A 46,303-nucleotide genomic window follows, 5' to 3' on the forward strand; every position below is an offset into this window, starting at 1 on the left:
ATGGTCACTTCTGGGCCTCCCTGACCGCCGAGTTGTAACGGGCGTCGAAAACCTTCGAGATGTCGACCTTCTTGGGCAGGACGCCGCTGCTGTAGAAGAGGTCGGCGAGCTTCTGCGCGCCGCCGATGCTGTTCGCGTCGATCGGGACGAAAGTTGAGGGAACGCCCGTTCCCACCAGCACCTTCGCCGTGCTGACCGGCACCTTCAGCTGCTCCACGTAGTACTTGTCGATGTATTCCTCGGTGTGGCTGTCACGCCAGTCGACGGCCTTCACCCAGCGCTGAAGGAAATCACCGAGCGCGGCCTGCTTCGCCGGGTCGGACAGCACCTTGCGGGTGGTGATCAGGTACTGCACCATCGGCGAGGCGTCGGCGCCGTCGATCTTGTGCGCGGTCGGGTTGGCCTGTAGGTAGGCCGTGGAGAGCGGCTCGACCGTCACACCGGCGTCGGCGTCGCCGCGGGCCAGCGCGGCCGAGATGTCCGTGATCGCCAGATTGACGATGCTGACGTCCTTCTGCTCCAGACCCACGGAGTCCAGCGACCGCAGCAGGTAGGCCTGCAGGATTGTCCCGGTCGTGATCGCGACCTTCTTGCCCTTCAGGTCCGCGACCGAGCGGATGGGGCTGCCAGGCTTGGTGGTGAGGGCCAGCTGCCCGGGCGGGTTGTTCCAGGCGGCGATCACCGCGAGGTCCTGCCCGGAGGCCGCGGCGATCACCGGCGGGGTGTCGGCGACGACGCCGATGTCCACTGCGCTCGCCCGGAACGCCTCCAGCAGCAGCGGTCCGGAGGCGAACGTCGACCAGTCGACCTTGTAGGGCGTGCCGGTGCTCTGCCCGGACAGGTCGAGGGTGGCCTTGAGCTGGCTCTGGTCGCCGACGCGCAGCGTGGTGCCGGCCGGGATCGTGGTCGGGTAGCTGGTCACGGCCGTCGTCGGTGCGTCCGCCGAGCCGGCGGAGTCGGCGTCCGAGCCGCAGGCGGCCAGCGCGAGGACGGCGAAAAAGGTGGACATCACTGTCAGAACCGCAGCGCGGCGTGGCCGGCCTCGGCCAGCCCGGAGGGCAGGCGGGAACACGGGACTCCTCGTGAACGTGGATGGCCGCGCGCGGCGCCCTGCGCGACGGAGAAGGGCGAAGGGGAGGGGGAGTGGCGGCCCCGAGGGGGCCGGGCTGGCGCCGTGACCTGCTCACTGAAGCATTTAAGTCAGCTGTTTGTCAACTTAGTTGGTGGAAAAGCTGTACTTGGTGGGCGGTCCGAGCCCGCGTCAGACTCCGCCGGTCGCCGGTCGCCGGTCGCCGGTCGCCGGTCGCCGGTCGCCGGTCCGCGGCCTGTCGGTCGCCGCCGACGGGTAGTTCTGTCGTGGTGGGTGCCGCCCGCGTGGCGGCCGGACGTCGTCCGACGACCAAGGGAGGAACGGGAGATGAAGATCGCTGTCATCGGCGGCACCGGGCTCATCGGTTCCCGGGTGGTCCGGATCCTGACGGCGGGCGGGCACGAGGCGAAGCCGCTCTCGCGGTCCACCGGCGTGGATCTGGCCACCGGGCAGGGCCTGCCCGAGGCGTTGGAAGGCACCGACGTCGCGGTGAACCTGACCAACTCGCCGACGTTCGACGATGCCTCACCCGCGTTCTTCCGGCGGACGATGGACACCATGCTGGCGGCCGCCGAGGCGGGCGGCGTCGGCCACGCGGCCATCCTGTCGATCGTGGGCGTGGACCAGGTGCCGGAGGTGGCCCACTACCGCGCGAAGGTGCTACAGGAGGACATCCTCAAGGCGGGGCCTGTCCCGTACTCCATCGTCCGCGCCACGCAGTTCTTCGAGTTCGTCGACACGGTGCTGTCCTGGACAGCGGACGGCGGCGTCGTCCGGCTGCCGGCCACGCCCGTCCAGCCCATCGCCGCGGCGGACGTCTCCCAGGCCGTCGCCGACGTCTGCGCCGGCGCGCCGTTGCGGGGCACTCGCGACATCGCCGGCCCCGAGGTCTTCATGCTCGACGAGCTCGGCCGGATCACCCTGGCGGCGCACGGTGACCACCGCGCGGTCATCACCGATGACCGCGCGGGCCTGTTCTCCGCGGTGCCGGGGGATGCCCTCATCGCCAAGGACGGTGCCGTCCTCGCGAAAACCACCTACCGCGAGTGGCTTGAGCACCGAGCCCGGTGCTGAGTCCGGTGCTGAGCCCGGTGCGCAGCCCCTACTTCCGCAGGACGATCGGAAGCTTCTCCCAGCCGCGCACCGTCGATGTGCTCGCGAGCCTCGCGCCGTTCCAGTCGACGTCCCACCCCTTCGGGAAACGCTTCGCCAGCTCCTCGAGAACGATGCGTCCCTCCATGCGGGCGAGGTTCGCGCCGAGGCAGTAGTGCAGGCCGTAGCCGAAGCTGCGCTGCTGCGTGATGTCACGGTGGATGTCGAGGTCGTCGGGGTTGTCGAACTTGGTCTCGTCGCGCCCGGCGGATCCGACGATGAACAGGGCCGTGCTTCCTTCGGGGATGGTCTGGCCGTGGAACTCCACGTCCTTCGTCACGTACCGCCCCACGGCGTGGCCGACCGGCTCCAGGCGCAGGATCTCCTCCACCGCCTTGCCTGCCAGCGACGGGTCGGCGACGACCTCCTGGTACTGGGCGTTGTTCTTCTCCTCGCCGAAGATCTTGCCGATCCACCCCATGAGCTGGCCGGTGGTCTCGTTCCCCGCACCGGCGATGACGGCGCAGTAGACCAGGATCTCCTCCCGGGTGAGCTTTCGGGTGGTGCCGTCGTGGTCCTCGAACTCCACGTTGAGGAGTTTGGTCATGATGTCGTCGGAGGGGTTGGCGATGCGCCAGTCGAGGTAGCTCTCGAAGATGTCGGTGGAGATCTGTGACGCCTCCGCGTCCAGTTTGCCTCCTTCCTCGGTCTTGAGGTGGGCGACGGTCTGGTCGCGGACCGACTGCTGCATCTCCGTGGGAATCCCGACGAGCATGCCGATGACGCGCATCGGAACCTTGTCCGAGAGAATGTCGATGACATCGAAGCCGTCGCCGCCCTGCACCGGATCGAGCTGGCTGGTGACATAGTCACGGATCTTCGGCTCCAGGGCCTTGATCCCGCCCGGGGAGAACAGGCGGGAGACCAGGCGCCGGTGAATGCTGTGGCTCGGCGGGTCTTCGAAGATCACACTGCCCGGGGGCATTTCGATGCCGGACTTGATGAACTCGTAGATGTTGCCGCGGGCGTTGCTGAAATGCTCGACGTCAGGCAGGCCGCGGTCGACGTCGTCCCAACGCGCGAAGGCGTAGAAGTCGTGCTCTTCGTTGTAGTAGACCGGGGCCTCGGTACGCAGGCGCTTGTAGACGGGGTAGGGGTCCACCCAGATGTCGTGGCGGAACGGGTCCCAGTAGAGGTCGGTGGCGGTCATGCGTCGTTTCATTCCTTTACCGGGGTGGTGTTGGCGGCGAGCCAGTTCTCGATCCAGGTACGGGTCTCGTCGTGCCCGTCGGTGAAACCGATCAGACGATCATGCGCCTCGAGCTGTGCCAGGCCGGTGGTGAGCAGGAGGATGACCACCGGCGGTATGTGGTCGGCGGCGAGCGACTCGCGGGCGAGGGCGGCGCGCGCGAACTCGAGCTGGGCGGCGCGGAATCGTCGCGCGTAGGCCGCGATCTCGAGTCGCAGCGCGGGGTGACGCTGGGCCAGGGCGACGAACTCGACCATGACTCTGCTGGCACCGGCGTCGGAGTTGACCTTCCAGAACCTGTGTAGTGATGCCTCACCGTCAGTGATCTCGGCCAGGCGTGCGAGGTTCTCCTCGGCGCCGCGCCGGAACGCCTCGATGAAAAGATCCTCCATCGACGCGAAGTAGTAGTGGACGAGCTGGTACTTCACGCCGGCGACCTCTCCGATACGCCGTGTCGTGATGCTGCCATACCCCTCTCGGGCCAGGAGCTGGATCGTGGCATCGACAATCCGGTCACGCGTCTCGTGTGCGCGGGAGCCCCGCGCCCGGATCTCTTGCCCCACCCCGCCCATGGAAGTACTTTTACACGCGTCAAAACTCGGTGTCCAGTAGGGAGAAACGCATGGCTCGGGTCGCAGTCGTCACAGGTGCCGCCGAGGGCATCGGTTCTGGGATCGCCGCCCGGCTGGTGGCGGACGGTTACCAGGTCGCGATGCTCGACTGGCAGGGGGACAAGGTCGAGAAGCTCGCCGCCGAGCTCACCGCGGCCGGTGGCACCGCCCTGGCGCTCACCGTCGACGTCTCCGACCGTGCCTCGATCGAGGCCGCCTACGCGACGGTGCGGGAGAGGTTCGGGCCGATCCACATCGTCGTCGCGAACGCCGGCATCTCGAACATGGTCCCGTTCGTACAGCTCGACCAGCAGACCTGGGACAGGATGATCGCGGTGAACCTCACCGGCGTCTTCCACACGATCCAGGCCGCGGTGGCGGACATGATCGAGGCGAAGTACGGCCGGGTCGTCACGATCTCGTCATCCAGCGCACAGTCGGGCGCGCCGGCGATGGCGCACTACGTCTCGAGCAAGGGCGGTGTCATCGGCCTCACCAAGGCGCTGGCCCGGGAGCTCGCCGAGCACCGCATCACCGTCAACACGATTCCGCCGACGCTTGTCGACACCCCGATGTCGCACCGCGAAGCGGGTCAGGCCGGCGGCGCGGAACAGTTCCTCGCGGCGGTCAGCAACATGGTCCCGCTCGGCCGGGCCGGCACGCCCGCCGACATCGCGGGCGCCGTGTCGTTCCTGGTCTCCGATGACGCGGCCTACATCACCGGCCAGATCATCGGCGTCAACGGCGGCATGTACATCTAGTACGGCGCCTGAGCACCTCTTGCGGTACGGCGCCTGAGCACCTCTTGCGGTCACTCGCCTCCCGGGGCCGAGTCCGTCCAAGGAGCCGAGGAATTGGGCTGTTCTGGAGCGCGTAGCACGCCAACGTGGGCAAACAGGGGCGCCGAGCTGCTTGATAATCGGCAAGAAGTGAGGCTTTCGGCTGCTGTAGCAGCCAGAATCCTCACTTCTTGCTCGGCGACAACGGCGGGTGGCGGCGACAATGGCGGGTGGCGGCGACAACGGCGGCGGTGGCGCTGGCGGTGGTGGCGGACGTGGTCCGCGGTTTGGCAACCTGTGACCAGGTCCAGCCCGATTTTCCGGGATCACTCTGTGGAACAATCCGGTTGCATCGGCCGTTGTTCCCCGTGCTTGCCAGAGTGAGGATGCAGGTCGGGCTGCAGATGAGGCGCCACGGTGGCGCCTCGGGTGCGAAGGCCAGGATTGCGGGGCATCGTGGTCGTCGGACAGGTGCGCTGGTCGCGCCGCTGTAGGAGCCACTGTGGGAAGGGCGGCCGGGCATGTCCGGCCGGCTGATTCCGGGCGGGTCGGGGGGCCGGCCCAGCGCCGGCGGCGTTCTCGGTGGCGTCCGGGCCTACCGCCTGGTCTCCGCACCTCGGCCGCCTGAGGATCCGCAGGTTCGCGATCCGGCCCCCGCGCAGCTTTTCGCCGCGGTGACCTCCATGCACGCCACGTTCCAGAGCCTGACCACATCCGGGGCCGACGTCATCGACGTCATCGACGGCCCCGATGACCCCGCCGGCTTTGACGAGTTCGCCGGTTCCGATGAGTTCGGTGCCGGTGCCGGTGCCGGTGCCGGCCTGCCGGGGGCGCTCAGTCCGCTGTTCTTCGCCGCCTGGTTACGCCTGCCGGCGGAACCGGCGGTGCGGACGGCGCAGGTCGCCAGGTCTGGTCAGGAACGGTTCGTCTTTCTGCTGGGAGGCCGGCCGTTCCTTCCGGGAGCGGCACCCGGCCTGGCCCGGGTGGACGGCACCCGCGGGCTGCTCTTCCCGCCGGGCGCGAGCGGCGTCGAGGCCACCGGCGGCGAGGTCGACCGGCTGCTCGCCGAGTTCCCGGTGTGGCTGCCCTGCGTGGGGGCACCCGACGCCCTGTGGTCACTGCCCGACGAGGAGGTCTGGCAGCATCGCCGCGGCTCGTTCGACGAACATGCCGCACATCTCGCGCACCCGTTCTCCTGGATGGTGCTCGCGCAGCCACGGCCCGCCGACCTCGTCCAGGCGGACAAGGACCGGCTCGAGATCGGCATTCCCATGCTGCGCGAGGCGGCGCGGGGCTCCCGGTGGGCGGAGCTGGAACGCGCCGAGGCCCGCTACCGCGAGCTCGCCCGCTACGGCGGCGCGGGGATGTGGGACGTCCGGGTGCTGGTCGGGTCCGACACGGCCGCGGGTGCGGGGGCCGCCGCGTCACTGTTGTGCGGGGCCGCGGAGCTCGGTGGCCTGCCGTACACTCTGGTCCCCTCGGGCCGTCCCAGCAGCCTGGCCGAGGCCGCCGCCGAGCCACCGCCGCACGACACACAGGGCGGCTGGCAGCCCGGCCCGCCGGACCCGTTCGACCTCGCGGACATCTTCGTCCCTACCGCACCGTTCGCCGCCTCCAGCGAGCTGCTCGCCGCGCTCGCCCGCCCGCCCGCCCGCGAGCTCCCGGGCGTTCGCCTGCTCACACCGCATCGGTTCGACGTCACCCGTGACCGCACCGACGACAACGGCTTCCCGATCGGCACGGTGCTCGACCCGGCCTACGCCGACGCCGGCACGTTCGTCGTGACCCGCCCGACGCTGAACCGGCATGCCTTTCTCTGCGGCGCGACGGGCTCGGGCAAGTCCCAGACCGCCCGCACGCTGCTGACCGAGCTGTCCGCTCCCGAGCGGCCCGACGACCGGGTGCCGTGGCTGGTCATCGAGCCGGCGAAGGCCGAGTACGCGCGGATGGCCGGCCGGATCCGCGCCGACGACACGGTGACCGTCCTGCGCCCCGGGGTGCCGGACGATCCGCCGGGCTGCCTGAACCCGCTCGAACCCGAGCCCGGCTACCCGCTGCAGAGCCACGCCGACCTGGTCCGCGAGCTGTTCCTGGCCGCGTTCAACGCCGACAACCCGGTGCCGCAGATCCTTTCGATCGCCCTCGCCGAGGTCTACGCGAACGCCGGCTGGGACATGGTCACCGGCGAGCCACGCCCCGGGCGGCGCCCGAAGCTGTTCGTCGACGAGGAGCCCCGCGACGTCCGCGCCCGCTACCCGACCCTCGGTGAGCTGCGTGTCGTCGCGCAGCGGGTCGTCGATGACATCGGCTACGGCCGGGAGGTCCGCGACAACGTCCGCGGCCTGGTCGACGTGCGCCTGCGCGGGCTGCGTGAGGGCACGCCGGGCCGATTCTTCGAAGGCGGGCATCCACTGGACGTCGGTGCGCTGCTGCGCGGCAACGTCGTGCTGGAGCTGGACCGGGTCACCAGCGACCAGGACAAGGCCTTCCTCATGGGCGTCGTCCTGATCCGCATCGTCGAGTACCTGCGGACGAACCCGCCGGCGCCGGGCGACGACCGACTCCGACACGTCCTGGTGATCGAGGAGGCGCACCGGCTGCTGCGCCGGGACGCCGACGGCCCGGCCGGCAACGCGGTCGAGCTGTTCGCCGGCCTGCTCGCCGAGATCCGCGCCTACGGCGAAGGCGTCGTGGTCGTCGAGCAGATCCCCTCGAAGATCATTCCAGACGTCCTGAAGAACACGGCGCTGAAGGTGATGCACCGGCTGCCCGCAGCCGACGACCGGGCCAGCGTCGGGGCGACCATGAACCTGCGCGAGGAACAGTCCGAGCATGTGGTCGCGCTGCCGCCCGGCCAGGCGGCGGTCGCCCTGGACGGTATGGACCGGCCGCTGCTGGTGCAGATGGGCCACGGGGAGCGGTCGGAGTCCACCGAGCGGGCGAGCCACCTGCCACCGCTGCGGGCGGCACGCAGCGACCTGTGCCCACCGGACTGCCGGACGGCCCCCTGCACACTGCGCGCGATGAACGAGGCCCGGCATGACTCGACCTCCCCGCTGCTCGTCCTGTGGGTGGAGGCGGTCGTCGCCGCGACCGTCGCCGGCGTGCACCCGGTCGACCCGGCCCCGGCACTGGCGGACTGGCTGCTGCGGCTGCCGCCGCGCCAGCGTGACTGCGCGTTGGCCCATGCGGTCGAACGGGCCGTGGACGCCCGCCGCCCGCTGCTGCGCCGCTGGCTCGACCCCGCCGATCTCGCCGACCACATCCTGGCCGACCTCACCGCCCGACTGGGCCTGCGCCCACCCCCCACAGAGGACCACCGCCGCTTCCAGGCCGGTGTCTACCGGTGGCACGACGTCCGAGGCCATCTGGACGCCGCTGTCGCACAGGCCGAGCCCGGATCCCCAGGGGGCCCGCATCCACACACCGAGCGGTGGGCTCGGCGTGGGCTGATCCTCGACGGCGCGGACGTCGTCGAACAGATGCGTGTCTTCCGGGAGCATCCGGCGAATGCCACCGGCAGCCACCGGGTGGCGGTCGGTGATCCCGACGCGAGCGGCCTCACAGCGGCGCAGGTCGAGGTGACCGGCGCGGCCGGCAGGCTGTACCTGCGCCGGGCCTTCGCCCGCGCCTGCGTCGGCAAGATCGACCCGATCGTCCGGCTCTTCGAGAAACCGCCGGTTGGCCGCGGGCGAAAGGGCCCGGGGGCGGAGGCGGTGACATGAGTGTCGAAGGCGTCGGTGACCTGGCCGGCCTCAGTGACTCGGCGGGCCTCGTCGAGGAAGGGTGGGCTGGTCCGGAGGGCGATTTCGGCACCGATGAGGATTCCGTCGGGCCGGAGGAGAGCGATTCGCAGGCGCTCGCCGACCTGCTCGCCGGGGATGCCCGCGAGGACCCCGACTCCCTGGCCGTCGAGACCGACACAGGCACCACCGAGGCACAGCTCACCGAGGCGTCCCAGCCGACTGAGGCACCTCAGCTGGCTGAGGAACAACAGCAGACTGACGCGCGGCAGCTCACCGAGGCATCGGCCACCGGGGCGCAACGCGGCGAGGTGGACGCCACCGAGCCGTCGGAGAACCGGGCCGAGGTCTATGAGGAGTCCGTCGACGGTCGGGCTGACGGCTCTGCCGTCATGAGTGACTCCGAGGCGCTCGCGGAGTCGATCGCCAGCGAGGCACGCGCATTCCTGGAGAGCCCGGACGACCCGGCGGCGGATGGCCCGACGGCCGCGGATACCTTCACCGGCGACGGCGACGGCGACGGCGACGGCGACGGCGACGGCGACGGCGGGTTCGGGGTCGGGGACGTGACGGCGTCCGAGAGCGGTTCCGATGACGCGCCGGTGGGCGACGCAGCCCTGATCGAAGGACCTCCCGAAACACACGCCGACGAGTCCGTCGACGGTCGGGCTGACGGCTCTGCCGTCATGAGTGACTCCGAGGCGCTCGCGGAGTCGATCGCCAGCGAGGCACGCGCATTCCTCGAGAGCCCGGGCAACGACAGCCAGGGCGACATGGTGGTGGACGACCGGATAGGCGCGGACACTCGCATCGGTGAAGGTTCCGCCAACGAACGCGAGATCGGGGATTCGGCGGCACCCGAGGGTGATGTCGATGACGGCCCGGTGAGCGAGGCGATCCTGGCTGAAGGTCGAACCGAAACACGCACCGGAGCGCCAGATGAAGCACCTGTCGAGACGACACCGGGCGAGGCGCTGCCGGAGCCCCTACTCGACGATGGCGAGCACGACGGCGGGTCGGCGCCGTCGGCCATTGAAACAGCCGAGACCGAGCCGGCCCTCGGCGACAAGGTTGTAGAACCTGCTCCGCTATCGGCGCCTGAGGCCTCAGAGACCCCTGACGCTTCTGAGACCGCCTCGGAGCTGGATGCCTCTGACCCACGCACCGAGCCTGAGGTCTTCGGACCAGCGGGCACCGACCTGCCGACGGAGCCCGAGGCACCAGATCCGATTGCCGAGCCGGAACCGTCGCTCCCGAAGGAGATCGAGCTTCCGGAGAATGAGCGCACTGCTGAGCCGCCCGATCCGCAGAGCCTGCCGGCGCCTGACGGTCCGGATACCGGCGGGCGAGTGGAGTCCCTGAGCAATGGCGAGGCCCAGGAACCTAGTAGGAGCCCGGATGGTGACCCGGACCCGCAGGCCGAGATCGACCCCGAACCGGAGGCGATCGAGCGGAACCCAGAGGCAAGGGATCCGGACCACACGAAGCACGGTGATTACCGGAGAAGGGGACGCGGTGAAGTTGCTGACCGCGTCATCGAAAATGGGCAGCGTTACGTCCAGGAAGACGGTGCCGATGTATATGTTGCACCGTCGGAGTCGCGCTTCGGTAAGTTTGACGTCGCAGTACGCGGGAGAGGGGGAATTGTTACCGTTATGCCAGGGGTGAGTGAGAAGGGTCTCGACAGGCTGGCTGAGAACTATGGATGGGAGAGGAGATACTAATGAGAAGCTTGTACGATCCGGATCGGGATTCCTTGCTGATTGACCTGGCTGGGGAGGGGGCTGAGGCGGCTGTCAGTACGGAGATCTGCGACGTGTACTTCAAGAACGGGGCGGTCGCACTCCTTCTCGATGAAGACGGAAAGCTGCTTGCCGTGAATATTATGGGGGTGGGTCAGGTGCTTCCTTCGGGAGTCGCGGAAAGGTGGCGAGAATGACAGTCGACTCGACCGAATGGTGTTCTCCGTGGAACCGTCCTCGGTCGGTGTCCGAACTGGTCGTGGCCGAGGAGGCTGGTGTGCCACTGGCGTTCCGATACTTCTGGGGGCATCGGCGCCCGGCGGGCGGTGGGATCGGGCCGGGTTGTCTGAGCCAGTGGTGGGCGGTCGAGTTCACCGTCGAGGGCCGCCGGTACGCCAGTGCCGAGCATTTCATGATGGAACGCAAGGCCAGGCTGTTCGGGGACGACGAGACGGCGGAGGAGATCCTGGCCGCGCCGGACCCGGGCCGGGCGAAGGCTCTCGGTCGTCGCGTCCGCGGATATGACGATGCCCGTTGGGAGCGGCATCGCCACGGCGTCGTCGTCGCCGGTAACACGGCCAAGTTCGGCCAGCACGACGACCTTCGCGGGTACCTCCTGAGTACCGGGTCCGACATCCTCGTCGAGGCCAGCCCGCTTGACGCGATCTGGGGTATCGGCCTGGCCGCCTCCGATGAGCGGGCCGGTCGCCCGGCGCGGTGGCCCGGCCTGAACCTGCTCGGCTTCGCCCTGATGGACGTCCGCGCCGCGCTCGCGAACCCCGACCGGCCAGCCGCCACCCGGCAGCCCGGGCGTTGAGGGAGGCACGGCCGGTGAGCGCCCGTCATGCGCTGGTCAGGACGGCCGAGGATGCCGAGGTGCTGCAGGCTGAGCTGCGGCGGCTGGTGGAGGCCGACGTACCCGGGCCGGAGCAGGTCGCGACGGTGGCCGGGTTCGACGTCGCCTACGACACCGACACGGATCTGCTCGCGGGAGCGGTGGTGGTCCTCGCCGCGCCGCGCTGGGAGCTGATCGCCTCGGCGACGGCAGTGGGCCGGGCGACGTTTCCGTACGTTCCGGGCCTGCTGTCGTTCCGGGAGCTGTCGCCCTTGCTCGACGCCTGGGAAGCGGTCCTGCCTCAGTTGGCGGCGCCACCGGACCTGCTGGTGTGCGATGGGCATGGCATCGCGCACCCGCGGCGGTTCGGTCTGGCCTGCCATCTCGGCGTGACCGTGGGGCTCCCCACGATCGGCGTGGCGAAGACCCCGTTCGTGGGCGAGCACTCCGCCCCCGGGCCGCACCGGGGCGAACGGGCGCCGATCGTCCTTGACGGCGAGGCGATGGGCGCCGCGCTGCGGACACGAGACGATGTGCGGGAGGTGTACCTCTCGGTCGGTCATCGAACCAACCTCGACTCCGCCTGCCGGTGGGTGCTCGATCTGTGCCCCCGCTACCGGCTGCCGGAGACGACCCGCGCGGCGGACCAGCTCAGCCGCGCGGCACTCGCCAACGCCCGCCGCGATGTCCTTTCTGGAACGGGGCGGTGACGCTTCGCCCTGCCGACGAACGAAGACTGGCTGCTCGGCTCGAGGCAGGGAGGATTTTGGTTGTTCTGGAGCCCGTCGCGGAATCCCGATCATCGGTCTTCCACTGATGCCGTCGCTTCCGAGCAAGAAGTGAGAATTTTGGCTGCTGAAACAGCCGAAATCCTCAATTCTTGCTGATTGTCAAGTGGTATCGAGTCACGTTTGCGGCTATTGGAGTGAATTGCTGGCGCTGTGTGGCGGTGCGGGATCCCCTGGCGGGTCGCCGTGCGGCGGTGGGCGCGGACTGCCGGGTCAATACCGCCGGGCCCGGATCCGCCGCGTCTCGGATTCTGCTACACGCTCTCTGGCGACCGACTTCGTCGGGTTTTGCCCGGGAGCAGTGACGGCGCGTGGGGGCATCATGATCGAGTGGATCGCCTGCCCCGACACCTGACCTTCGCCACCAGCTCGGCAACACCTGACCCTCCGTACCACCACCACAGTTGTCGGGATGTTTTCCGCTGTATCGACCAGAATATCCAAGGGAACTGGGGAAGGGGCCGGGAATGAATCCTGCCATCGGAGGTGGCGCGTGACGGCGCTCGTGCCTGGCAAGGCCGGCGAACTCGCGCAGATGCGGCGGCGCGAGCTGGCACAGCGGCTGCTGACGCAGAGCGTGGACAGGTTCCAGTGGGGCTGGGAGTTCGTGCCCGCTGAGCGGCCGGTGTCGAACCCGCTCGGCCGGCCGGTGCTGGCGCCCGAGCATTTCGGGAGCGCGGCAGACGCGGCGGCGCTGGGCGCGACGGCCAAGGCGTGCGCGGTCGGCGGTGTCGTCCTGGGCGGCGCGCTGGGTGTCCTCGGCCTGGCGACGGGGGCGTCGCTGGCGGTCCCGGCGTTCGCCACGGCCGGTGTGGCCGTTGCCGGTGGTGGGCTGACGTCGATGTACGCGCGCTGGCGCGAAGGCGTCGGGCGCGAGCGGGAAGGCGCGTGGATGGACGCGCACGACCAGCAGCGCCACGGCAGCTCCGCCGAGGCCGAATCCCGGGATGAGTGGCGCCCGGTGCAGGGACCTCCCGACGCGACCCGGGTGGATGTCGTCTGCGGCACGTGGGATGGCTGGGCGGCGATGATCGCGACAACCGCGGGTTCGCTGATGCGTGCCGATCGCAGCGTGGTCGTGCTCGACCTCACCAGTCACGAGGTCGCCGAGGATCTGATCCAGCTGGTGTACAGCACGGGGCAGCCGGTGCCGTACGGCCGATTCCCGACCGACCTCAGCCTGGTCGACCTGTTCCAGGAGCTCAGCCCGGAGGCCGTCGGCCGGGTGATCGCCGACGCGTTCGCCGTGCTGCCGGGTCGCAGCGGCGCCGCCGAGATCCGCCGGCGCGACGAGGCGATCGTGCGGACCGTCGCCCGCCTCATCGAACCGCCCTGGACGTTCCGCCGGCTCGCCGCGGGCGTCCGGGTGCTGCAGCGGCTCAGCGAGACGAGCGCCGGCAGCGGTCAGGCCGGCGGTGTGCTGAGCCTGCGCGAACAGAAGGACCTCATGAAGGTGAGCCACGAGTTCGGGCGGACGCCGCAGGAGAGCACCGAGCTGACCTATCTCGTCGACACCTTCGAGATGCTGGCCGGCAACGACGATCGGCGGCACGTCGACCGCGCGGCACCCGACGACGAGGCACACGACAACGAGGCACCCGAGGACGCGGTGCCGGATGGCACGGCGCCGGACGGTGCCGACGAGTCCGTCGCGAGCCCGGGTCGCGGGCTGTGGCGGCCCGGCCTGACGGTGCTCGCCGCTCCCACCTTCAACAATGATCAGGGTGCTTCGGCGCGCATCCTGCTGTACCGCTTCATGGAGGATCTGCGCCACGGCGCACCGCACCGCAGTGATGACCTGATCGTCGTCGCCGGTGTCGACCGGCTGGGCCGGGATGTGCTCGACGAGTTCAGCCAGCACGCCCGCAACGCCCGGGTCCGGACGATGTTCCTGCACCAGCATGTCCCGGCGCGCGAGGACGCGCAGCGGATGCTGAACACGTCGGGCAGCGTCACGTTGCTGATGCGCACCCACAACGCCCTCGAGGCGCAGGCCGCGGTGGAGCTGGTCGGTGCCGAGTACCGCTTCGTGCTCAGCCAGGAGACGCAGAGCACGAGCGAGTCCCTCGGCTGGAGCCGTGACGAGACCACAGGTGCCGCCACCAGCACCTCGACGGACGGTTCGCACGGCTGGAACATCCAGGTCGGGGTGCGGCGGGGTGAACGCCTGCCGGTGTTCAACCGGAGCAGGAACGGGTCGCGGGGCACGGCGCGGACCGTCCAGTGGTCACGCTCGCGCGGCCAGTCGGGGTCGACGGAGAAGGCCACGTCGTCGGCCACGAGCCGGGTGTTCGAGCCGGCGGTGGAGCCGGTCGAGGTCGAGACCCTGCCGGAGACCGCGTTCATCGTCCTCAACAAGGTCCACTTCCGGCAGCCGGTGCTGGGCGACTGCGACCCGGGGCTCTGCCAGCATCCACTGGCCACCGTTGCCCTGCGCAAGGCCACGGGTTAGCGCGACCGCCGGCCGCCCGGTGGACCACTCACCCGAGGATGAGGAGTGCCACCAGGCCGCAGGGGACCGCGATCAGGGCGAACACCGCCACGACGTGGAGCCCCAGCAGCACGCGGCGCTGCCGGCGCACATGCGCCGGAACCGGTTCGCGGGCAGGTGCGGGCGCCGGGGCGGGGGCAGGAGCCGGAGCGGGGTGAGCGACGGGCGCCGCGCGGCGGAACGTCCTCATCGTTCAAGACCCGCGTAGTGCGCCCGGTGCGTCGGATCCCGCAGCGCGGGATGCCGACGGGACTGCCGCGCCTTCTGCTGCCGGATGATCAGGCGCCGGAACCCGCGTGCGCTCGCGCCCAGCATCCACAGCACCGGTTCGGCCGCGGCGATGCGTTCGTCCGGGTTCACCGTCCCGTTCCGGCCGCGGAGACAGTCCGCGGCGCTAAGCGCCCAGTAACGGGTCTCGGTGAACTCCTTCGACGGTTCCTGGCCGAGCTCCGGCAGTCGTGCGGGCTGGTTGAGCCAGTAGCGCACGAGGCCGTCCTGCTGCTCCGGGGTGAGCTCCGGCAGGCGTAGGACCGATGGGAGCCCGCGCAGCCAGTCGGTCTTGCTGACCACCACGGCGAGCCGCAGGGCGAGGCGGCCACCCCGCCTTGGCAGCGACCGGTCTGCGTGCAGCACCCGGATCAGCCGCCGCATCGTGTCGTAGGTCGGCTCGGACGCGGGGTGGGCCGCCGAGTTCGCCGCCGCCTGCTGTTTCGGGGTGAGCTGGTCGAGCAGCGCCGGCTGCGCCGACGGGTCGACGACGAGCAGCGCGTTGTGGGTCCGCTCCAGGTAGCGGTGCGTGGTGCGCAGCGTCTGCTGGTCGGTGTAAAGGTCGCCGTCCGGGTCGAAGAAGAACACGATGCGCCGGGGCCCGCGGGGGATGCCGACGGTGGCGACGAGCGCCCGGGGGTTCGGGGTGGCGGTCGACTCCAGCCACCCGCCGTCCGCGACCATCTGCATGCTGCGCCGGTACCATGCCTCGTCCGGCCGGAACGCGAACGACAAGGTGAGATCGCGCTGGTATGCGAGGTCCTGCAGGCCGGCCAGGATGGCGACCAGCATGGTCGTCTTGCCGGACGCAGGTGGGCCGATCAGCGCGATGTGGACGATCGGCAGGTGCCCGACCCCGTCGGGCAGCCGGCCTTCGCACGAGCCGCAGTAGCTGGCGAGGCGGCCGCGCCGACCGGGCGCCCAGGTCCGCAGCCGCGTCCCGCAGGCGCACACCCGGTGCAGCAGGCCGCCGCGGCCCGGCCGCAGGTCGTCGTGCCGGCGGCGGCAGTCCGCGTTGGGGCATTCGTAGAACGGCCGGCCCAGGGGGCGGGCGCAGTCCGGGTACGGGCAGTCGGCCCCCAGCTCGCCGAGGCGGCGGAACATCGCCAGGGTCGGCCTGGCCGGGCGTGTCTCGCGCAGCAGCCAACGCGCCGCCTCCGCGAACCGTAACGCCGCACCCGCCAACCGCAGCACCGCGATCGTGGTGATGACGAGCGTTCTGTGCACGGCGAACGCAGTCCGGGCGAGCCCCCCGGCCACGGCGACGCCGATCGCCGTCCCTGCCCTCCACATGCGCCAGCAGCGCCGCGCCGACGCGCTCTGCCCCAGGAACGGGCCGGGCCAGCGGGCCGGACCGGCCGCGGCGAACTCCGGTCCGGCGGTGCGCAGCGCCTCGGCCAGGGCATCCCCGATCGCGCGGAGGTCGACGATCGCCTGGCCGGCCGGGGTGAAATACCCGGGGTAGGCGGCCTCGTCGCCGGCCGGGCGCAGCACCGGCGGCCCCGCGGCCAGCGTGCGTGCCGGCAGTGCGAGCAACCGTGCGCCGAGCTGACCGAACGCGATCGCCGCACCGGCGCCGAACAGCGCCGCTCCGCGTGCGTATCCACCGCCGGGCCGCAGAGCCTTCACCACAGCTCTGCGCCGCACCCGTCCCCAGCCCTCGGCATCCGCCGGCAGTGGTGCCGGCGCCGGGCCCGCAGCCGGGGAGTGTGCGCTGCCGGGCGCCGGATCAGCGGGCGGTGACGCCAGCGGTACGCCGGCGCCCGCAGCCACGGCGGCGAGGCGCTGGGCGGCGTCGGCGTCCCCGAACGACGTGCTGGCAGCCGCGAGCACGTCGGGTCTCCCAGCGGCCCACACCCGCGCGGCCACCTTCCCCCAGGACACGTCCGCCCGGTGCTCGTCCGCCCGGGCGCCGTCGGTACCGGCCGGAGCACCGACGTCCCGCGGCGCGGTTCCGCGGCCCGCGCTGCTGCCGTGGCCGGCTCCGGGCTCAGGGCCGGCCCCGCTGTGCAGGCGATGAGTCTCGAACCGGACGCCGAACGGGATGGCCGCGAGGTCGAGGTCAGCGCCCACCGGCACGCCCACCAGCACGTGCCGGGACTGCTCTGGATGCCCCACCGGGACACTGAAGGTCATCGCCAGGGCCGATGCCCGCGGCAGCGAGCCGGTGACCAGCCGGATCGTTCGCACCGTGGCCGCCGGCCCCTGCTCCACCAAAACGATCCGCACAGCACCGCCGCCGCGCGCGGCGCTGCGCACACTCGCCAGCAGGGCTGCCAGCCGACCGTCGCCGTACAGTTCCTGTGCCCGGGCGATCGCTTCGTGCCAGGGCATCGGCGAGTCGACCACGAGACGCTCGACAGCTGGAAGCTCACCGTCGGCTGGCCGGTCGGCCCAGCCCGGCCACCACCACAGGTCGGCGGGAAGCAGGCCGCCGAGATCACGGCCCGGCTCGGTGAGCAGCAACGCGTGCTGAAAGACGTTTCCCGGGCGGCCGGCGAAGTCGACGCCGGTGCCGACGGTTCGGCAGATAACCGCGGCACCGTCCGCCAGCAGTGAGTAGCTCAGGCTCAGCCCGGCCTCGCGCTGCCCGGCGGAGGTCCAGGGCCCCTGCGTTGAACCGGCCTCGGATCCGGGTAAGGGTCCGAAGCCGGACCCGCCGCCGCGCCGCCGCGGTCCGGTGCGGCGCGCGTCCACGGCAAGCTCGGACGTCAGCAGACCGACGATCTGCTGACGTATCCCGTCGCCGAGCCCCGGTGTGTACGCGGTGACACGCCAGCCGGGCCGGTCCGACGCCGCCGCCGACGTGCGATGAAGCTGGTGGATGGTCAACGGACGTCTGCCTCCGCACCCCGTGGCTGCCCTCCGTGCTCAGCATGGCAGACCTCAATGCCCTGGGGCGCAGTACTTTCAGGCCATGGCGCCGGACCGCCGCAGCAGGCGCAGGACCTGGGACTGCTGGTGGGGCAGCAGCGCGGGTTCAGCCGCGTCCAGGGCACGCCGCAGCAGGCCGTCGGCTCCCTCGTCGTCGCCGCGTGCGCGGATGACCTCGGCCACATGCCACAGCACCGGGCCGCTGTCCGGTGCCTCGCGCAGCGCCACCGAGGACTCGTTCGCAGCCTCGGCCACCTGCCCCCGCCGCGCCAGGGCCACCGCCCGGGCCGCGCGCATCGACGGCTGGGCCACGACCTGCGCCGCCGACCGGGCGAGACGCTCGAAGTCCTGCATCGCGGCGGCGTCGTCACCCAGCTCCACCCGTAGGCGCGCCCGCCCGGCCAGCGCGTCCCCGGAGTCCGGCGCGAACGTGAGGACGGCCGAGAAGATGGCCGCCGCCGCCCACGGCTGGCCCGTGCGCCACAGCGCGTGCGCCAGCGCGGCCTGCACCTCGGCGTCACCCGGCAGTCGTTCGCTGGCGGCCTGGAGGTCCTCGACCGCCCGGGTGGTCTGGCCGGACTCGAGCAGAACCCGGCCCAGGGCGGCGAGCATCCGCCCGGAGGACTCGGTGTCCGACAGCGACTCGTAGATCTCCGCGGCCTCCCGGTAGCAGGCCTCGGCGTCCTGCCAGCGCCTCTGCATCTCGCACATCTGCGCGCGCAGCGTCTGCGCGCCGGCCCGGGTGAGGGAGCGCCCCGGGTCGCGGCGCAGGGCCTCCTCCACGTGGGTGCGGGCCGTCGGCAGGTCGTGGTCCGCGAAGCTCACCTGGGCCGCGCGAAGGTGGTCGCCCGCATTCGCCTCTGCGGCGGTTCCGCTGACGGCCCATTCGGGGAAGCCACGCTGGAGCGGCTCGATGAGCCGGTCGTCGAAGAGCTCGAAACGACGCGAGCCCGACCGGTGCTCGCAGCGCAGGACGTAGCGTGCCGTCAGCGACTCCAACACGGCGGTCGGCAGGCCGGCCGTGGTGGTGAGCCCCTCGTCCGCGACACCGCGCCGACCGCGTTCGGTCACGAACGTACGGGTGAGCCAGGCACGCAGCTCACCCTCGTCGAGGTCGTGCTCGCGTGCCACCGTGACCAGCACCAGTGTGAGGTACTCGGCCAGCACCGCGGTGACGTTCCCGGCCGGGCCGAGACGTGACGTGATGACAGCATCCGCCCCGGGACGGGCCCGCCACATCGCGGTCGCCACCAGTTGCAGGAACACCGGCTGGACGGTGTCCGCCACCAGCAGCGACTCGGCGCCGGTCGCGTCGACGACCCGGCTGGTGGCCAGGTCGTCCACACACGCTTCAGCCGCGCCGGAGGCGAAGTGCGTACCGGTCGCACGCAGCGGCTCGACGAGCGCGGCCTGGGCGGAGCGCGGCTCCAGCGCGGCGACGGACACCTCGGAGACCGACGCGGTGGCGGGGCCGCCGCCGGAGCCGGCCAGCAGGAGCCGCAGGTAGGGCTCGAGCGCGGCACGGTGATCGGAGCGGACCACAAGCAGGATACGCAGTGTCGGCAGCGCTGCCGCCGCCTGCGCGAGCAGGTCGAACCACTGCGCCCGTAGCTGGTCCAGCTGGTCCAGCTGGACCGATCGGGCTGCGAAAAGCTCCTCGACCTGGTCGATCGCCACCAGGATCGGCCGGGTCGAGCTGTAGGGACGACGCCGGTCGGGGTGGTCACGGATCGCGTCGAGCAGTGTCGGCGTGTCGGCCGGGGAGGACCAGCACCGCAGGAGGGCCTGAACGAACGGATTGCCGGCGTCGAAGGAGGCCTGGGCGTCCGCTGGCTCATCCTCCTCCGAGGACTGCCCGGTGGCAGGCCCCGAGAGCCGTGCCACCGGCAGTACGTCGGCGTCCGTCGACGGCGCGCTCGGTAGCACGCCCGCCCGCAGCAGCGAGGTCTTGCCCACACCCGTCGGTCCGTGCGCGATTACCACACGGCAGCGCAACCACTCGGCCAGCAGCGCGTGGGCGGCGGCATCCCGGCCGAAAAACAGCTCGGAGTCCTCCTCGGTGAACGGGCGGAGGCCGACGTACGGGGTGCTTGCCGCGGCCTCGATCACCGCTCTCCTCCGCCCATGGTCGGGCGCGTCGAGAGCGGGCCCGTCAGTACCGGGGGAGCCGAGATGTCGAGTAGTGATTTGGTGTCCCTGGTTGGGAGTTCGTCGAAAATTACTGGACGGTATGCCTTCAACGGAACCGGAAGCCTTTCGGCGTTGACACGACCGGGCCCGAGAATCGTATCCGCCAGTCATGGCCCCACCTCCGGTGGCACACGGTTCTGGACCGCCCACGATTTTCCGTCAGATTTTACGGCCAATGCGGGCCGACCGCGCGAAAGTAACAGGAATTTTGCCGCACCGGTGCTCTTCGTGTGGCCGCTCTCGTGGTGTGGCGTGACCGCCCACTGGCCCGCTCCCGGCGGGCGGGACTGGCCGGTGCGCGCGTCCGTCCCCGAGGTGGTCGTCGGGTGCCGCGCGAGGGGCGCCGGATCGGGCATGACACCCCGGAGCCGGATGTCGACCCTGCGATCGGAATCATGAAACCGCAGGTCAAGGGCTATATGTGGGTTAGGTGGCCGGTGAGCCGGCACACCGATCGTGGACCTCCTTCATAAAACCCCGACAATATCGGGGCATCCGCGCTGCGGGTTCGGTGGGGTCAGGCCGGATCCAGCGGCCACAACCCGGACTCGTGTCGTGTTTCGGCGCGTCGTCCGGACGACGCGCGAGAGGCTCCTCGCCAATGGCGCGCGGGGTGAAGAGTGTTACGATCGGTAGGGCCTGTAGGAATTGCGCGGCGCGGTTGCGACGCGTGCACACCCGTATGCCCGTCGGTTATGCCCCGTAGGTTGGCCTGCGCTCATGGTGTGTGCTGAGGAACGGCGGGGGTTGCTGACGTGGCTTCGGTGGTGGAGTTCGATCCGGTGAGCGGCCCGGGTCGAGGGGTTCCGACGATCTGGGGTGGAGTGCCCCAACGGAACAAGAACTTCACCGGGCGGGAAAGCCAACTGGCCGAACTTCGCCGCAGGATCGCCTCTGACGAGGGCGAGGTCACGGCGGTTCTCCCGCACGCTCTGCAGGGGTTGGGTGGTGTCGGTAAGACGCACCTCGCCATCGAGTACGCATACCGGTATCAAGCACACTATGACCTGATCTGGTGGATTCCGGCGGACCAGCCGGTCCTGGTCCGTTCCACGCTCGCGTCGTTGGCACCCCGGCTGGGCCTTTCGGACGGTGGCCTGCTGCGGATCGACGACTCGGTGGCCGCTGTCCTTGAGGCGCTGCGCCGCGGGACTCCCTACCGGCGCTGGTTGTTGATCTTCGACAATGCCGACCAGCCAGAGCTGATCCGTGGCCTGATGCCGCACGGGCCGGGTCATGTCCTTGTCACCTCACGCAACCGCCGCTGGCAGAGCATCGTCGACACGATCGAGGTCGACGTCTTCGACCGGCGGGAGAGCCTGGAGTTCCTGCACCGCCGCGTGCCCGGTATCGCCGAGATCGATGCCAACAGGCTGGCCGAGGCGCTGGGGGACCTTCCGCTGGCGCTGGAACAGGCCGGAGCGCTGCAGTTCGAAACCGGTATGGACGTGCGCGAGTACCTACAGCTGTTGAAGGATGCCTCCAGCAAGCTGCTCGCAGAAAATCCGCCGGCTGACTACTCCCGGCCGGTCGCGGCCGCGTGGAGTCTTTCCGTGGCGCAGCTGCGGGAACAGGCACCGTTCGCGCTCGAACTGCTGCGCCGATGTGCTTTCTTCGGTCCGGAGCCGATCTCGCTGGAAATGCTGGACCGCGGAAAATACACCCTGGACTCGGATTTCGGTCAGTCCATGCAGGACCGGCTGATGGTGAGTCGTGCGATGCGGGAACTCGGCCGCTACGCGCTGGCCAGGATCGACAACAGCCGGAAGACGGTGCAGGTCCACCGGCTGGTCCAGATGCTCATTCGGGACGAACTGTCACCCGAGGACCAGGAGCGGATGCGGGACGAGGTTCACGCCCTGCTCGTGGCTGCGGACCCGGGGGATTCCGAGACGCAGAACCGCACCGGATTCGAGAACCTGCTCCCACACATCGTGCCTTCCGGTGTCTACGCGTCCGAACAGGTTCGGGCACGTCAGCTCATCGAACACCTCATCGGGTACCTGTACAACGCCGGCGATCTCACGACGGCGCTCACCGAGGCCGACCGCGCGTTGGACCGGTGGCAGGCGGATTCCGGCGACCGCGACCCGGATGTTCTCGTGCTCCAGGGCCTCAAGGCAAAAATCCTCTGGTCCCTCGGGCGGTACCGTGAGGCCTATGAGCTCCGTCGCTCCACGCTGGACGCGATCACGGAGGTTCTCGGGGCGGACCACGAGGAAACGCTCATCATTCTGAACGGCCACGGTGCGGACCTGCGCGCCCGCGGGGAGTTCCGGGCTGCCCTGGAACTGGACGAGGACGCGCTTCCCCGTCACGAGCGGGTCTTCGGTGTGGACAGTGCTCAGACCCACCGGGTCGTGAACAATCTTGCGGTCGACTGCAGCCTTAACAGTGACTACCGGCGCGCCTTCGAGCTCGACCAGGAGAACCTCACCAACCGGCGGGACATGTGGGGCAGCGACCTCAACGTCTGGGTCGCTGGCTCACTCGCCGCGGTCGCCCGTGACCAGCGACAGGAGGGGCACTACCTGAAGGCACGGGAGTCAGCCGAGTACGCCTACCGGATGTTCGAAGAACTCGTGAACAGACGGGAGCTGGCGACCGACCATCCCGCCGTCCTCGGGCAGGCCAAGGATCTCTCGGTGGCCCGGCGCAAGGCCGGATTCTTCCCCGAGGCGCTGGAACTGGCCACACAGGTCTACGAGCGCTACACGTCGAGCCGCCAGTTCGGCAACGAGCACCCCGACGCACTCGCCGCCGCGATCAACCTGGGTAACGCGCAGCGGGTGGCCGGCGATCCGAACGAAGCCGCGGAGCGCATCGAGAAGACCGTGAAGCGGTACCGAGTCATCTTCGGCGCCGACCATCCCTACACCTACGGCTGCCACCTGAACCTGGCCCTGGTCCACCGCCAGCTAGGTCGCGTGGACGAGGCGGAACGTCTGCTGAAGGACGCGCTGGTCGGGCTTGAGGGCAGGCTCGGCCCAGATCATCACTTCACACTCACCTGTCTGACCAACCTGGCGACCGCCAGGTCCGCGCAGGGTCTGGTGGCGGAGGCCCTGGAAATCGGGGAGAAAGCGCTCGCCCGTTTCTGGGAGCTCCTCGGCCCTGACCACCCGCACGCGCTGGTGTGCGCGACGAACGTAGCCCTGGATCTCTCCCAGACCGCCGGCCGGGAGGAGGAAGGCCGCAAGCTCGCCGCGCAGACCTCTCAGCGTTACCGCCGGGTACTTGGCCCAAGCCATCCCGACGTACAGGCGGGCGAGCGGGGTGAGCGCCTCGACTTCGACTTCGAGCCGCCACCGCTGTAGGCAGGTTCGCCGCTCGCTCGGTGTGTGGCGGAGGTCTGTGCTCAGCTGTCGTCAGCGGCTGCTCCGCGACATCCACGCGGCGAGTGCGTCCGGGTCGGCCGGGTCGCCGGTGAGTTCCTGCACCTGTCGACGCAGGTGCAGGACCACCTCGGGGCGCGCGGTCAGGATGTCGGCCCCTGGACGGCCGCTGGCCCGCCGGCAGAGGGCGAGTCCGGCCCAGGCGTCGAGCTGCTCGGGATCGCGTGCCAGCTCCGCCTTGTAACAGGCGGCTGCCGACGTCGCATCGCCGAAGGCGAGAGCCTGGTCCGCTGCTGTCACGGAGGCGTCGAGGACATGCGGGACGCCCTGCCGGGCAGCCTCGAAACGCTTCGGGTCTGTCAGACGCAGCAGGGTGAGCGCAAGCCGCTGGTTGTACACGAGGCCGCGATGCCCGGGCAGGGGGCGTGACGGCACCTCGTCCTGCGGAGCGATGCCCTGATCGATCCAGGCGCGCGCAAGTGCGGCGATCCGGGCTGGCGCCGGTTGCAGGTTCCGTAGCCGCCAGGTGATCCAGGTGTCCGCGGTGGTCAGCTCCGCCAGCGTCCGGAGCGTGGCGGGAACAGCGGCCTCTCGATGCCGCGCGACGACGACGCGCATGCCATCGAGGAAACGCAGGCCCAGCGGAGTCATCGCACCCGAGAGCCGCAGGGTGCTCAGCACCCGCCACACCTCCTCCCGCCACCGGGCGAACTCGAAGTGCGCATAGGCGGGCCCCTCCGGGTGACTCCGTCGGAAATCCCAGAACGTGGTCAGGCCCAGGTAGGCGTAGGCCCCCTGAAGCAGGCCGGTGACCGGACGTGGATCGCTCCGCCATGGCGCGTAATAAAGGCGGTCGTGGGCGGGATCGGTCAATGCCACGAGATCGATCAGCGCGGAAAGCTTCGTATGCTGGAACTCGTGTACGAGGCCGGCCGCGAAGGAGACCCCATCCTTGGGCAAGGTCAGCGCGATGGCGCCGAAGGCCTCTGCGGACGAGGCACTCAGCTCCGTCGCCTGGTCTGTTGAAAGCAGCGGGTAAACCGAGCGCAGCCCGGCCGCGATGGCGCCTGCGGCTGGCAGGCCGTAACAGCAGAGAATGTGCCAGCCCTCGTCGAGGCGGTGCTGCCAGGTATCGATCTCCTCTTCGGCGACACCCGGGGACATCGGGAGATCCAGCAGCATGCGCGCGGGATCCGTGTCGTCCAGTGCGAGCTGTATCTCCTGGCCCCAGCTTGAGCTTGTCAGGGTTCGCAGCGGGAGCCACCGATGGTCACGCCGCTCGAACTCGGCCGACGCGATGACATCCGTGGTCGGGGTCGTGCCCGGGACGCCGCAGCCGCGGATGGTCACCTCCCCGCCCTCGACCCGGGCGACGGCCCACCCGGGTCTGCCCGTCCGGATTCGTCCCAGTGACGGCACGAGGAGATCACCGTCCTGCAGGAAAACCCTGGCCTCCGCGTCGAGGCCGGTACGCAGGGCTGCCGCGACCGCGAAGGCGGCCAGCATGCTCAGATCCTCCGCGAGGGGCACGGCCGATGTGACCGTACCGCGTATCCGGCGCATGCAGTGCATCGCCCACAGGCCGATCCCGGGTGTGAGCAGAAGGTTCTCGATCTGGCCGGGATCCCGACGCTGTGCGGCGGACAATATGCGGAACGCGTCGGCGAGCCCACTGTGGAAAAATTCTTCCGGGGCATGCCGCGAAACGTCCTCCAGAACTGCCCGAAGCACGAGAAGGCGCTTACTGAACTGCGTTTTTCGGAGGTACCGGACGAGGTCCGCGCGGCCACCACCGGAGGCCAGATCATCAAAATCGGCCAATGCCAGCCTATGCAATCCAACGTTCACGTCGAGCGCCGCACCCCGTTGATATCATGTTGTATCCGTCGCTGAATCTGGGTAATCAGAGAAAACAGATCCGGGCAGTACACGGATCGGTTCTGAAAGCCGCTGCCGGCCCGGTATCGATGGGGATAGTAGCCGCCGCCGCAGACGCGATGCACCGGGCAGCCGAGGCACTCGGCGCCGAGTGCCTCGGCGCCGATCTGGCGGGCCAGGATGCCGGGATGCCCGAACGCGTCGTCGAACTCGTTCCGCAGGACGGTGAGGCCGGTGGCGGCCGCCCCGGCATAGGCCGACTTGAGTGCGTCGACCTGTTCGATCGTGCCGTCCGTCTCGACGACGAGGACGCTCGACGGGGACAGCCCGATTGTCTCCAGCCGGCTTTCTCCGCCGAGGAGAAGGACAATGATCTCCAGGAACAGGCGGATGTCGGTCTCGTGTTCGGGGGCGGTGTACCACCGCTCGAAGAGGGCGCCCAGCCAGTCGCTGTACGGCGTCGACGTCTCGTTCTCCTCTCTGCCGGGTGGGCGGGACGTCCAGTTCCCATGGGGAAGGAGGAAGTCCATCGTCGGCGGCCGCCAGGCCAGCAGGTTCTCATAGACGGTGATCGGATCGCTGTCGAGGTCCACCACGCACAGCAGTCCGGCGAGCAGCGGTCGGAACCGTTCGGAGGTGAGTAGAGCCAGCCCGGCCTCGATGCGGGCGTGGCTTCCGCCGCCGTCGTGCCGGACGCGGCGCCGATCATTGTCGGACGAGCCGCCGTCCACGCTTACGCCGACCTTCATCCCGAGGTCCACGCAAAGGTCGAGGAAATCTGGTGTCAGCAACGTGCCGTTCGTCTGGACTGTGAGTTCGACCGCCGTGTCGGGGCCGACTTCGGAGCGGACCTTCCGGGCCACGTGGTCGAGGAACGCAGCGCCGGCCAGCAGAGGCTCGCCGCCGTGGAGGATGACCTCCACCTGTGTGAGCTGATGCCGCGCCGCATGCGCCGCGATCCTGGTCGCCGTGGCCGCCACGACCTGGCGGCTCATCGTCACGGGCTGCTGGCGCCAGCTCTGATCCGCCAGGTGATACACGTAGCAATAGGTGCAGGAAAGATTACACCTGCTGTTCACCTTGAGGACGAACTGGCGGAAGGGCACCGGATGCCACCCCCGGGCCGTCAGCTGCTCGAGCTTGAGGTCGCTGACCGGCCATTCACCTGTACACCCGCTGACACCCGTGAGGGAGGGGGTATTCAATTCGCTCGCACCATCCGGTCCCGGCGAGGGTCAGGCGGAGGACTGAAACCCGGCCGTGGCGGAACCCAGCCGGGCGGCCTCCTGCGCCAGCTGGTGCCGCACCTGTCGTAGGATCCTGTTCTCGCGGCCGTCCAGCTCGTCGAGGTAACAACCCCCGACATCGGGCAGGCGTGTCTCGACGTCGGGCAATGATTGGTCCATCTGGTGCCCCTCCTTCGCCTCGATGCTTCCAATCTAGTCGGTTAGGGCAGCATGCGCCGCCGCTACGGATGGATTCGCCGCCGCCGCGTCGCGCCTCCTGCTAGCAGGCCGGTGTGATCCCGTCGTTTGCTGGTTTTGTGCAACTCGTCGCAGTAATTCGTGGTGACGTGGCACCGGCCGGACGTTTCTGTGAGCGTCGGGGGGACTACCGTTGTCCTCCGCACGTGTGCGGAGGACAACGTAGAATCTGTTGCCACCCCACGGGGCCGTCGACTCGGCTCCGGCGGACCTACCTGAGCCTGTGTGCGCGGTGCGGCGGGCCGACACCGCGAGAGAGGGGCCAATGGATGCCGGGCGAGAGCGTCGGTCGGCAGGGCTTCCTGCATGCATCCAGGACGGAACAAACGCCCGCGTGGCGCCGTGGCGCGGGCAGCCATGGCATGCCGGGGAACACGGGTGCCCGCAGGCGTGCCTGAGGAACCCGAGGCCTGGCCGCTTTACTTCTTCCTCAGCTATGCGCGAGCGGACAGCAGCGGCGAGCCGTACCTCGAGAAGTTCTACCGGGACCTCAGAGCCGAGGTGCGTCTTCGGGCCGGCGCCTCGGACGCCCGTACGGTGGGGTTTTTCGACCTGCGTACCATCGAGCCGGGCCAGGCGTGGTCGACGGAGATCGGTGCGGCGCTCGCACGGTGCCGAACCTTCATCGCGATGTGTTCTCCGACGTTCTTCGCCAGTGAGTACTGCGGCCGTGAATGGACAGCCTTCGATGAGCGGCTGCGTTCGGCCTCCACCGGTGGGCATGGCCGGCCCGCCCTGCTGCTGCCGGTCATCTGGATGCCCTTACGCGATCCACCCGAGGCGCTCGTCCAGCTTCAGTATGATCACGTCGAGTTGGGTAAGACCTACGCCCAGAACGGCCTTCGGTACCTCCTGCAGCTGGAACGTAACCATGACGAGTACCAGGAGTTCCTGGTGGCGCTGTCTACCCGAATCGTCCGACTCGCGCATGAGTCGCCGTTGCCCCCGGGCCGGGAGACCCGCGGCCTGAGCCAGGTCCCCAACATGTTCCGGGCCGTGTCGCCGGCGCCGCCGGGTGACGACACGGGGCCGGCGCGGCCTTCCGGGCCGGGGACGCCTTCCGACGATCCGCGGTCGGGGCCGGATCTGATATCGGATCCGGGGTCGGATTCGGAGCCGACGCCGGATCCGGAGCCGACGCCGGATTCGGATTCGGCGTCGCAGGGGGGTCCGAGTCGGGTGACGTTCGTCCTGGCGTCCGCCTCGGTCAGGGAGATCGCCGCGCTGCGGCAGCATCTGGATTTCTACGGAAGCGATTTCGACGAATGGATGCCCTACCACCCGTCGCACCGGGGCCGGGTATGCGTGATGGCGCAGATGGTCGCCGCTCAGCAGGGGATGAGCTCGGTGATCACGCGGTTGGATGACAGCGTTTCGGACCTGCTGGAGCGGTCGAAGGCCCGCAACGAGATCGTGATCCTCCTGGTTGACATGTGGGCGGCGAAGCTCGACGACTTCCGTCTCGCGCTTAAGAAATATGATCAGCGCAACGAGCCGACGTCCGGTGTACTGGTGCCGTTCAATCCCGAGGACGCCGAGACGCGGGCCAATTTTCAGCATCTGAAAGAAACGCTGACGAGTGCGCTCCGGAACAATGTCATGCGGCAGGACAAGCTGTTTAGGACGGAGATTCGATCGCGGGAGGAGTTCGATCAGGCTCTGGTCCAGATAATCGTCGACTCCCAGGCTCGGATCTTCGATCTTCAGGAAGTGCTCCGGCCGCCGAGACGGCAGCAGAGCCGCGGCCTGCCCCGCCTGGATGGGCCATGATGCAGGGGCCCGAGACGCGGATGTCCGAGGCGGCGGCGGGTACGGTCGTCACCTTCTACTCGTACAAGGGCGGCACCGGGCGATCCATGGCTCTCGCCAACACCGCCTGGCTGCTGGCGAGCAGTGGATCCCGGGTCCTCGTCGTGGACTGGGATCTGGAGGCGCCGGGCCTGCATCGCTACTTCCACCCCTTTCTCCACGATCCAGATCTTCGTTCCACCCGTGGGGTCATGGACATGATCTGGGATTTCACGATCACGGTCATGTCGCCGCAGGGCCCAGGGGAGGAAGGATGGTTCGAGCGGGCGGCCGAGATCATGCGGTATGCGGTGTCGCTGACCTGGCCTTTCCCGTCGGGAGGGACCATTGACTTCGTCTGTTCGGGCCGCCACGACGCCGCGTACGCCCGGCGGGTCAACACCTTCGACTGGAACGCCTTCTACGAGCAAAAAGGAGGCGGCGAGTTCATTGACGCGCTACGGGCCGGCATGCGTTCGTCCTATGACTGGATCCTCATCGACAGCAGGACCGGCCTGAGTGACACTGCGGGAATCTGCACCATGCAGCTTCCGGACATTGTGGTGAACTGTTTTACGCTGAGCAGCCAGAGTATTGAGGGTGCCGTTTCGGTGGCGCGTTCCATCGACGCTTACGAGGAAGGCAGGCGTATACGGCTGCTGCCGGTTCTCATGCGGGCCGACGACGGTGAACAGCGCCGGCTGGAGCTGGGTCGCGACGTCGCCCGGGCCGCCTTCAACTCCTTTCTCCGTGGTATGGACGAACTGCAGAAGGAGCGCTATTGGGGCGAGGTCGAGGTTCCGTACAAGCCGTATTACGCCTTTGAGGAGATCCTGGCGGTCTTCGGTGACCGGCCGCATCAGGAGGGCACGCTGCTCGCCGCATACGAGAGGCTGGCCTCATACCTCACCGGCGGGGTGGTGAGTGAACTCCCCCCGCAGGACGAGCTGCGACGGAGAGAGACCCTCGACGTCTTCGAACGCGCTCGGGTGACGATTCCCACCGAAGTGGTGCTCAGCTACGCCGTAGCGGACCGTCCGTGGGCGGACTGGGTCACTGCCGAGCTTGAGGAAGCGGGCTTCCGAGTCATTCCGGATCCGCTCGACTCCTTCACGGCGGCTACCGGGGGGCCGCTGGAGGGTCCCGGTGGGCGTCGCCGCCTTGTAGCGATCCTGTCCCGGGGTTTCCTGCGCGTGCCCATGGCACTCGAGCGGTTGCGGCGCATCGCCACGCTCGACCCGGATGGAGCGCAACGCCTGCTCGTCCCGCTGCGGGTCGAGGAGATGCGGCTGCCTCCGGAGATCGCCGTGCGGGATGTCGCGGACCTCGTCGGCCCCGATGCGTCCCGTGCGCGCCGTGCGTTGGCGGCGGTCGCCGGCCGGCCGTCGCAACCGGCGACCGGGCAGGCGGAGAGTTTCGGGGAGGAGGTCCGCTTCCCCGGGGCGCCGCCGCTGATCTGGGAGGGCGTGCCGGTACGTAACCCGGCCTTCGTCGGCCGCGAGGCGCTGCTCGCGAGCCTGCGTGACCGCTTCCTGGGTCTTGATGGGCCGCCGGTGCACTGCCAGGTGCTGCAGGGCCTCGGTGGCGTCGGCAAGACCCAGCTGGCGGCCGAGTACGTCTTCCGGTTCGGCGCCAGCTACGACCTCGTCTACTGGTTCGGATGCGATCAGATGGCGCTCGTTCGTAGCGGGCTGAACCGGTTGGCCCTCGATCTGGGCCTGACCTCCCCGCAGGGGCGCGAGGGCGGCGCGGACGTCGTCGACGCGTTGCGCCGCGGAGCGCCCTATCGGCGGTGGCTGCTGGTCTTCGACAACGCTGAGGTCCCCAGCGAGATCCTGCCGCTGATACCGCCTGGGCCTGGGCATGTGATCGTCACGTCGCGCAGCGGTGACTGGGGGCAGCAGTACCGCCGGGAGATCGACCTGTTCAGCCGTCGGGAGAGCACAGGGCTACTGATGCTGCATGCTCCCGGGCTCACAGAGGAGACCGCGACGCGCCTCGCGGAGGCTCTCGGGGATCTGCCGTTGGCTCTCGATCACGCCGGGGCATGGCTGTCCAGGACCGGCATGCCGGCCGAGCGTTATCTCCAGCTCCTGGAGGACAGCCCTGGCCCGCTGTTGTTGGATGAAGAAGCTCCCATCTACCCACCGCGGGTTTTCCGCACCTGGTTGCTGTCGATGCGACGCCTGCGTGACAGGGCACCGGCGGCGGCGAGGCTGGCACAGTTGTGCGCCTTCTTCGGCCCCGAACCGATAAGTCTCGATATTTTCGCGAGTGAGGGGCTTGGCGTTCTGACGGACGGCCAGGACCAGCGGTTCCGCGACGACATCATGCTGGGGGACGCGGTCCGTCAACTGGTTGAGCACGCGCTTGCCAGGCTGGACCCGCAGCGGCGGACCCTGGTGATGCACCGTCTTGTCCAGACGGTGATCCGTGAGGATCTCGCACCCGAGGACAGGGCGTTGATTCGCGGGCGGGTCCACGCGATCCTGGTCGCGGCGGATCCGGGCAACGCCGACGACCCGGCCAACTGGCCGCGGTATGACGTGATCAGACCGCATCTGGAACCGTCGGGCCTGATCACATCCCGGGACGAGGCCGCGGCCCGGCTGGTCCTCAACCAGGCCCGCTGCCTGTACATGCAGCGAGACCACGGCGGTTGCCGCGATCTGGCGCAGCGGACCCTGGAGATCTGGCGAGCACAGTTCGGCGTGGACGACGCGCGGACGCTGGAGCTGTGCCTGAATCTGGCGGACAGCCACCGCGCGCTCGGCGAGGCGGAGCAGGCGCACGAGCTTGACCGGCGGGCACGTGACAGCCTCGACCGCAGTTTCGGCCCGAGCGACCCGCTCGCGCTGCGGGCCGCCATGGCACTGGGCGGCGACCTGCGCGGAACGGGAAACTACCAGGAGGCCCGCGAACTCGACGAGGCAACCTATCACCGCTATCACCAGATCTCCGGGCTTGACAGCAGAGAGAAGATCAAGGCGGCGAACAATCTTGCCGTCTCGCTGCGTTTCGTCGGCGATTTCAAGCACGCTCTGGTGACGGGCAAGGAGGCGTACGACCGGCAGCGCAAGACGTTTGGTGAGGAGGACATCCTCACCCTTCAGTATGCGGACAGCTATGCGCGGGATCTGCGGGAGCTGGGTCGGTACCGGGAATCGGTGGACCTGCTTGAGCAAACCCTGGCGCACTGTCGCCGTGTCCTGGGGGAAGATCATCCGGACGCCCTGCGAACCTTGGCCAACTACGCGGTGTCGCTGCGCTGGGCGGGGCAGACCGGGCGGTCCTCGACCCTCGCGGAGGAGGCGTTCGGGAAGCTGCGTCAATGGGTGGGGGAGAACCAGCCGATCACCCTGGCGGCCGCGGTCGGGCTGGTGAACTCCCAGTGTCTCGTGGGAGCCGCAGCGCAGGCACGTGAGCTGGCGCAGGACACGGTCCGGCGCGCGGACGACCGGCTCGGGGTGCGGGATCTCTCCGCTCTCGCGGCAGCCAACGGCCTTGTCATCGCGACCCGGTTGTGCGGGGATGCCCTCGCCGCACTCGATCTCGCGAACCAGACGCAACGGCGGATACGCGGATCATTGGCGGGGAGCCATCCTTTCGCGGTCGCATGTTCGGTGAACCTGGCGAACTGCCTGTTCGACCTCGGCCAGTTCGCCGCCGCGCGGCAGATAAACGAGGAGGCGGTGCGCCAGCTCGGCGCCCAGCTCGGCGATGAGGCCCCGGCAACCCTCCTGGTCTCCGTCAACCTGGCCGCGGATCATCAGGCCCTCGGTGATGAGTCCGGGGCCCGCGCGCTGCGCGCGGCCGTTCTCGCGGAACTCGCGTCAAGCCTCGGGGAGAGCCACCCCCTGCTGAGCGGCCTGCGGTCGAATGGCCGTACCGATCTCGGCATCGACCCTCCGCCGCCCTGACGATCTCCGGGTGCCGCCGGAGCTCGACGCGGCTTCAGGCGCTAGACGAGAAGCCAGCCACGGCTCCGCCCGAAGCCTGTGCCGCCGCGCGGAGCCGGCTCAACCCGCGGGCCAGGACGGCATTGCCGCCATCGTCGCCCAGAACGGTTTCCAGGGACGCGAGATCGAGATCGGTGAGGTCCGGCAACGTCGACTCGATCTCGAACGCTGCGTCGCCCATGGCCTGCTCGCTTCCATCCGTCCCGGCTTGGTGTGACAGGTGTCCGCGCCGGGACCGTGGTGCCCCCGCACGTCATGTGCAGCCTACGGCTGCCATCCCGTCGGTCCGCCGCCTGCCCGTTGATTCACCCGCGGCGGCCTGGTGTCGTGGGCCGGCGGGCGGCCGCGGATGCCGGTGTTCGCCGGTTGCGGCGATGGATCAGCACGGTGGTGTGTGTGACGGCGGTGGGCGGGTAGGCGCAGGGAGCGGTGCGATCCGCGGTTCCTGTCGGTCTGCTCCGCGGCTCGGTCTGCTCCCGGCTGGTGATGGGTGGCGGGGCGACTGATCGGCTCTGGGGCGACAGCGCGGAGCCGAGTCGGGTGGGCGGCGAATCGACCCGATAAATGCATATGTCAGCAGGATGAGGAGTGCGTGGTGACAACACAGAAGCGTCGTCCTACGACCACCGACGCGGGGATACCTGTCGCCAGCGACGAGCATTCGCTGAGCGTAGGGGCGGACGGCCCACTGCTGCTTCAGGATCATTACCTGATCGAGCAGATGGCGAACTTCAACCGGGAGCGCATCCCGGAGCGGCAGCCGCATGCGAAGGGAGGTGGGGCGTTCGGGGCGTTCGAGGTCACGCAGGACGTCAGCGCCTTCACCCGGGCGGCGGTGTTCCAGCCCGGGACGAAGACGGATGTGCTGATCCGGTTCTCCACGGTGGCGGGGGAGCGGGGCAGCCCGGACACCTGGCGTGACCCGCGCGGGTTCGCGGTGAAGTTCTACACCTCGGAAGGAAACCTGGACATCGTCGGGAACAACACGCCGGTGTTCTTCGTCCGGGATCCGATGAAGTTCCAGCACTTCATCCGGTCGCAGAAGCGCCGGTTGGACAACAACCTGCGCGACCATGACATGCAGTGGGACTTCTGGACCCTTTCACCGGAGTCCGCCCACCAGGTGACCTGGCTGATGGGGGACCGCGGCATCCCGCGGACCTGGCGGCACATGAACGGCTACTCCAGCCACACCTACATGTGGATCAACGCGGCGGGTGAGCGGTTCTGGGTGAAGTACCACTTCAAGACCGACCAGGGGATCGACTTCCTCGTCCAGGAGGACGCCGACAGGCTGGCCGCGGCCGACGCCGACTACCACCAGCGTGACCTGTACGAGCACATCCGGGACGGGGATTTCCCCAGCTGGACGCTCAAGATGCAGATCATGCCGTTCGACGAGGCGAAGTCCTATCGGTTCAACCCGTTCGACCTGACCAAGGTGTGGCCGCACCGCGACTACCCGCTGCGGGAGGTCGGCCGCCTCACGCTGAACCGCAACGTCACCGATTACCACACCGAGATGGAACAGGCCGCGTTCGAGCCGAACAATCTTGTCGCCGGTACCGGCCTGTCGCCGGACAAGATGCTGCTGGCCCGCGGGTTCAGCTACGCCGACGCTCACCGCGCCCGGCTCGGAGTGAACTACAAGCAGATTCCGGTGAACACGCCGAAGGTGCCCGTCCACAGCTATGCCAAGGACGGTGCGATGCGCGTCCAGAACGCCTCCGACCCGGTCTACGCGCCGAACTCCTACGGCGGTCCGGTGGCCCAGCCGGAGCTGACCGACGACGGCGGCCACTGGTTCGCCGACGGCGAGATGGTCCGCACCGCCTACACCCTGCGCCGTGACGACGACGACTGGGGCCAGGCCGGCACCATGGTCCGCGAGGTTCTCGACGACGCGGCCCGTACGCGACTGGTCGACAACATCGTCGGCCACCTGCTCGACGGCGTGAGCGAGCCGGTCCTCCTGCGCGCGTTCGAGTACTGGCGCAACGTCGACGAGGCTCTCGGCAAGCGCGTCGAGGAGGGCGTGCGCACCAGGCAGAAAGCCGCACAGCGGTCGAGCCCGGCGCGTCCTGGCGCCCAGGCTTAGGCCCGCCCGGCAGCCGGCCCGGGGCCCGGTGCGTTTCCGCCCTGTCAGGGTGATTTGCCCCTGACGGGGCGATTCCCACCCGGTTCCGGGCACGGCCCCGAGCGGGCGGCCGGCCCGGCGCTCAGAACGCGCCGCCGCTCGCGGCGATGGACTGGCCGGTGACCCAGGCGCCGCCGGGGGAGACGAGAAAGGCCACGGGTCGTACGGGCTCAGGCTCCGTGACGCGGTCACCGGTGCCGTAGGTGAGAGGTGGGGCGCTGTGCCGGGCCCGGCTCGTGACGCGCTCGTCCAGCTTGTCACCCCTGCCGGCGGGCCGTCCGTTCCCCTGCCGGGGCAGCGTCCCCCGGTCCGAACCCCCGTCTGCTTTCATCATTTTGTCTATCGGGATTGACGGCAATTGGCCTCCATGCCTACGGTTTAGCCGCAGCCGTTGCCCGCGGACGTGAATGATCCGGCCGCCGCCCTCCGACGGGGAGGAGAACCGCGTGCCCGCAGCGTGTCGCCCCGCGAGCCGGGACGAAGCCCAGCACCAGCAGCCGCTCCCGCACCAGCCCCCCACGGGGCAGCGGCCTGGCGGGCTCGCGTCGCTGGCGTTCCTGACCCCGGGGAACTACCCGGACGACGACCCGTACTCCGGCCTCGAGGCGACCCTGCAGCTGTTCGAGTTCGGGGAGCGGCTCGGCTTCGACGGCGCCTGGATCCGCCAGCGGCACCTGGAACACGGTGTGTCGTCGGCCGCGGCCTTCCTCGCCGCGGCGACCCAGCGCACCAGGCGGATCGAGCTGGGTACCGCGGTGATCCCGATCGGCTACGAGAGCCCGTTCCGGCTCGCCGAGGATCTCGCGACCGTCGATGTGCTGTCGTGTGGCCGGCTGCAGCCCGGGTTCAGCGCCGGGACCCCGCCGCACGCCGAGCTGCTTGGTGATCTGGTCTTCGACGGCGACTGGCGAAGCCACGACCTGTCCTACGGCCGGATCAGCCGGCTCGTCGAGGCGCTGCGCGGGGGCTATCTCGGCGACGAGGAAACCGTCATCCACTCACCGGGCAACGTGCAGCGGCCACGCCAGCAGCCGCATGCCGCGGGGCTGGCTGACCGGGTGTGGTACGGCGGCGGCAGTCTGCGGTCGGCCCGGTGGGCGGGTGAGCACAGGCTGAACCTGCTCACGGGCAACGTCATCGACGGGTTCGTCGCGGACGGTGAGAGCACGGACGACTTCGTCGCCGCGCAGCTGGCGCTGCTGGACGTCTACCGGAAGGCGGCGGGCCCTGGCGACCCGACCAGGATCGCCCTGGGCCGCGTCATCGTCCCGACCGACAGCGCTGACCGGGTGACCCGTGAGCGTTACCGCGCATACGCCGCGAGCCGTCACGAGCGCACACTGCGTGCTCATGGCCCGCGCCGGACCTTGTTCGCCCCTGATCTCGTCGGCCCCGCCGAGGAGATCGTCGCCCGGCTGCGGGCCGACGCGGCGGTGGCCGCCGTGCGTGAGCTGCGCGTCGAGCTGCCCTACGAGTTCGACCGTGCCGAGTACGAGCAGATCCTGCACGACGTCTCCCGTCTCGTCGCGCCGGCTCTCGGCTGGCACGCCGCGACGGCGCGTGCCGGCGCCGCGCGTGCCGCCGCGTCGGCCGGGCCCCGCCCAGGCCCGGCGGGGGAGCCGTTGTGACGGTGCGCGACGTCGACGTGGTCGTGGTCGGCGGCGGTGTGATCGGCTCGGCCGCGGCCTGGCAACTGGCACTGCGCGGGCTGGACGTCGTCCTGCTGGAGCGTTTCGGCCCTGGGCACGTGCGCGGCGCGTCGCACGGCGCGTCACGGATCTTCCGCGTCTCCTATCCGGACGAGGTCCACATCCGGCTCGCTCAGGAGGCGCTCGAGCTCTGGCGCGAGCTGGAGGACATCACCTGGTCGGCGTTGCTCACCATCACCGGTGGGGTCGAGCACGGCGACCATCCCTACCTCGACGAGCTGGCCGACGGACTGGCCCGGGCGGGAGTCGCGCGGGAGTGGCTGAGTCCCGCCGAGGCGGCCGACCGTTGGCCGGGTCTGCGATTCGACGCCCGGGTCCTGTTCCACCCAGGCTCCGGACGGCTGCACGCGGACCGGTCGGTCGCGGCCCTCCAGGCCGCCGCCGTGAAGCAGGGTGCCCTGGTCCGGCACCACGCGCGGGTCACCGCGGTGACCGTCCGCGGCGACGCGGACGTCGAGATCGTGCTCGACGCGGCCGGCGCCTCGTCCGGGCTCGCCACCGCGGCGGCCGACGGCCTGGTCGACCGTTATCGCGCCAGGCGCGTCGTGATCGCCGCCGGGGCGTGGACGCAGGCCCTCCTGGGCGGGCTCCTCCCGCTGCCGCCGCTGCGGGTGACCCAGGAGCAGCCGGCGTACTTCGCGCCGCGGCGCAGCGCCAGCGGTGCGGGCGGTACCGGCGGTGCGGGCGGTGCCGGCCGTTTGGGCAGCGCGAGCCCCGCCGGCGGCGGCTGGCACGAGGAGTGGCCGGGCGACTGGCCGACCTTCGGCCACCTGCTGGCGCCCGGTTCGGACGACGGCCTCGCCTACAACGGTGGTGTCTACGGGCTCGCGACCCCAGGAGAGGGAGTCAAGATCGGGTTTCACCGGGTGGGGCCGGTCGTCGACCCGGAACACCGTGACTTCCGCCCCGAGCCCGAGCAGCTCGACGCGCTGCGGCGGTACGTGGCCGCCTGGGTGCCCGGCGCCGACCCCGACGACCTCGTCCCGATCAGCTGTACCTACACCTCCACTCCTGACTCGGTCTTCGTCCTGGACCGGCATGGACCCCTCGTCGTCGCCGCCGGCTTCTCCGGCCACGGGTTCAAGTTCGCGCCGGCGGTCGGCCGGATTCTCGCCGACCTCGCCGTCGACGGACGTCCCACCGACCCCCGGTTCTCCTCGCGGCGCTGACCACGATCGCCCGACGTCCGGCGATGCGATGGCGCCGGGCGTCGGGCGATGGCGCCGGGCGTACTAGGCGCTGCGGGTGGGCGGGGTGTCCCAGTCGGGCAGAAGCGCGGACGGATCCGTGAAGGTGGTGAAGTCGGTCGTCTCGCGGAAGGCGGGGAGCTGGTAGAGGGCGCGGGCGTAGGACCACAGCAGCGGGAAGTCCGACAGCGGCGGCAGGACCGCCGGATCGCCGGCGCGGCCCCGGTAACGAACCAGGGACACCCACAGCCGTACATCGGCCTCTGTCAGCTGCCCGCCGGCCAGGTAGTCGGTGTCGGCGAGCCTGTCCTCGAGCCGTGCGAAAGCGCTGAGGAGCGTGGCGCGGATGGCGGTGTCCCGAGCCGCCCGGTGCACGCCGTGGTTCACCTGCGGGCCGATCCAGGAGTCGAGCTCGGCGATCTCGGCGCGCAGGTGCTCGGGGTAGGTGTCGGTGCCGTTCGACCAGGCGCCGAACTGGGTCGCGAGGTCGAGCCCGAGCGTGACGAAGTCGTTCGAGACGACCCGGCCGGTCTGCCGGTCCCACAGGGTGGGTACGGAGACGTGGCCGTCGAAGCCCGGCTCGGTCGCCTCGTAGGCGTCACGCAGCAGGGTGAATCCGTTCACCGGGTCCGGGCCGTAGGCCTCCCGGAACGCCCAGCCCCGGGCATCGCGGGTGCCGTCGACGTAGGAGACGCTGATGACGTCCTCGAGCCCGTGCAGGGCACGCTGCAGGAGGACCCGGTGTGCCCAGGGGCAGAACCAGCCGGAGTAGAGGTGGTAACGGCCGGGCTCGGCCCGGTATCCGCTGGAGCCGTCCGCGGTGATCCGTCCGGCGAACCGGTAGAGCGGGCGGGCGTCGGCGGGGTCGCGCCTGATCGTGTATTCGCCGTGGGTCGCCACGTCGGTGGGAGTGGCGAACGCCGGCCTGGTGCGCTGGGTGGTGTCCGTGGGCTGGGGCATGAGGGTCCTCTTCCTCCTCCGGTCCGGCTTCTGCGGGCAGTGCGTGGCGGGTGGGCGGTCGGTCCGGTGGGCGGTCAGTAGTGGATCGGGCCGGGGGTGCCTCCGCCGGCGGCGATCGACTCTCCCGTGATGGCCGCGGCGACCGGCGAGACCAGGAACGTGACGACGGCCGCCACCTCGTCGGCTGTCACAACGCGGCCGATGGCGACGCGGTCACCGAAGGCGGCGTACTGCTCCTCGTCCAGCGAGATCGTGCCGCCGTGCTGGTCCGTCCTGGTGAACCCGGGGTGCACTGCGTTGACGGTGATGCCACGCGGCCCGAGCTCGTCGGCGAGCGTCTTCGTCAGCGCGACGATGCCGGCGTTGCGGATCGAGCCGCCGACGATGCCGACCTGGCGGGCGGCGAGACCGCCGATGTTGACGATCCGACCCCAGCCCTGCTCCACCAGGTGCGGGATGACCTCCTGCGCGGCGCGCAGGTAGCCGAGCACCTTGACGTTGAAGTCGTCGGCGGCGTCCGCGGTGGCCAGTGCCCGGACGTTGCCCGGGGTGCCCGACCCGCCGACCCGGGCCGCGTTGTTCACCAGGATGTCGACCCCACCGAGCTCGCTGACGGTGCGTGCGACCAGCTCGCGCACGGACTCGTCGCTGCCGGTGTCGGCGACGACCGGTACCACGACGCCACCGGTCGCGCTGGTCGAGAGCTCGGCGGCGGTCGCCTTGAGCCGCTCCTCGTCGCGTGCGGCGATCACCACCTGGACGCCCTCGGCGACCAGCGCGGCCGCGATGGCCCGCCCGATCCCGCGGCTCCCGCCGGTCACGATCGCGCGGCGTCCGTCAAGTCCCAGATCCATTATCCGCTCACCTTCGATAGATGTACTCGTCGCGCGGTCGCGTCCACGATGACGAAGAAAGAGAAGCACGAGACAGCCGTGGTTCGCGGCGGACTCCGCATTGAGCCTTTTCCTTCGTCGACTCGGACCCGTGGCATCCCCGACCGTGCACCGTGCGCCGTGAGATGGAAAAGGCCTATTGGCGCGGAAGAAACGGCGGGAGACGCGTCCGCTTCGCCGCGGGCAGGCCGGGTGGGTGCCGTTGCCCCAGCTGTCGGTGCCCCGGCTACCGAAGTCAGCTACCGACGCCGGATGTCATGGCGGCCGGCGTCCGGTCTCAGGTCGAACCCGCGCCCATGGGTAGTGGAACCGCCATCGACACTGGTCCCGGGCCTGGCGGCCGGCGGACGGCGGCCGAGGCAGGGGACGGCGGTCGGTCTCATGGCGCCAGCATAGTTCATTATCTCGATCGGTCTAGTAGTGATGCGCCATCGCTGTCGTCGCGGGGTGCCGAAGCCTCGGGCGGGCCGGCGGGGATCGCCGTCGCCGCGAGGCTGCCGATCACAATTGAGAAACATTTCAGCAGTATTTTCTCGGGGAATTGCCGGATCGGTTGACGCGGGTTGTTTCGCGGTGCGACGCTCGCAGTCGGACCCGCCGAGAAAACCCGCGCCAGGGGAGGTCCGTGAATTCGGCGTGGCCCCGGTCGCGTGATGGTGCCGTCCGTGGTGCACGCCCACTTCGGTCGACATTCGTTTCCGGTTGCCGCGTGCCACCGGCGATGCCACGCCCGGCGGCCGACGCGGCGGCCGGCCGGGTGTCCGAGGAGAGCGACCCGCCATGCCCCTGCACCTGCACTGGTATCTGCCGACGAGAGGCGATGACCGGGGCATCGTCAGTTCGAACGGCGAGGCGGACTTCGGTGCGGACGGCGCGCGCAACCCGCGGTTCCGCCCGCCGACGATCGAGTACCTCGGTCAGATCGCCCGCGCCGCCGAACAGCTCGGATACGAGGCCCTGCTCACGCCGACCGGGCTGTGGTGCGAGGACGCCTGGATCGTCACCGCCGCGCTCACCCAGGTCACCAACCGGCTGCGGTTCCTCGTCGCGTTCCGGCCGGGGCTGATCTCCCCGACCCTCGCCGCGCACCAGGCGGCCACCTTCCAGCGGGTCTCCGGCGGGAGGCTGCTGCTCAACGTCGTCACGGGCGGAGACTCGGCCGAGCAGCGCCGCCTCGGTGACCATCTCGACCACGACCAGCGCTACGCCCGGACGGACGAGTTCCTCACGGTGCTGCGCGGTGTCGCGGGCGCGAAACCGGCCTTCAGCTTCACCGGCGAGCATTACGACATCCAGGAGGCGACCGTCGACGTCGCGCCCTGGGGGCGACCGCCGATCTTCTTCGGTGGAGCAAGCCCCGCCGCCGAGCGGGTGGCCGCCCGGCGGGCCGACGTCTACCTGGCCTGGGGCGAGACTCCGGCGCAGATCACCGAGCGGCTTGACCGGATGCGCTCGCTGGCTGCGGCGGCGGGCCGGGCGGACGAGCTGCGTTTCGGTATCCGCTTCCACGTGATCAGCCGGGACACCGCCGCGCAGGCGTGGGCCGAGGCCGACCGGCTGCTCGCCGGCCTCGACGACGCGCGGATCGCCGCGCACCAGGCCGTCTTCGCCGCGAGCGAGTCGGTCGGCCAGCGCCGGATGGCCGCCCTGCACGGCGGCGACCGCACGAGTCTGGAGGTGTACCCGAACGTCTGGGCGGGCTACGGGCTCGTGCGCGGCGGGGCGGGCACGGCGATCGTCGGCAGCCACGAGCAGGTCGCCGAGCGCATCGAGGAGTACCACGCGCTCGGCCTCGACCACTTCATTCTCTCCGGCCAGCCGCATCTGGAGGAGGCTTACCAGATGGCCGAAGGTGCGGCGGAGCTGCTGCGTGCGCGTGGCCTGCTGGCGGCACGGAGGCCCCACGATTCGGCTGGCGGTGTCCCCGGCGGCGAACTGCCGGCGGGAGCGGTCCGGTGACCGTCGGGGAGCGGCCGACCGGCGGGGAGCGGCCGACCGTCGGGGAGCGGCAGCGGCGGCTGACGTTCGGGGCGCTGCTGCACGGGTCCGGCGGTCACATCGCGGGCTGGCGGCATCCGTCGTCGCCACCGGGCGGGCAGCTGGACCTCGGCCACCACATCCGGGTCGCCCGCATTCTGGAGCGCGGCACCTTCGACGCGCTGTTCCTCGCGGATGTCGTCGCGATCTGGGGCCATGATCTGGACTCGTTGCGCCGCACCGCTCGGGCCGACCACTTCGAGCCGCTCACCCTGCTCGCCGCGCTGTCGACGGTGACCGAACGGATCGGCCTCGTCGCCACCGCGACGACCACCTACAACGAGCCCTTCCACGTGGCGCGCAAGTTCGCCTCGCTCGACCACATCAGCGGTGGCCGGGCCGGCTGGAACGTGGTGACCTCGGTCGTCCCGTTGGAGGCGGGCAACTTCGGCCGGGACACCCACCTCGATCACCCGCTGCGCTACCGGCGGGCCGAGGAGTTCGTCGGTGTGGTCCGCGCGCTGTGGGACAGCTTCGCCGACGGCTCGGTGGTCCGCGACCGTGCCGCGGGCCGCTACTACGACCCGGCCGGGCTGCGCCCGCCGCATCATGCGGGCGAGCACTTCACCGTCCGCGGGCCGCTGAACATCTCGCGGCCGCCGCAGGGCCACCCGGTGATCTTCCAGGCCGGCTCGTCGGAGACCGGCCGGGACTTCGCCGCCCGCCACGGCGAGGTGATCTTCACGGCGCAGGTGACGCTGGAGGGCGCCCAGGCCTTCTACGCCGACATCAAGGCCCGGGCGGCCGCGCACGGCCGCGATCCCGACCGGGTGGTGGTGTGGCCGGTGCTCGCGCCCTATGTCGCGAGCACCGAGGCCGAGGCCCGGGCCCGGCTCGACGAGCTGCAGGGGCTGGTGCACGACGACGTCGCACGTCGGCTGGTCCAGGACAACATCGGCGACGTCGACCTGTCGGCGTACTCGCTGGACGGACCCGTCCCCGATGTCGGTGTCACCAACCGCAGCCGGAGCCGGCAGGACATGCTGCTGGACCTCGCGCGGCGGGAACGGCTGACGATCCGGCAGCTCGCGCTTCGCTTCGCCGCGGCCTCCTCGGTGGTGGGGACCCCGGAGGCGGTCGCCGACCACATCGAGCGCTGGTTCCGGGCCAGGGCCGCCGACGGCTTCAACATCAGCTTCCCCTACCTGCCCGGGCCGGCCGAGGACTTCGTCGACCAGGTCGTTCCCGAGCTGCGCCGCCGCGGGCTGTTCCGCGCCGAGTACGAGCAGACCACGCTGCGCGGGCACCTGGGCCTGGGACGTCCCACCAGTCGGCCGGCCGCCGCCGCGCCCGAGGTGACAACGCGATGACCGCGCAACCGGGGCCGCCGCCACGGTCGGGGCCGGGGTCGGTTGCGGGCTCGGCGCGCCGCCGGGAGCTGCACCTCAACGCGTTCCTCAAGCCACCGGGGGAGTTCCTCGCCGCCTGGCGGCACCCGAACGCAGCCGCGGACGCGGGCGTCAACATCCGGCATGTGATCGAGCTGGCCCGCACCGCCGAACGGGCGCGGTTCGACGCCGTCTTCTTCGCGGACCTCGTCGGGGTGCCCTTCGCCGGGCAGGAGGTGCTCAGCCGGGTCTCCGTCGTCAACGACTCCTTCGAGCCGACGACGCTCATCGCCGCGCTGGCCACAGCGACCAGCCGGATCGGGCTGATCGCGACCGCGTCCACCACCTACAACGAGCCCTACCACCTGGCCCGGACGTTCGCCTCCCTCGACCACATCAGCGGCGGCCGGGCCGGCTGGAACCTCGTCACGTCACTCAACGACGCCGAGGCGCGCAACTTCGGCCTCGACCGGCACGTCGACCACGAGCTGCGGTACGAGCGTGCCGCCGAGTTCTTCGCCGTCGTGACCGGGCTGTGGGACAGCTTCGACGACGACGCGTTCCGGCACGACCAGAAGTCCGGCATCTACTTCGACGAGACGAAGCTGCACCGGCTCGACCACCGCGGAAAGCACTTCGCGGTCACCGGGCCGCTCAACATCCCACGCCCGCCGCAGGGCCGCCCGGTGATCGTGCAGGCCGGTGCCTCGGACGCCGGCCGGGCGCTGGCCGCCTCGGTGGCCGATGTCGTGTTCACCCAGCACGCCGACCTGGCCGGCGCGCAGGCGTTCTACGCCGATCTCAAGGCTGGAGCGCGGGCGGCCGGGCGCGATCCCGACGACATCGTCGTCCTGCCGGGCCTTTCGACCATCGTGGGCCGCACCCTCGGCGAGGCGGAGGACAAGCTCGACCGGTTGACATCCCTGCTGGACCCGCGGGTCGCGCTCGCGGATCTCGCCTACTGGCTGGGGGGCGTCGACCTGACGGCCCACCCGCTGGACGGGCCGCTGCCGGACCTGCCGCGTTCGAACCAGAGCCAGTCCGCCCAGCGGGCCATCGTCGAACGCGCCCGGGCCGGCGGCCTGACCATCCGCCAGCTCGCCCAGCAACGTGCGCGCGACGTCAGGACCGTGGTGGGGACGCCGGAATCGATCGCCGACCACATCCAGGAATGGTTCGAGGGCCGCGGCGCCGACGGCTTCAACGTCATCTTCCCGTATTTGCCGGACACACTCGACGACTTCGCCGCCCTGGTGATTCCCGAGCTGCGCCGCCGCGGCCTGTTCCGCACCGACTACACCGGGCGCACCCTGCGGGAGAACCTCGGCCTGCCCCGCCCGGCGAGCCGTTGGGCGGTGCCCTGAACGACCTGGAGCTCACACCGCAGAACGCGTGCCCGGGCTTCGCTCTCCGGTTTCCGAAAAGCGAAGATGGTCAGGCCGCGCCCATGATTCCGCATACCAGTGGCCGCGTCCCGACTGAGGCCGACGCGCCTGGTAGGCGCGCCTGACGCTAGGGTCAGCATTGATCCCTATTTGACCGGATCGGGATCGGGACCTTGGGCGGGAAGGCGGCAGGGTGCGCATGAGCAGGTTCCGCCGTGTTCTCGAACCAGGCCCCGATGCGCGGATGGGCCGGCGGGCGCGCCTGGCGGTGGCCGCACTAGGTGCGGTGATCGTGCTGGGCGGCGGTATCGGGTTGGCCGTGTCCCTGACCGGCGCCGACGGCAGCGCTCAGTCCGCGGCGAGAACCAGGGTGCTGATCCTGGGCGATTCGGTCACCCAGCAGACCGCCGGGGACTACACCTGGCGTTACCGGCTCGCCCAGCACCTGAACCTCAGCGCGCCCGGCGCCGTCGACTTCGTCGGGGACCGCATCGACGTCTGGGACAACACCGCCGACAAGCCCGGTTCGAACGACTACGTCGACGCCTGGTTCGACCGGGATCATCACGCGGTCTGGGGTGACTCCACCCGCAAGGAGCGCGACGCGGTCGAGGGCCTGCTGCGCGCGACCCCCGCCGACGTGCTGATCGTGGCGCTCGGCGCGAACGACCTCACCTATTCCTCGTCCCCGCAGCAGGCCGCCGACGACATGCTCGCGCTGATCAACAACGCGCGCCGGGTGAACCCCGACATCGACGTCGTCGTCGCCCAGGTCCTCGACCGCTCCGACTACGTCGGCGGGCGGGACCTGCAAGCCCAGGCAACCGCCTACAACACCGTGCTCGACCAGCAGGTCGGCAACTGGCAGACCCCGACGTCGAGTGTCGTGGTCGCCCGCACCTACCAGGACTGGGACCCCTACCGGTACACCTGGGACGGCTCTCACCCCAACCCCGCCGGCGAGTACGTGATCGCCCGCGGGGTCGCGAACGCACTGGCCCAGCTCGGGATCGGCGCGACCTTCGGCCCGCTGTACGGTGACCTGCCCTGGCCGGCGACCGGCAGCGCCGTCACCGTCGACGGGCAGCCCGGCCAGCTCGCGCTGAGCTGGGCGGCGACGCCCGGCGCGACCGCGTATCTCGTCGAGCGGCGAGTCCTCTCGCGTGGCGAGCAGGAGTTCCAACGCCAGCCCGGCAGCCTGCCCGCCAAGCCCGGGACGAACACCTGGACGACCGACACCCTGCCGGCGGGAACGATCGCCGAATACCGGATCGTCCCGGTCAAGGGCACCATGACCGGTCAGCCCGGCTCACCCGGCCGCGCCACCACCCGCTGACCCCTTCGGGGCGTCTCCCGGACCGGGGAGCCTTCCCGGCCGCACCGCTCGGCGCAGGCTCGCCAGGAGATCGCCACCGACCTCTTGACCATACACATGTCTAACTATGTATGGTGCGGCGGCCCAGCCGGGTTCAACCGTCGATACCCGACGGAGTTCAGGAGCGGTCATGCCGGTGTCAGTGACGTTCATCAATGGTCTTTCAGGAGCGTGGTCGAACCTTTTAGGGGTAGCGCATGAGCGCCCCCTGTAGCGCCGCCTTCCGCTCGCTGGCGGAAAAGCTCGGTGGTATCTCCTGCGACCCCGACCCGGCGGCGAGCCTGCGGTCACCCGCTGATCTGGTGAACTGGACCCTGCCGGTCATCGAGATACTAATGATCGGCGGTGCGGTGCTCGCGCTCGCGCACGCCTTGCGGATTCGCCGGAGCACCGGCAACCCCGCATATCTGGCGTTGTGGTTCGCCCCGATCGTCTACGCGCTGGTCATCGAGCCACCGCTGTACTTCCCGGAGCAGTTCGGAATCGACGACCGCATCGACCTGATCTTCGTGCACAACGTGTTCACCGTGCAGTTCATGTTCGACCGGCTGCCGCTCTACATTCTCGCGGTCTATGTCGCGGTTCCCTACCTGGCCTGCGCGCTCGTCGACCGGATCGGCGTGTTCGACCGGCGGGGGCGGCTGGTCGGCTCGATCTGCGTCGGGTTCGTCCACCAGTGCTTCTACGAGATCTTCGACCACATCGGGCCGCAGCTACGTTGGTGGGCCTGGAACCCGGACGCCGCTACCAACGAGCCGGCTCTCGGGTCGGTGCCGCTGTCGAGCACGGTGATCTTCGGTCTGGTGGGGCCCGCGATCCTCGCCTTCTGCTGGCGCGCGCTGATCGCCGAGCCGGCCGGACGTCGCACGCTCGGCAGCACCGGCCTGGTCGGGCGGGTGGTCGCGGCGGGTGTGCTCACCCCGGTGCTGCTGCCTGTCGCCGGTGCGCCGCTGGGCTATCTCACGACCGTGCGCAATCCCAACCACGCGCTGATGGCGGCCGTGTTCGGCGTGATGCTCGCGGCCGCCGCCGCCGTCGCGCTGCCGGCGCTGGCCCAGGGCCGCCTGCGCCCGCCACCCGCGCCACCCGCGCCACCC

At 70.1% G+C, this 46,303-nt stretch carries 32 protein-coding genes; 19 read left to right on the forward strand and 13 right to left on the reverse strand.

Going from position 1 to position 46,303, the window contains the following annotated elements:
• Positions 1-4: 4 nt before the first annotated feature.
• Entirely contained in the window at positions 5-1,009 is a 1,005-nt protein-coding gene (locus tag FREUN1FDRAFT_RS20430; RefSeq protein WP_157475074.1) for an aliphatic sulfonate ABC transporter substrate-binding protein, read from the reverse strand.
• A gap of 408 nt (positions 1,010-1,417) precedes the next feature.
• On the opposite strand from FREUN1FDRAFT_RS20430, the gene FREUN1FDRAFT_RS20435 reads away from it, so the two are divergent.
• Positions 1,418-2,164, forward strand: a complete 747-nt coding sequence (locus tag FREUN1FDRAFT_RS20435; protein WP_006542063.1) for an SDR family oxidoreductase — start codon at positions 1,418-1,420, stop codon at positions 2,162-2,164.
• Positions 2,165-2,192: 28 nt separating this feature from the next.
• On the opposite strand, the gene FREUN1FDRAFT_RS20440 is transcribed toward FREUN1FDRAFT_RS20435, so the two are convergent.
• The gene (locus FREUN1FDRAFT_RS20440) at positions 2,193-3,392 is read right to left on the reverse strand and encodes a cytochrome P450 (protein WP_035952630.1); all 1,200 of its coding nucleotides are present in this window, start codon (positions 3,390-3,392) and stop codon (positions 2,193-2,195) included.
• An 8-nt stretch (positions 3,393-3,400) separates the two neighbouring features.
• Entirely contained in the window at positions 3,401-4,003 is a 603-nt protein-coding gene (locus FREUN1FDRAFT_RS20445; protein ID WP_006542065.1) for a TetR/AcrR family transcriptional regulator, read from the reverse strand.
• A 50-nt stretch (positions 4,004-4,053) separates the two neighbouring features.
• Between FREUN1FDRAFT_RS20445 and FREUN1FDRAFT_RS20450 the strand changes: the two genes are divergently transcribed.
• The 7 genes from FREUN1FDRAFT_RS20450 to FREUN1FDRAFT_RS20480 all read left to right on the forward strand — a co-directional run bounded on the left by FREUN1FDRAFT_RS20450 (position 4,054) and on the right by FREUN1FDRAFT_RS20480 (position 14,381).
• Positions 4,054-4,803: an SDR family NAD(P)-dependent oxidoreductase gene (locus tag FREUN1FDRAFT_RS20450; protein WP_006542066.1), complete on the forward strand. Its 750-nt coding sequence runs from the start codon at positions 4,054-4,056 to the stop codon at positions 4,801-4,803.
• A gap of 539 nt (positions 4,804-5,342) precedes the next feature.
• A complete protein-coding gene (locus FREUN1FDRAFT_RS20455) occupies positions 5,343-8,546 on the forward strand; it encodes an ATP-binding protein (protein WP_006542067.1) in 3,204 nt (1,067 codons plus the stop codon).
• Complete coding sequence (locus FREUN1FDRAFT_RS43020) at positions 8,543-10,288, forward strand: hypothetical protein (protein ID WP_006542068.1); 1,746 nt, start codon at positions 8,543-8,545, stop codon at positions 10,286-10,288. The genes FREUN1FDRAFT_RS20455 and FREUN1FDRAFT_RS43020 overlap by 4 nt, the downstream gene beginning before the upstream one ends.
• Positions 10,270-10,503 (forward strand): hypothetical protein, encoded by a 234-nt coding sequence (locus FREUN1FDRAFT_RS20465; RefSeq protein ID WP_157475076.1) that lies wholly within the window; start codon positions 10,270-10,272, stop codon positions 10,501-10,503. The genes FREUN1FDRAFT_RS43020 and FREUN1FDRAFT_RS20465 overlap by 19 nt, the downstream gene beginning before the upstream one ends.
• Positions 10,500-11,123 carry an NADAR family protein gene (locus FREUN1FDRAFT_RS20470; RefSeq protein WP_006542070.1) on the forward strand — a complete coding sequence of 208 codons (624 nt, stop codon included), beginning with the start codon at positions 10,500-10,502 and terminating at the stop codon, positions 11,121-11,123. Before FREUN1FDRAFT_RS20465 ends, FREUN1FDRAFT_RS20470 begins: the two co-directional genes overlap by 4 nt.
• Positions 11,124-11,137: 14 nt before the next feature.
• On the forward strand, positions 11,138-11,851 hold the full coding sequence (locus tag FREUN1FDRAFT_RS20475) for an endonuclease V (RefSeq protein WP_006542071.1): 714 nt from the start codon (positions 11,138-11,140) through the stop codon (positions 11,849-11,851).
• A 571-nt stretch (positions 11,852-12,422) separates the two neighbouring features.
• Positions 12,423-14,381 carry a hypothetical protein gene (locus tag FREUN1FDRAFT_RS20480; protein WP_006542072.1) on the forward strand — a complete coding sequence of 653 codons (1,959 nt, stop codon included), beginning with the start codon at positions 12,423-12,425 and terminating at the stop codon, positions 14,379-14,381.
• Positions 14,382-14,409: 28 nt separating this feature from the next.
• Here the strand turns inward: FREUN1FDRAFT_RS20480 and FREUN1FDRAFT_RS45235 are convergent, their stop codons facing one another.
• The 3 genes from FREUN1FDRAFT_RS45235 to FREUN1FDRAFT_RS20490 form a co-directional block, all read right to left on the reverse strand.
• The gene (locus FREUN1FDRAFT_RS45235) at positions 14,410-14,610 is read right to left on the reverse strand and encodes a hypothetical protein (protein WP_006542073.1); all 201 of its coding nucleotides are present in this window, start codon (positions 14,608-14,610) and stop codon (positions 14,410-14,412) included.
• The gene (locus FREUN1FDRAFT_RS20485; protein ID WP_006542074.1) at positions 14,607-17,519 is read right to left on the reverse strand and encodes a hypothetical protein; all 2,913 of its coding nucleotides are present in this window, start codon (positions 17,517-17,519) and stop codon (positions 14,607-14,609) included. The genes FREUN1FDRAFT_RS45235 and FREUN1FDRAFT_RS20485 overlap by 4 nt, the downstream gene beginning before the upstream one ends.
• 78 nt (positions 17,520-17,597) lie before the next feature.
• Positions 17,598-19,670: a tetratricopeptide repeat protein gene (locus tag FREUN1FDRAFT_RS20490; RefSeq protein ID WP_006542075.1), complete on the reverse strand. Its 2,073-nt coding sequence runs from the start codon at positions 19,668-19,670 to the stop codon at positions 17,598-17,600.
• Positions 19,671-20,506: 836 nt separating this feature from the next.
• Between FREUN1FDRAFT_RS20490 and fxsT (FREUN1FDRAFT_RS20495) the strand changes: the two genes are divergently transcribed.
• Positions 20,507-23,068 (forward strand): FxSxx-COOH system tetratricopeptide repeat protein, encoded by a 2,562-nt coding sequence (fxsT, locus tag FREUN1FDRAFT_RS20495; protein ID WP_006542076.1) that lies wholly within the window; start codon positions 20,507-20,509, stop codon positions 23,066-23,068.
• Between the two features lie 51 nt (positions 23,069-23,119).
• Here fxsT (FREUN1FDRAFT_RS20495) and FREUN1FDRAFT_RS20500 read toward each other — a convergent pair whose 3' ends face one another.
• From FREUN1FDRAFT_RS20500 to fxsA (FREUN1FDRAFT_RS40690), 3 genes are all read right to left on the reverse strand, one after another.
• The gene (locus FREUN1FDRAFT_RS20500) at positions 23,120-24,934 is read right to left on the reverse strand and encodes an HEXXH motif domain-containing protein (protein ID WP_006542077.1); all 1,815 of its coding nucleotides are present in this window, start codon (positions 24,932-24,934) and stop codon (positions 23,120-23,122) included.
• Positions 24,931-26,070 carry an FxsB family cyclophane-forming radical SAM/SPASM peptide maturase gene (locus FREUN1FDRAFT_RS20505; RefSeq protein ID WP_232295305.1) on the reverse strand — a complete coding sequence of 380 codons (1,140 nt, stop codon included), beginning with the start codon at positions 26,068-26,070 and terminating at the stop codon, positions 24,931-24,933. Before FREUN1FDRAFT_RS20505 ends, FREUN1FDRAFT_RS20500 begins: the two co-directional genes overlap by 4 nt.
• A gap of 129 nt (positions 26,071-26,199) precedes the next feature.
• Positions 26,200-26,370, reverse strand: coding sequence for an FxSxx-COOH cyclophane-containing RiPP peptide (gene fxsA, locus FREUN1FDRAFT_RS40690; protein WP_006542079.1), 171 nt, complete (start codon positions 26,368-26,370; stop codon positions 26,200-26,202).
• Positions 26,371-26,790: 420 nt separating this feature from the next.
• Between fxsA (FREUN1FDRAFT_RS40690) and FREUN1FDRAFT_RS20510 the strand changes: the two genes are divergently transcribed.
• Together FREUN1FDRAFT_RS20510 and fxsT (FREUN1FDRAFT_RS20515) are read left to right on the forward strand one after the other, a co-directional pair.
• The gene (locus FREUN1FDRAFT_RS20510) at positions 26,791-28,218 is read left to right on the forward strand and encodes a TIR-like protein FxsC (protein WP_232295306.1); all 1,428 of its coding nucleotides are present in this window, start codon (positions 26,791-26,793) and stop codon (positions 28,216-28,218) included.
• A complete protein-coding gene (gene fxsT, locus FREUN1FDRAFT_RS20515; RefSeq protein ID WP_006542081.1) occupies positions 28,215-32,156 on the forward strand; it encodes an FxSxx-COOH system tetratricopeptide repeat protein in 3,942 nt (1,313 codons plus the stop codon). Before FREUN1FDRAFT_RS20510 ends, fxsT (FREUN1FDRAFT_RS20515) begins: the two co-directional genes overlap by 4 nt.
• Before the next feature lie 34 nt (positions 32,157-32,190).
• On the opposite strand, the gene fxsA (FREUN1FDRAFT_RS20520) is transcribed toward fxsT (FREUN1FDRAFT_RS20515), so the two are convergent.
• A complete protein-coding gene (gene fxsA, locus FREUN1FDRAFT_RS20520; protein ID WP_006542082.1) occupies positions 32,191-32,376 on the reverse strand; it encodes an FxSxx-COOH cyclophane-containing RiPP peptide in 186 nt (61 codons plus the stop codon).
• 414 nt (positions 32,377-32,790) lie between these two features.
• On the opposite strand from fxsA (FREUN1FDRAFT_RS20520), the gene FREUN1FDRAFT_RS20525 reads away from it, so the two are divergent.
• Positions 32,791-34,293: a catalase gene (locus tag FREUN1FDRAFT_RS20525; RefSeq protein WP_006542083.1), complete on the forward strand. Its 1,503-nt coding sequence runs from the start codon at positions 32,791-32,793 to the stop codon at positions 34,291-34,293.
• Between the two features lie 121 nt (positions 34,294-34,414).
• On the opposite strand, the gene FREUN1FDRAFT_RS20530 is transcribed toward FREUN1FDRAFT_RS20525, so the two are convergent.
• A complete protein-coding gene (locus tag FREUN1FDRAFT_RS20530) occupies positions 34,415-34,663 on the reverse strand; it encodes a hypothetical protein (RefSeq protein ID WP_157475082.1) in 249 nt (82 codons plus the stop codon).
• A gap of 76 nt (positions 34,664-34,739) precedes the next feature.
• Between FREUN1FDRAFT_RS20530 and FREUN1FDRAFT_RS20535 the strand changes: the two genes are divergently transcribed.
• Positions 34,740-35,960: an LLM class flavin-dependent oxidoreductase gene (locus tag FREUN1FDRAFT_RS20535; protein WP_006542085.1), complete on the forward strand. Its 1,221-nt coding sequence runs from the start codon at positions 34,740-34,742 to the stop codon at positions 35,958-35,960.
• Positions 35,957-37,210 carry an FAD-dependent oxidoreductase gene (locus FREUN1FDRAFT_RS20540; RefSeq protein ID WP_006542086.1) on the forward strand — a complete coding sequence of 418 codons (1,254 nt, stop codon included), beginning with the start codon at positions 35,957-35,959 and terminating at the stop codon, positions 37,208-37,210. Before FREUN1FDRAFT_RS20535 ends, FREUN1FDRAFT_RS20540 begins: the two co-directional genes overlap by 4 nt.
• Before the next feature lie 63 nt (positions 37,211-37,273).
• On the opposite strand, the gene FREUN1FDRAFT_RS20545 is transcribed toward FREUN1FDRAFT_RS20540, so the two are convergent.
• Entirely contained in the window at positions 37,274-38,188 is a 915-nt protein-coding gene (locus FREUN1FDRAFT_RS20545; protein ID WP_006542087.1) for a glutathione S-transferase C-terminal domain-containing protein, read from the reverse strand.
• A gap of 74 nt (positions 38,189-38,262) precedes the next feature.
• Positions 38,263-39,042: an SDR family NAD(P)-dependent oxidoreductase gene (locus FREUN1FDRAFT_RS20550; protein ID WP_006542088.1), complete on the reverse strand. Its 780-nt coding sequence runs from the start codon at positions 39,040-39,042 to the stop codon at positions 38,263-38,265.
• A gap of 819 nt (positions 39,043-39,861) precedes the next feature.
• Here FREUN1FDRAFT_RS20550 and FREUN1FDRAFT_RS20555 point away from each other — a divergent pair.
• The 5 genes from FREUN1FDRAFT_RS20555 to FREUN1FDRAFT_RS20575 all read left to right on the forward strand — a co-directional run.
• Positions 39,862-41,040: an LLM class flavin-dependent oxidoreductase gene (locus FREUN1FDRAFT_RS20555; RefSeq protein ID WP_006542089.1), complete on the forward strand. Its 1,179-nt coding sequence runs from the start codon at positions 39,862-39,864 to the stop codon at positions 41,038-41,040.
• Positions 41,037-42,428, forward strand: a complete 1,392-nt coding sequence (locus tag FREUN1FDRAFT_RS20560) for an LLM class flavin-dependent oxidoreductase (RefSeq protein ID WP_006542090.1) — start codon at positions 41,037-41,039, stop codon at positions 42,426-42,428. The genes FREUN1FDRAFT_RS20555 and FREUN1FDRAFT_RS20560 overlap by 4 nt, the downstream gene beginning before the upstream one ends.
• Positions 42,425-43,810 carry an LLM class flavin-dependent oxidoreductase gene (locus tag FREUN1FDRAFT_RS20565; protein ID WP_006542091.1) on the forward strand — a complete coding sequence of 462 codons (1,386 nt, stop codon included), beginning with the start codon at positions 42,425-42,427 and terminating at the stop codon, positions 43,808-43,810. Before FREUN1FDRAFT_RS20560 ends, FREUN1FDRAFT_RS20565 begins: the two co-directional genes overlap by 4 nt.
• A gap of 220 nt (positions 43,811-44,030) precedes the next feature.
• On the forward strand, positions 44,031-45,167 hold the full coding sequence (locus FREUN1FDRAFT_RS20570; RefSeq protein WP_006542092.1) for a GDSL-type esterase/lipase family protein: 1,137 nt from the start codon (positions 44,031-44,033) through the stop codon (positions 45,165-45,167).
• Positions 45,168-45,403: 236 nt separating this feature from the next.
• On the forward strand, positions 45,404-46,303 hold a 900-nt coding region (locus tag FREUN1FDRAFT_RS20575), incomplete at its 3' end, for a hypothetical protein (protein WP_006542093.1).

Origin of the sequence: Parafrankia sp. EUN1f, from assembly GCF_000177675.1 — a bacterium.
Classification (GTDB): domain Bacteria; phylum Actinomycetota; class Actinomycetes; order Frankiales; family Frankiaceae; genus Parafrankia.

Bases quoted from the DNA above. Each gene is read 5' to 3' on its own strand.
- FREUN1FDRAFT_RS20465 (WP_157475076.1), top strand. From the start codon at position 10,270: ATGGGAGAGGAGATACTAATGAGAAGCTTGTACGATCCGGATCGGGAT.
- FREUN1FDRAFT_RS20570 (WP_006542092.1), top strand. From the start codon at position 44,031: ATGAGCAGGTTCCGCCGTGTTCTCGAACCAGGCCCCGATGCGCGGATG.
- FREUN1FDRAFT_RS20440 (WP_035952630.1), bottom strand. From the start codon at position 3,392: ATGACCGCCACCGACCTCTACTGGGACCCGTTCCGCCACGACATCTGG.
- FREUN1FDRAFT_RS20455 (WP_006542067.1), top strand. From the start codon at position 5,343: ATGTCCGGCCGGCTGATTCCGGGCGGGTCGGGGGGCCGGCCCAGCGCC.
- FREUN1FDRAFT_RS20530 (WP_157475082.1), bottom strand. From the start codon at position 34,663: ATGAAAGCAGACGGGGGTTCGGACCGGGGGACGCTGCCCCGGCAGGGG.
- fxsT (WP_006542081.1), top strand. From the start codon at position 28,215: ATGATGCAGGGGCCCGAGACGCGGATGTCCGAGGCGGCGGCGGGTACG.
- fxsA (WP_006542079.1), bottom strand. From the start codon at position 26,370: ATGGACCAATCATTGCCCGACGTCGAGACACGCCTGCCCGATGTCGGG.
- FREUN1FDRAFT_RS20565 (WP_006542091.1), top strand. From the start codon at position 42,425: ATGACCGCGCAACCGGGGCCGCCGCCACGGTCGGGGCCGGGGTCGGTT.
- FREUN1FDRAFT_RS43020 (WP_006542068.1), top strand. From the start codon at position 8,543: ATGAGTGTCGAAGGCGTCGGTGACCTGGCCGGCCTCAGTGACTCGGCG.
- FREUN1FDRAFT_RS20430 (WP_157475074.1), bottom strand. From the start codon at position 1,009: ATGTCCACCTTTTTCGCCGTCCTCGCGCTGGCCGCCTGCGGCTCGGAC.
- fxsA (WP_006542082.1), bottom strand. From the start codon at position 32,376: ATGGGCGACGCAGCGTTCGAGATCGAGTCGACGTTGCCGGACCTCACC.
- FREUN1FDRAFT_RS20545 (WP_006542087.1), bottom strand. From the start codon at position 38,188: ATGCCCCAGCCCACGGACACCACCCAGCGCACCAGGCCGGCGTTCGCC.
- FREUN1FDRAFT_RS20445 (WP_006542065.1), bottom strand. From the start codon at position 4,003: ATGGGCGGGGTGGGGCAAGAGATCCGGGCGCGGGGCTCCCGCGCACAC.
- FREUN1FDRAFT_RS20450 (WP_006542066.1), top strand. From the start codon at position 4,054: ATGGCTCGGGTCGCAGTCGTCACAGGTGCCGCCGAGGGCATCGGTTCT.
- FREUN1FDRAFT_RS45235 (WP_006542073.1), bottom strand. From the start codon at position 14,610: ATGAGGACGTTCCGCCGCGCGGCGCCCGTCGCTCACCCCGCTCCGGCT.
- FREUN1FDRAFT_RS20535 (WP_006542085.1), top strand. From the start codon at position 34,740: ATGATCCGGCCGCCGCCCTCCGACGGGGAGGAGAACCGCGTGCCCGCA.
- FREUN1FDRAFT_RS20470 (WP_006542070.1), top strand. From the start codon at position 10,500: ATGACAGTCGACTCGACCGAATGGTGTTCTCCGTGGAACCGTCCTCGG.
- FREUN1FDRAFT_RS20435 (WP_006542063.1), top strand. From the start codon at position 1,418: ATGAAGATCGCTGTCATCGGCGGCACCGGGCTCATCGGTTCCCGGGTG.
- FREUN1FDRAFT_RS20555 (WP_006542089.1), top strand. From the start codon at position 39,862: ATGCCCCTGCACCTGCACTGGTATCTGCCGACGAGAGGCGATGACCGG.
- FREUN1FDRAFT_RS20550 (WP_006542088.1), bottom strand. From the start codon at position 39,042: ATGGATCTGGGACTTGACGGACGCCGCGCGATCGTGACCGGCGGGAGC.